This window comes from Pseudomonas sp. Irchel 3E19 (assembly GCF_900187585.1).
Classification (GTDB): Bacteria; Pseudomonadota; Gammaproteobacteria; order Pseudomonadales; family Pseudomonadaceae; genus Aquipseudomonas; species Aquipseudomonas baetica.
On the sequence record NZ_FYDT01000043.1, the window covers coordinates 1 to 52,313 of the forward strand.

Below are 52,313 nucleotides of genomic sequence, written 5' to 3' on the forward strand. Positions count from 1 at the left end.
GCCAATTTGGCCATGACACTGGCAGGTGCTTTTTTCTCGAAACGCGCTAGAACATCGGCCCACATCGTTCGGGTCCTCCTGGCTGAAGTATCAGGGGATTTTACCTAAGACCTTGAAAGGGATGGCCGTAAGGGCGGAACCGTAATCAGCCACACCCGCAAAAACGGATATACACACAGAGAAAACTGACAGCGCTGACAGCCAGCCGTCACCCTCCTGACCCCCAAACAAGTTTATAAAGACCCTAACCCTGCCCAAATTCCGTCCGGCGCCGACTTCGCATGCAAATCCAAAAGAACAAAGCCCTGCTAGCCCTAGTGATCGTCCTGGCCGCCACCGGCACATGGTGGGCAATGAAACCGGCCCCGACCAAACTCGCCACCCCAACCGCCATCCCGGTGCGAGTCATCACCGTCAGCGAAAAAGACGTCCCCCGCTACACCAGCGGCATCGGCTCCGTCCTCTCACTACACAGCGTGGTCGTGCGCCCACAAGTCGACGGCATCCTCACCAAAATCCTCGTCAAAGAAGGCCAACTGGTCAAAACCGGCGACCTGCTGGCCACCATCGACGACCGTTCGATCCGCGCCAGCCTCGACCAGACACGCGCGCAACTGGGCGAAAGCCAGGCCCAACTGCAAGTCGCCCTGCTCAACCTCAAACGCTACAAACTGCTCAGCGTCGACGACGGCGTCTCCAAACAGACCTACGATCAGCAACAAGCCTTGGTCAACCAACTCAAAGCCACCGCCCAAGGTAACCAGGCCTCGATTGACGCCGCGCAGGTACAACTTTCCTACACGCAGATTCGCTCGCCGGTCACCGGCCGCGTCGGTATTCGTACAGTCGACGAAGGCAACTTCCTGCGCATGACCGACGCCCAGGGCCTGTTCACCGTGACCCAGATCGACCCGATCGCCGTGGAATTCTCTTTGCCCCAGCAAATGCTGCCGACCCTGCAAGGCCTGATCAACGATCCACAGCACGCGCAGGTCAAGGCCTACATCGGCGCCGACACCGACGGCGAAACCGGCAACCTGCTCGGCGAAGGTCGCCTGACCCTGATCGACAACCAGATCAACGCCAACACCGGCACCATTCGCGCCAAAGCCGAATTCGACAACGCCAGCCAGAAGCTCTGGCCGGGCCTGCTGGTCACGGTAAAAATTCAGACGGCTTTGGACAAAGATGCGCTGGTGGTTCCGCCCACCGTCGTACAACGCGGTCTCGACCAACACTTCGTCTATCGGGTCAACGGCGATAAGGTCGAAGCGGTGCAAGTGCAGATGGTTTATCAGGGCAGCGGCCAGGACATCATCAAAGGCGTGAAGGCCGGTGACGTGCTGGTCACCGATGGCCAGTCACGGCTCAAACCCGGTTCCACCGTGCAAGTCATGAGCGAGCCTGCGCAAGTAGTGCAAGCGGAGCCGCAACCATGAAAGAACACAAAGGGGTTTCGACGTGGTGCATTGATCACCCGGTGGCGACGATTCTGCTGACCCTCGCTTTGGTACTGATCGGCGTGATTGCCTTCCCGCGCTTGCCGATTGCCCCACTGCCGGAAGCGGAATTTCCTACGATTCAGGTGTCCGCGAAACTGCCCGGCGCCAGCCCCGACACCATGGCCTCGTCCGTGGCCACGCCACTGGAGGTGCAATTCAGCGCCATCCCCGGCATGACCCAGATGACCTCCAGCAGTGCCTTGGGCTCAACCCTGCTGACCCTGCAATTCAGCCTCGACAAAAGCATCGATACCGCCGCCCAGGAAGTCCAGGCGGCGATCAACACCGCCGCCGGCAAGCTGCCCAAGGACATGCCGACGCTGCCGACCTGGAGGAAGGTCAACCCGGCCGACAGCCCGGTGCTGATCCTCAGTGTCAGCTCGACACAGATGCCCGGCACCGAACTCAGTGACCTGGTGGAAACCCTGCTGGCCCGTCAGATCAGTCAAATCGACGGCGTAGGCCAAATCAACATCACCGGTCAGCAACGTCCGGCGATCCGTGTGCAGGCCTCAGCCGACAAACTCGCGGCCATTGGCCTGACCCTCGCCGACATCCGTCTGGCGATCCAACAGACCAGCCTCAATCTGGCAAAAGGCGCGCTTTACGGCGAGTCGAGTATTTCCACGCTGTCGACCAACGACCAGTTGTTCCAGCCTGAGGAGTACCGCCAGCTCATCGTTTCCTACAAGGATGGCGCCCCAGTTCACCTAAGAGATGTCGCCAACGTCATCAACGGTTCGGAAGATGATTATGTGCAAGCGTGGGCGGGTGATCGACCGGGGGTCAACCTGGTGATTTCCCGCCAACCGGGCGCCAACATCGTCGAGACCGTTGACCGCATTCAAGCCGCCCTGCCCGGCCTCGAAGCCATGCTGCCGGCGTCGGTGGAGGTGAAAACCCTGATTGACCGCACCCAGACCATCCGCGCCTCGCTGCATGAAGTCGAGATCACGCTGTTGATCGCGATCCTGTTGGTGGTGGCGGTGATGGCGCTGTTCCTGCGGCAGTTGTCGGCGACGCTGATTGTTTCGGCAGTGCTCGGCGTGTCGCTGGTCGCCAGTTTTGCCCTGATGTACCTCCTCGGCTTCAGCCTGAATAACCTGACGCTGGTAGCCATCGTGGTGGCCGTGGGGTTTGTGGTCGACGATGCGATTGTGGTGGTGGAGAACATTCACCGGCATCTGGAGGCCGGCGACGACATGCGCGAGGCCGCGATCAAAGGTGCCGGCGAGATCGGCTTCACCGTGGTCTCGATCAGTTTTTCGCTGGTGGCGGCGTTTATTCCGTTGCTGTTCATGGGTGGCGTGGTCGGGCGTTTGTTCAAGGAATTCGCCCTGACGGCGACCTCGACCATCATGATTTCCGTGGTGGTGTCGCTGACACTGGCGCCAACATTGGCGGCGTTGTTCATGCGCAAACCGGTGCATCACGCCAGCGATAAACCGGGCTTCAGCGAACGCCTGCTCGGCGGGTACGAAAAAGGCCTGCGCCGCGCCCTCGCCCATCAGAAGCTGATGATCGGGGTGTTCGGCTTGTCCCTCGCGTTGGCCGTCGCCGGTTACATCTTTATCCCCAAGGGTTTCTTTCCGGTGCAGGACACCGGTTTCGTTCTCGGCACCACCGAGGCGGCTGCGGATATCTCCTACGGCGATATGGTGAAAAAACATTTGGCCATGGCCGAAATCGTCGCTGCCGACCCGGCCGTGCAGGCGTTTTCCCACTCGGTGGGTGTCTCGGGCAGCAACCAGACCATCGCCAACGGCCGCTTCTGGATTGCCCTGAAAAAACGCGGCGACCGCGATGTGTCGGCGAGCCAGTTCATCGACCGCATTCGCCCGCAACTGATGAAAGTCCCCGGCATCGTCCTCTATCTGCGCGCCGGCCAGGACATCAACCTCAGCTCCGGCCCGAGCCGTGCGCAATACCAATACGTGCTCAAGAGCAACGACGGCGCGACCCTCGCCACCTGGACCCAGCGCCTGACGGAAAAACTGCGCAGCAACCCGGCGTTTCGCGACATTTCCAACGACTTGCAACTGGGCGGCAGCATCACCCACATCAGCATCGACCGCAGCGCCGCTGCGCGTTTCGGCCTGACGGCGAGCGATGTCGATGAGGCGCTGTACGACGCGTTTGGCCAGCGGCAGATCAATGAATTCCAGACGCAGGTCAACCAGTACAACGTGATTCTGGAGCTCGACACCAAGCAACGCGGCAAAGCCGAAAGCCTCAACTATTTCTACCTGCGTTCGCCGCTGAGTGGCGAGATGGTGCCGCTGTCGGCGCTGGCCAGATTCGATGCACCGACCATCGGCCCGTTGTCGATTGCCCACGACGGCATGTTCCCGGCCGCCAACCTGTCGTTCAACCTCGCCCCCGGCGTGGCGTTGGGCGATGCGGTGATTCTGCTCAATCAGGCCAAGGCCGAGATCGGTATGCCGACCGCGATCAGCGGCAATTTCCAGGGCGCGGCGCAGGCGTTCCAGAGTTCACTGGCCAGTCAACCGTGGCTGATTCTCGCGGCGCTGGTGGCGGTGTACATCATTCTGGGTGTGCTTTATGAGAGCTTCGTGCATCCGTTGACGATCATTTCGACGCTGCCGGCGGCAGGCCTGGGTGCGGTGATCATGCTGTGGATCTGCGGCCAGGACTTTTCGATCATGGCGCTGATCGGCCTGGTGCTGCTGATCGGTATCGTCAAGAAGAACGGCATCCTGATGATCGACTTTGCGCTCGACGCTCAGCGCCAACGAGGCTTGTCGCCGCAGGATGCGATTTTCGAAGCGTGCATCACGCGCTTCCGGCCGATCATCATGACCACCCTCGCCGCCCTGCTCGGCGCGCTGCCGCTGATGCTCGGCTACGGCACCGGCGCCGAATTGCGCCAGCCGCTGGGGATCGCCGTAGTGGGCGGCTTGCTGGTCAGCCAGATGCTGACGCTGTTTACCACGCCGGTCATATACTTGTGGCTTGAGCGGCTGTTTCACCGGCACTCACACCCACCAGCCCCATCGCCCGCACCGGCACTGGCGACTACAGACTGAGGCGGTCATGCGCGTTCTGATTATCGAAGACGAGGAAAAAACCGCGGACTATCTACACCGCGGTCTGACGGAACAGGGTTACACCGTTGACCTGGCCCGCGACGGCGTCGAGGGCCTGCACCTGGCACTGGAAAGCGACTACGCGGTGATCGTCCTCGACATCATGCTGCCGGGCCTCGACGGCTTCGGCGTGCTGCGCGCATTGCGTGCGCGCAAGCAAACTCCGGTGATCATGCTCACCGCCCGCGAGCGCGTCGAAGACCGCATCAAGGGCCTGCGCGACGGTGCCGATGATTACCTCGGCAAACCGTTTTCCTTCCTTGAACTGGTGGCGCGTCTGCAAGCGCTGACCCGGCGCAGTGGCGGCCATGAACCGGTGCAGGTGAGCATCGCTGACCTGTGGATAGATTTGATCAGCCGCAAGGCCACCCGCGCTGGCACCCGACTGGATCTGACGGCGAAAGAGTTTTCCCTGCTCAGCGTTCTGGCTCGGCGTCAGGGTGAAATCCTCTCGAAAACCGCCATCGCCGAAATGGTCTGGGACATCAATTTCGACAGCGACGCCAACGTCGTCGAAGTAGCGATCAAACGCCTGCGCGCCAAGCTCGACGGGCCATTCGACGAGAAGCTGCTGCACACCATCCGGGGCATGGGTTATGTGCTGGAGAGCCGTGATGTCCAGTAACTCAATCGCCCTGCGCCTGAGCGGCATGTTCACACTGGTGGCGCTGCTGGTGTTTCTGCTGATCGGCGGCGCGCTGTATCAGCAGGTCGACAAGGGCTTGGGCCTGTTGCCGGAAGCCGAGCTGGACGCGCGTTACAGCGTGCTGGAATCGGCGCTCAATCGCTTCGGCACGCCCGAGCATTGGGTGAAGATCAACGCCAAACTCAAGCTGCTCGGTGAAGAAGACAAACGCATTCGTTTCTGGGTGGTGAGCGGCAATCCGGGTTATGAATTCGGCCAGCCGGATGCCGCAATCCGCGCCTTCGCCCAAGGGCCGGTGGGCATGCATGACTTGCAGTTGCCCGGCCAGCCTTACCCGCTGAAAGTGCTGCTGACCGAGTTGCCGGCCAAGGATCAGCGCCCGCCCCTGCGCTTTATGATCGGCATCGACACCGAGACCTTCCATGAGACCCAGCACAACCTGCTGATCGCCCTGATCAGCCTGGCGATTGTCGGTGTGTTGATGGCTTCGGCGCTGGGCTATTGGGTGGCGCGGATCGGCCTCAAGCCGCTGATCAAATTGTCCCACGAAGCCCAGCGCCTGGCGCCTCCGCTGCGGGCCGGACGCTTGCGGCTGTCGCCGTTGCCGCCGGAACTTGAGCAGTTTGTCGACTCGTTCAATTCGACGCTGGAGCGGGTTGAGCAGGCTTACTCGCGGCTGGAATCATTCAACGCCGACGTAGCCCATGAACTGCGTTCGCCGCTGACCAATCTGATCGGTCAGACCCAAGTCGCGTTGACGCGCGGACGTTCGGCCGAGCATTACTTCGAAGTGCTGCAATCGAATCTCGAAGAGCTGGAGCGGCTGCGCTCGATCATCAACGACATGCTGTTTCTGGCCAGTGCCGATCAGGGCAACAAGGCGACCAAACTGACGTCGACTTCAATGGCCGATGAGGTGGCGACCACACTGGAGTATCTGGATTTCATCCTCGAAGACGCGCAGGTTCAGGTCCACGTCAGCGGCGATGCGCAAGTGCAGATCGAGGTCGCGCATTTGCGCCGGGCGTTGATCAATCTGCTGAGCAACGCGGTGCAGCACACAGCACCGGGTCAGGTGATTGAAGTGCGCATCGAGGTTGCGGAGCATCAGGTCAGCATTGGCGTCGCCAACCCGGGGTCGCCGATTGCCAGCGAGCATTTGCCACGTTTGTTCGAGCGGTTCTATCGGGTCGATGCGTCGCGCAGTAACAGTGGCAGTAACCATGGGTTGGGATTGGCGATCGTCAAAGCGATTGCGCTGATGCATGGCGGGGATGTGTTTGTGAGGAGTGATCGGGGGATGAATACGTTCGGCATCCACCTCCCTGTCTGACAGCCCTCCACGTTCGCAAGATCGTTCCCACGCTCCGCGTGGGAACGATCAACACAGGTGTTCACCTTTCCCCTGCAGGAGCTGCCGAAGGCTGCGATCTTTGCTTGTGCTGTAACAGTCATTTATGAAAATCACGCTGTTTCCCAACCCCCGGCAACCTTATCTTTGCCCGCACCAAACAGCACTTGCCAAGCAAGAAGGTTTTCAGAATGTCCAACAGTATGGGTATTGCCAGCGCTTTCGTTTTGTCCTCATTGTTCCTGTCGCCCATGGCGATGGCTGAAGAGTCCCAGGCCTTCGTTGCGCAAAACAGCGCTCGGGCGCAGGCGTACGATCAGCATCAGGCAGAAATGATGGCCAAGGCCAAAGACGCGACGCAGGCACCTCAAGCTGCAGCAGCCCAGGCTCAAGCGTCCGAGAAAGACAGCTGAGTCGCGCACCGCACCGTTTCCCTCGACGCGGTTGTTTGGCTCTTCCCGTTCAACCGTCGTCATTCCAGGCCGCTGCCTTTGAGCGGCCTTTTTTCGTTGTGGTCTGAACGCTGTCTGGTGCGTCTTTTACAATAAGAAACATCTCGCGCCTCAAGACATTGAGGTGCCGCTGACCCAAGGAGCTCTACTGCACGTGCGTTACCCAGTCCGCTTCACTCCATTGTTCATTGCAATTGCCGCAACGATTGCCCCCGCCGCTCACGCCGACGAGCCTAAAAAAGAAGGCTTTGTCGAAGGCTCGAGCCTCAACCTCAACGCCCGCAACTACTACATGAATCGCAACCGCCTGCAGCAGACGGACGACAACATCGAGTGGGGCCAAGGCTTTCTAGGGATCTTCCAGTCGGGTTACACCGAAGGCACGGTCGGGTTTGGCATTGATGCCCACGCCATGCTCGGGCTGAAACTCGACGGCGGTGGCGGTACTGACGGCTCCAGCATCCTGCCGATCAGAGATAACAACGGCAAAGCGCCGGGGTCGTTTTCGACGGCGGGCGGCACCTTGAAAATGCGTGCGTTCGATACCGAGCTGAAGGCCGGTGATCTGTTCCTCACCAACCCGGTGATTGCCGGCGGTGAGAGCCGCATGCTGCCGCAGACGTTCCGTGGCGTCAGCCTGACCAATCACAGCTTCGATGGCTGGTTGATCGAAGGTGGCCAGGCCAGTTTCACCAAGCCTTACAACCAGAGTGGCCACACGCGCATCGGCACCTCCTACGGCACCCTGGCCGATGGCGATGACAGCCGCCACCTGAACTGGGCCGGCGTGGCCTGGAGCGGTGTCGAAGGCCTGACCAGCAGTCTGTATGCCTCGGAACTGAAGGACATCTGGAACCAGTACTACTACGACCTGGATTACACCTGGCAGTTGAACGATCTGGTCAGCCTCAACCCGGGCCTGCACTTCTATCACACCCAGGACACCGGCGATGCGCTGCTCGGCGACATCGACAACAACACCTACAGCCTGCATTTCACCGTCGGCATCGGCAGCCACAGCGTCACGGCCGCGTATCAGCGGGTCAACGGCAATACGCCGTTCGACTACATCAGCCAGGGCGACAGCGTTTACCTCGACAACTCCCAGCAATACTCGGACTTCAACGGCCCCAACGAACGTTCGTGGAAACTCAAGTACGCCTACGACTTTGCCGGTGTCGGCGTGCCAGGCCTGACGTCAGCGGTGTCCTACTCGCGCGGTACGGTTGACCTGACCAAGGCCGATCCGAACAGCCAGGGCTACTCCAACTGGTACAGCGCCGAAGGGCGCAACGCCAAGCACTGGGAACGCGACCTCGACCTCAAATACGTTGTGCAAAGCGGTCAGGCCAAAGACCTGGCGGTACGCCTGCAATGGGCGACCAATCGCGGCGGCAACGGTTATGGCGTAATTGATACAGACACAGATGAATACCGGGTAATCATCGACTACCCGATCAACGTCTTCTAAGATCAGCCAGCCAACACTGGACATGTAGGAACTGCCGAAGGCGGCGATCTGTTGATCTTTCTCTTGAAAATCAAAAGATCGCCGCCTTCGGCAGCTCCTACAGTGGTGAAACAGCAAGCTCTCCACCGATAATCCTTTGTTTGTGCAACTACTCTCATAAGATCCCCCAACCGATAACCCCATCATGATCGCGAGTCGAACCCCACCCGCTTCGGGCAAGACCGGACGCCCCGAACTGCTGCTGATTTGCGGCAGTTTGCTGACCGTGATCGCGATTATCTGCATCGTCACCTTTTTACTGATTCGTGAGCACGCCAATGCTCAGGAATCGGCTACCCGCAGCGCCACCACCATCGCTCAGTTGATCGACGCCGACGTGCTACGCACCGTCGAGTTGTACGACCTGACGCTGCAAGGCCTGATCGCCGCCTCGCAGCGCGATGACTTACGCGACGTGAGCCCGCAGATCCGTCATCTGGCGTTATTCGACCGTTCGACCGCTGCCCGTTTCAAGGGCGACATACTGCTGCTCGACAAACACGGCGATGTGGTCGCTGACTCCTCGCGGATCGAAGCAAAACCGGGCAATTTCGCCGACCGCGATTACTTCCTTGCCCATGGGTTCAAGCGCGACACCGGCATGTTCATCAGCCGTCCATTCAAGACCCGTTGCGATTGCGATGAAGCGAACCAATGGCGTATCAGTTTCAGCCGACGCATTTCCTCGGAAAACGGCGAGTTCGCCGGGGTGGCCGTGGCCTCGTTGAAACTGGATTACTTCGACCAGCTATTCAACAGTCTCGACATCGGCAACGACAGTACCCTGAACATCATCGACAACGACGGCGTGTTGCTGGCGCAGAAGCCGTACCTGCAAAGCGACTCGATCGGCAAAAGCTTCGGTAACCGGCCCAATGTGATACGGATTCTGCGCGACCGTAGTGGCAATGGCAGTTTCAGCAGCATTTCCAGCATGGACCACCAACAGCGTCTCTATACCTATTCGCGGGTCGGTAACTTGCCACTGATCGTGATGGTCGCGTTGTCCAGTGATGAGGTGTTTGGCACCTGGCGACGGACGGCGATGCTGATCAGCGGCGCAACTGGCGTGTTGTGTATGGGGTTGTTGTGGCTGACCTGGCTGCTTGCCCGCGAACTGCGCTTGCGCCAACGCGCCGAGCACGAACTGGCGCAACTGGCGGCCACCGACCCACTGACCGGCTTGGCCAACCGCCGAATGCTCGATCAGGCGCTGCGCCACGAGTGGTTCCGCGCCCAGCGCTCGGGCCAGCCGCTGTCGGTGATGATGATCGATGCCGATCACTTCAAGGCGTTCAACGACCGGCATGGGCATCAGGCCGGGGATCAGGCGTTGCGCGAGTTGGCCAAGGTCATCACGGCGAACGTACGCCGGCCGGCGGATCTGGTAGCGCGGTACGGCGGTGAGGAGTTTTCAGTGATTCTGGCCGAGACCGACAGTGCGGGTGCGCAACAGATTGCCGAGCATATCCGTCAGGCAGTGGAGCGACTGCCGTTGCGCGACGGAGCACAGATGCCGATGACCGTGAGTATCGGTATCAGTAGCTGGACAGCGGCCAGTGAGATGACCCTGGAGCAACTGCTGTTTGCGGCGGACAAGGCGTTGTATCAGGCCAAGGAAGGTGGGAGAAACCGGGTGGTGGTGGCAGCCTGAGCGTTCTGTGGCGATTGCACCGGCGCCTTCGCGAGCAGGCTCGCTCCCACGGGGGAATGCACTTCAAATGTGGGAGCGAGCCTGCTCGCGAATAGGCGCCCCGGCAACACAAAAACTGCGGGCATAAAAAAAGGCCATCCAAGGATGGCCTTCAAAAAACTAGAGAGGTTTTTTACTTACACGGCCGCAACAGGGCGCATGTAAGAGATTGGTGCGGTGCTGGCGTCTTCGAACGTCACCACTTCCCAAGCATCTGTCTGCTCAATCAACTTGCGCAGCAGCTGGTTGTTCAGTGCATGACCGGACTTGAAGCCTTTGAACTCACCAATCAGGCTATTGCCCAGCAGGTACAGATCGCCAATGGCATCGAGGATCTTGTGCTTAACGAATTCGTCTTCATAGCGAAGGCCGTCTTCGTTCAGTACGCCATCGGCATCGACCACGATTGCGTTTTCAACGCTGCCGCCGAGTGCGAGGTTGTGCTTGCGCAGGTACTCGATGTCACTCATGAAACCAAAAGTACGCGCGCGGCTGACTTCTTTTACGAACGAAGTGCTGGAAAAATCCACGCTTGCACTTTGGGTGCGGTCCCGGAATACCGGGTGATCGAAATCGATCTCGAAGCTCACCTTGAACCCTTCGAAAGGGACGAAAGTGGCGCGCTTGTCGCCGTCTTCCACTGTCACTTCACGCAGGATGCGGATGAATTTCTTGGCGGCGTCCTGTTCTTCCAGGCCAGCCGATTGAATCAGGAATACGAAGGGTCCAGCGCTGCCATCCATGATCGGGACTTCGGACGCGGAGAGCTCGACGTAGGCGTTATCGATGCCCAGGCCAGCCATGGCCGAGAGCAAGTGCTCTACCGTGTCCACTTTGACGTCGCCGTTGATCAGCGTCGTCGACATAGTGGTTTCACCGACGTTTTCCGCGCGGGCAGGAATCTGCACCACAGGGTCGAGGTCAGCGCGACAAAACACAATGCCAGTGTCGACAGGCGCAGGCTTGAGGGTCAGATAGACCTTCTCACCGGAGTGCAGGCCTACACCTGTGGCACGGATAATATTTTTCAGTGTGCGTTGTTTAATCATGGCTTGGGCCGCTTCAGCGCAAATTGCGAACTGGTATCAACAAAGGCTGGCGATAATAGCAGACCGAGCCTTTGCTGAACACCAATCACCTTCATAGCCCTGATACATTCCATCAATCGGCCTGACGACGCAGGAATGCCGGGATGTCCAGGTAGTCCAGGTCATCTTGCGGATTCATCTTCGCGGCAGCCGCAGCACCGGCCTGAGCCTGGTTGCGCATGACGGTCGGACGGTCCAGATCACGGTAGTTCACCGCTGGCGCTTCCTGACGGGCCGCAGCCGGCTGTTGCACCTGAGAGGCAGCCATCGAGGTGTGAACGGTGTTGTCGATGACCTTCACAGGCTTCTCGATTTTCGCGCCCAGACCGGTGGCAACCACAGTCACGTGCAGTTCGTCGCGCATGTCCGGATCGATAACGGTACCGACCTTGACCATGGCGTGCTCGGAAGCGAAGGCTTCGATGATGCTACCCACGTCGGAGTACTCACCCAGAGACAGGTCAGGACCGGCGGTGATGTTCACCAGGATGCCGCGTGCGCCTTGCAGGTTCACGTCTTCCAGCAGCGGGTTACGAATGGCCGCTTCGGTGGCTTCACGTGCACGGTTCGGACCGCTGGCGCAGCCAGTGCCCATCATTGCCATGCCCATTTCGCTCATCACGGTACGCACGTCGGCGAAGTCGACGTTGATCATGCCCGGACGCTTGATGATGTCGGAGATACCGCGAACGGCACCGGCCAGTACATCGTCAGCCTTGGCGAAAGCCGACAAGAGGCTTGCGTCTTTACCGAGGATGGTCAGCAGCTTCTCGTTAGGAATGGTGATCAACGAGTCGACGCTTTCGGACAGCATGCGGATGCCTTCATCGGCGATCTGCATACGCTTGCGGCCTTCGAACGGGAACGGACGAGTCACGACCGCAACGGTCAGAATGCCCATTTCCTTGGCCACTTCGGCGATGATCGGTGCTGCACCGGTACCGGTACCGCCGCCCATGCCAGTGGTGATGAACACCATGTTGGTGCCCTGCAGGACTTCGGCAATGCGCTCACGGTCTTCGAGAGCGGCCTGACGACCTACTTCAGGGTTGGCGCCAGCGCCGAGACCTTTGGTCACGCCGGTGCCCAGTTGCAGGATGGTGCGCGCGCCGATGTTTTTCAGCGCTTGAGCATCAGTGTTGGCGCAGATGAACTCGACGCCTTCGATGTTGCTCTTGACCATGTGATTGACAGCGTTGCCGCCGCCACCGCCAACACCGATAACTTTGATTACCGGGCTTGCGGGGATGTTGTCTACGAGTTCGAACATTTTCCCTCTCCTTACATTCTCTAGTTTTTTCGCCTACTGCTGTTTGTTGCGGTGTTGCGGTAAAGCTTTAGAAGTTGCCTTGCACCCACTTCTTCAATCGATCCAGCAACGGCGCCTGTGGTTCTTCGTTGCTGTAGCTGTCGCGGCTGCCGATGCCCGAGAACGAAATCCCGTCGGACTGCTTTTGCAGGCCGTACATCAACAAGCCCACGCCAGTGGAATAAATCGGGTTGCGCACTACGTCATCCAGACCTTTCACGCCATGCGGGACACCGAGGCGTACCGGCATGTGGAAGATTTCTTCGGCGAGTTCTGTCGCGCCTTCCATCTTCGACGTACCGCCGGTCAGGACGATGCCGGCCGGGATCAGGTCTTCGTAACCACTGCGACGCAGTTCGGCCTGAATCAGGGTGAACAGTTCGTCGTAACGCGGCTCGACCACTTCGGCCAGGGCCTGACGCGACAGTTCACGCGGTGGACGGTCGCCAACGCTTGGCACCTTGATGGTTTCGCCGGCACCGGCCAGTTTGGCCAGGGCGCAGGCGTAGCGGATCTTGATTTCTTCGGCGTACTGGGTCGGAGTGCGCAACGCCATGGCGATGTCGTTGGTCACCTGATCACCGGCAATCGGGATCACCGCGGTGTGGCGGATCGCGCCTTCGGTGAAGATCGCGATGTCGGTGGTGCCGCCGCCGATGTCGACCAGGCACACGCCCAGTTCTTTCTCGTCGTCGGTCAGCACCGAGTAGGCCGATGCCAGTTGCTCAAGAATGATGTCGTCGATTTCCAGACCGCAGCGACGCACGCATTTTTCAATGTTCTGTGCGGCGTTGACGGCGCAGGTAACCACGTGAACCTTGGCTTCCAGACGCACGCCGGACATGCCCAGTGGCTCGCGAACGCCTTCCTGGTTATCGATCACGTAGTCCTGCGGCAGGGTGTGCAGCACGCGCTGATCAGCCGGGATCGCCACGGCCTGGGCAGCGTCGAGGACACGCTCAAGGTCGGCCGAGCTGACTTCGCGATCACGGATTGCGACGATGCCGTGGGAGTTCAGGCTGCGGATGTGATTGCCCGCCACGCCGACGAACGCCGAGTGAATGCGGCAGCCCGCCATCAGTTGGGCTTCTTCGATCGCGCGCTGGATCGATTGCACGGTGGACTCGATGTTCACCACCACGCCTTTTTTCAGGCCGCGGGACGGATGAGTACCGATACCGACGATTTCCAGCGTGCCGTCGTCCGCGACCTCGCCTACCAGCGCCACCACCTTGGAGGTGCCGATATCCAGACCGACGATCATTTTGCCGCTTTGCACGTTTGCCATGGGTCCTGCCTCTTCTTAATTCTTTGCGACAGCGGGTTGGGCTGTCGTCGGCGCTACTGGTTCCCGCCAGCCAACAGCGAGGCCGTTGGCGTAGCGCAGATCGATGCGCGCAATGTTCGTAATCTGTTCTTTGAGCGTCTTGTCATAGATGGCGATAAAGCGGCGCATCTTTTCCACCAGGTTGCCGCGTCCCAGCAGCAACTCGATGCCGGGGCCGGAACTGCCGGCACCGGTAGTCAGGAACCAGCTCCCGCGTTCACGCAATTCCAGGCGTGCAATCGAGAAGCCCAACGGCCGCAGCATCTGGCTCAGCACCTGGTACTGCTGCATCACTTGCTGCTGGGCCCGTTGTGGGCCGAACAGCTGTGGCAGGTGTTCGTAGTTCGCCAGCTCCCTTGGCGTAAACGCCTGGCCCTGGTTGTTCAGCAACGACTCGTCGCCCCAACGCGCCACCGGCAGTTGCTCTTCGAGGCGGATCACCACTTGATCCGGCCACACCCGACGCACTTCGGCGTGGGCGATCCATGGCATTTGCTCAAGTTCCTTGCGCATGCTTGCCAGATCGATGGTGAAGAAGCTCGCCGCCACAAAAGGGGCGATCCGCTGCTGCACCGCTTGCTGGCTGATGTAGCTCAGATCGCCCTGCACGGCGATCTTGGTGATCGGCCGGTCGGCGTACGGCAGCAAACGCTGCGCGCCTTCATAAGTACCGAAGCCGAGCACCACCAGCAGCACTGGCCAGAACAGGCTTTTCAGTAAACCGAAGTTGGCTTTCGGCAGGCGCGCGGACATCGGCTCTTTCGCCACCATTCGGCTGGCACCCCGCGGCACCGGCTTGCGGCCGGGTGCGGGAGGCTGATGTCGGAGCTGAGCGCCTTGCATGGTCTTAACCTCGCGCCTCTTGGGTTACCGCGCCTTCAACACTGGCGGCCAGAATGGCCAGCACCAGTTGCTGGAAATCCAGACCGGCCGCACGGGCCGCCATCGGCACCAGACTGTGATCGGTCATGCCCGGTGCAGTGTTCACTTCCAGGAACCAGAACTGCCCGTCGGCGTCCTGCATCACGTCCGCCCTGCCCCAACCGGCGATACCCAGCGCCTCACAGGCCTTGGCCGTGAGATCCATGAGTTCCTGTTCTTTGTCCGCGTCCAGGCCGCACGGAATGCGGTACTGGGTATCGTTGGCGATGTACTTGGCGTCGTAGTCGTAGAACGTGTGCGGTGTACCCAGGGCGATTGGAGGCAACACCTGGTCACGCAGGGTGGCGATGGTGAACTCCGGACCTTGAATCCATTGCTCAACCAAGACTTGCGAATCGTAGGTACTGGCTGCTTTCCATGCGTCGATCAACTCGGACGCAGAACTCACTTTGGCCATCCCGATACTTGAACCTTCATGCGCCGGTTTGACGATCAAAGGGAAGCCCAGTTCCGTCGCTGCCGAAATACAATCGGCTTCGCTGCACAACACGGCGTGACGCGGCGTCGGAATCCCGAGGCTGTGCCAGACCTGTTTGGTGCGCAGTTTGTCCATCGCCAGTGCCGAAGCGAGAATGCCGCTGCCGGTGTACGGAATGCCCGCCACTTCGAGCAGGCCCTGCATGCTGCCGTCTTCACCGCCACGGCCGTGAAGAATGATGAAGGCACGGTCGATTTTTTCGCTGAGCAGACGTTGCAGAATGTCGTCGCCAACGTCGATGCCGAACGCGTCCACGCCAGCGCTTTGCAGCGCCTCGAGCACGGCGTTACCGGATTTCAGCGAAACCTCACGCTCGGCACTCAGACCGCCAAAGAGCACGGCGACGCGGCCGAAGTCTTTCGGCGCGATAGTGGAAAACAGCTTGGCGTAGGCAGCAGTCATTTCAACTTCCCCTCGACCGACGCCGCCACGGCGCCAGCGAACAATTCACTTTTCAACAGCTTCGGCGCGAGACCGCCGATATCACCGGCGCCCTGGCACAGCAGAATGTCGCCGGCACGCAGCAGCGGCTTGACCAGCGGCGCCAGATCAACGCCACGCTCGATGTAGATCGGATCGAGCTGACCGCGCTGACGGATGCTGTTGCACAGCTTGCGGCTGTCGGCACCCGGGATTGGCTCTTCGCCGGCCGGGTAGACTTCCATCAGCAGCAGCACGTTGGCGTCGGCCAGTACATTGACGAAGTCGTCGTACAGGTCGCGGGTGCGGCTGTAACGGTGCGGCTGATACACCATCACCAGACGACGCTCCGGCCAGCCACCGCGTACGGCTTTGATCACGGCGGCGACTTCGGTCGGGTGATGACCGTAGTCGTCGACCAACATCACGTGGCCGCCGTCCACCGGCAGTTCGCCGTAGACCTGGAAGCGTCGACCGACACCCTGGAAGCCCGACAGGCCCTGAACGATGGCTTCATCGCTGACGCCTTCGTCAGTGGCGATGCAGATGGTCGCCAGGGAATTGAGCACGTTGTGGTTGCCGGGCATGTTCACCGAGACTTCCAGCGGCTCGCGGTCAGGACGCAGCACCGTGAAGAACGTCTGCATGCCTTGCTGACGCACATTGATCGCGCGCACGTCGGCGTCTTCGCTGAAGCCGTAGGTCACAGTCGGACGTTTGACCAGCGGCAGGATTTCGCGCACCACCGGATCGTCCAGGCACATCACCGCCAAACCGTAGAACGGCAGGTTGTGCAGGAACTCGACGAAGGTTTTCTTCAGTTTGTTGAAGTCACCGTCGTAGGTCGCCATGTGGTCGGCGTCGATGTTGGTGACCACGGCCACCAACGGTTGCAGATGCAGGAAGCTCGCGTCGCTCTCGTCGGCTTCGGCGATCAGGTAACGGCTGGTGCCGAGCTGGGCATTGGTGCCCGCGGCATTCAGGCGGCCACCGATGACGAAGGTCGGATCGAGACCACCAGCGGCGAACACCGAAGCGATCAAGCTGGTGGTGGTGGTTTTGCCGTGGGTACCGGCGACGGCGATGCCGTGGCGATAGCGCATCAGCTCAGCCAGCATTTCGGCACGCGGCACCACCGGGATGCGGCGTTCCAGCGCGGTCGCAACTTCCGGGTTGGAGGTGTTGACGGCACTCGACACCACCAGCACATCGGCGGCAGCAGCGTTTTCGGCGCGGTGGCCGATAAATATTTTCGCGCCGAACGACTCAAGACGCTCGGTCACCGGCGAAGCTTTCAGGTCGGAACCGGACACTTCATAGCCCAGGTTCAACAACACCTCGGCGATGCCGCACATGCCCACGCCGCCGATACCGACGAAGTGGATGCGACGGATGCGGCGCATTTCCGGTTGCGGCATGGCTTTCTGATTCTCAACCATGGACCACCTCCAGACAGGTATCGACCACGCTACGGGTGGCATCGGGTTTCGCCAGACGGCGGGCCGCTTGGGCCATTTCTTCGAGTCGTTGCGGTTGCATCAAGACCTCTGTCAGGCGCGCGGCAAGGTCCGCGGCACCAGTCGTTCTTTGCGGCATCAGGAAGGCTGCGCCTTCACGGGCCAAATAATCGGCGTTGCGGGTCTGGTGATCGTCGATCGCGTGGGGCAAAGGCACCAGCATCGAGGGCAGACCGGCGGCAGCCAGCTCACTGATGGTCAACGCGCCTGCACGGCACACCACCAGGTCAGCCCAGCCATAGGCCTGGGCCATGTCTTTGATGAATGGCTGCACCTGCGCTTCCACGCCGGCGGCGCGGTAGCGCTCTGCAGTCACTTCATCGTGGTTTTTGCCGGCCTGATGAAACACTTCCGGACGCAAATCGGCAGCGACTTGGGCCAAGGCTTCAGGCAGCAATTTGTTCAACGGTTCTGCGCCCAGGCTTCCGCCCAGGATCAGCAAACGCGCTTTGCGCCCTGCCAGAGCAGGTCGCAATGTGTCGAGGAACAGCTCGCTGCGCACCGGGTTTCCGGTGGTACGGCGGGTGTCCGACAGAGTAAAGGTGTCGGGGAACGCTTCACACACTCGGGCGGCGAACGGCACCAGCAACCGATTGGCGGTGCCGGCGACAGCGTTCTGCTCGTGAACGATCACGGGCACACCGGCCAGTTTCGCGGCGAGGCCACCGGGCCCAGTCACATAACCACCGAAGCCGACCACGCACACCGGTTTCAGACGACGAATGATCGCCCGCGCCTGCCATACCGATTTGAGCAGCATGAACGGCGCTTTGAGCAGCGACAGCTTGCCCTTGCCGCGCAGGCCGGTGGCGTTGATTCGGTGCAATTGCAGCCCGGCGGCCGGAACCAGCTCGTTTTCGATTCCGCGTGGCGTGCCGAGCCAGTGCACGGTGTAGCCGCGTGCCTGAAACTCGCGGGCACAAGCCAGTGCAGGGAATACGTGGCCGCCGGTTCCGCCGGCCATGATCAATACGTTAGCGTCCATGATTCGGCTCCTCAGCGAAGTCGCTCTCATGGAATTCCATTTCTTCACTGCCGAGGTGGGTTCGACTCTCCCACTCGATCCTCAGCAACAAGCCAAGACAGGCACAGCAGATCACCAACGAACTGCCGCCATAACTGAGGAACGGCAAGGTCAGACCCTTGGTTGGCAGCAGGCCGACGTTCACACCGATGTTGATCAGGAACTGACCAATCCACAGGAACGACAGGCCGTAAGCCACATACGCGGCAAAAAACTGTTTGGCCTTCTCGGCCCACAAGCCGATGTACATGCCGCGGATACACACGAACACGAACAGCGCCACGGTGCACAGCGAGCCCACGGCGCCGAGCTCTTCGGCCAATACCGAGAACACGAAGTCGGTGTGCGCTTCCGGCAGGTAGAACTGCTTCTGCACGCTGTTGCCCAGGCCCACGCCCAGCCATTCACCGCGACCAAACGCGATCAAGGCTTGCGACAACTGGTAACCGGCACCGAACTGGTCCGCCCACGGGTCAGCGAAGTTGGTCAGACGCGCCATCCGATACGGCTGCATCTGAATCAGCAACACCACGGCCCCGACCGCCAGCACCACCATCAACGAGAAACGGAACAGCCCGACCCCGCCAAGGAACAGCATCGCCGCCGCAGCCCCCATCATTACAACGGTGGCGCCGAAGTCCGGTTCCATCAGCAACAGGCCGGCCATCGGCAGCAGCACGATGAATGGCTTGAAGAAGCCCATCCAGCTTTCGCGCACTTCTTTCTGGCGCCGCACCAGGTAACCGGCGAGGTAGATCACCACGAACACCTTGGCGATCTCGGATGGCTGCACGTTGAAGAAGCTGAAACCGATCCAGCGCATCGAACCGTTAACCTCACGGCCGATCCCCGGGATGATCACCATGATCAGCAGGCCGAATGCACCGAGCAGCATCAACCAGCCGAGACGTTGCCAGGTGGCGATCGGAATCATCATGGTGATGATGCACGCGCCCAATCCCAGCACCACATAGATAAGGTGGCGGATCATGTAATACAGCGGACTGCCCGACTGCGCGGCCGCCACTTCGGTGGAGGCCGAAGCGATCATGATCAGACCCAGGCCGAGCAGCGCCAGGCAACCGGCGAGCATCGGGAAGTCGAGATCGATGCCGCGTCCGGTAATCAGCGGCGACGGGTACGGCTTGATGATATTTCTCAGGTTCATGCCAATTCCTCCACGGCGCGGACGAACTGGTGACCACGGTCTTCGTAATTCTTGAACATGTCGAAACTGGCACAGGCCGGCGACAGCAGCACCACGTCACCCGGTTGGGCGGCAGCGCGGCATTGCGCGACAGCATCAACCAGGGAGGTTGCGCGAATCAGTGGCACGCCATCGCCTACGGCCGCGCCGATCTTGTCGGAGTCGCGGCCCATCAGGATCACGGCGCGGCAGTTGGCTGCCACCGGATCACGCAGGTCGTTGAACTCGGCACCTTTGCCATCACCACCGGCGATCAGAACGACCTTGCCGTCGATGTCCGCACCCAGGCCTTCGATGGCCGCCAGTGCGGCGCCAACGTTGGTGGCTTTGGAGTCGTTGTAATAAGCAACGCCGTCCAGATCACGCACCCACTGGCAGCGATGTTCAAGACCGGCGAAGGTGCGCAGGGCCGCCAGCATCGCGTCGAACGGCAGGCCGACCGCATGGCCGAGCGCCAGCGCCGCCAGTGCGTTGGACTGGTTGTGCGCGCCACGAATTTTCAGCTCGCGTACCGGCATCAGGTTCTGGAATTCGAAGGCCAGATACTTCTCGCCATCTTCCTCACGGATACCGAATGCCTTGAAATCAGGCTTGCTCAAACCGAAGGTCCAGCACGGCTGGCCCTCGCCCATCAGCGGCCGGGTCAGCGCGTCCTGACGGTTGACCACGAACTGCTTCGCACCACGGAAGATCCGGTGCTTGGCCAGGTGGTACGCCGGCAGACCGCTGTAGCGATCCATGTGGTCTTCGCTGATGTTCAGCACGGTCGCCACTTCAGCGTTGAGCTGATCGGTGGTTTCCAGCTGAAAGCTCGACAACTCCATCACGTACAACTCGACGTCGTCGCTGAGCAGATCCAGCGCCGGGGTACCGAGATTGCCGCCCACCGCCACACGTTTGCCGGCCGCAGCCGCCATCTCGCCGACCAGGGTGGTGACGGTGCTTTTCGCGTTGGAACCACTGATGGCCACAATCGGCGCCTGCGCGTTACGCGCGAACAGCTCGATGTCACCGGACAGTTTCACGCCACGGGCCGCAGCGGCTTGCAGGGCCGGGGTCGCCAGCGCCAGGCCGGGGCTCACGTAGAGCTCGTCGGCACGGCAGAGGAATTCGACGTCCAGCTCGCCACAACGCACTTCCACGTGCGGATAGTCACGCTTGAGCGTGGCCAGTTCCGGTGGATTTTCCCGCGTGTCCGCCACGGCAAACGACGTGCCCCGGTTCGCCAGGAAGCGAACCAGGGACATGCCGCTCTTGCCGAGGCCGACAACGATGCGGAAGTGGTCAGAAGCGATCAGAGACACTCGTTCTACCTCAGCTTCAGGGTGGCAAGGCCAACCAACACGAGAATCACGGTGATGATCCAGAAACGGACGATCACGCGCGGCTCGGGCCAGCCCTTGAGTTCAAAGTGGTGGTGTATCGGTGCCATGCGGAATACACGGCGACCGGTCAGCTTAAAGGACGCAACCTGAATGACGACTGACAGGGTTTCCATCACGAACACACCGCCCATGATGAACAGGACGATTTCCTGACGGACGATCACCGCGATGGTGCCCAAGGCTGCGCCGAGTGCCAGTGCACCGACGTCGCCCATGAAGACTTGTGCTGGATACGTGTTGAACCAGAGGAAGCCCAGACCGGCACCGATCAGCGCACCGCAGAACACGATCAGTTCGCCCGCGCCCGGTACATAAGGAATCAGCAGATATTCGGCGAATTTCACGTTACCCGACAGGTAGCAGAAAATGCCCAGGCCACCGCCGACCATCACGGTTGGCATGATCGCCAGACCGTCGAGGCCGTCAGTCAGGTTGACCGCGTTGCTCGAACCGACGATCACGAAGTAAGTCAGCACAATGAAGCCCAAGCCCAGCGGAATGCTGTAGTCCTTGAGCATCGGCAGGATCAGCGTGGTTTCCACCGGAGTAGCAGCAGTCATATAAAGGAAGATCGCCGCGCCGAGGCCGAACACCGACTGCCAGAAATACTTCCAGCGGCTCGGCAAGCCACGGGAGTTCTTCTCAATGACTTTACGGTAATCGTCGACCCAACCGATGGCGCCGAACAGCAGGGTCACCAGCAGCACGGTCCAGACATAACGGTTGCTCAGGTCAGCCCAGAGCAAGGTGCTGACGCCGATCGAAGACAGAATCAGCGCACCACCCATGGTCGGTGTGCCCGACTTGGACAGGTGCGATTGCGGGCCGTCGTTACGCACGGATTGACCGATCTGCCGGTTCTGCAAAGTGCGGATCATCCACGGGCCATAGCACAGCGACAAAACCAGCGCGGTCAGCACACCGAGGATCCCGCGCAGGGTCAGGTACTGGAAGACCGCGAAGCCTTTGTAGAACTGTTGCAGATACTCCGCTAACAGCAGCAGCATTAATGTTTCTCCAGACTGGACCCGCACAGAGCTGCAACGATGTTTTCCATCGCAGCACTGCGCGAACCCTTGATCAAAATGGTGGTGTTTGTGTCCTGCTCGGCGTCGAGGGCCTGGATCAGTTCGGCTTGCGTGCCGAAGTGATGCGCCTGTTCGCCGAAAGCGTTTACGGCGTGAACCATGTTCGGCCCAACGGCATAAAGCGCGGAAACCTTGCCCCGGGCGTACTCGCCCACGTCGCGGTGCCCCTGCTCCGCCCAATCGCCCAACTCGCCGATATCTCCGAGCACCAGGACGGTGCGGCCGGAAAAGCCGGCGAGTATATCAACGGCCGCGCACATTGAGGTGGGGTTTGCGTTGTAAGTGTCATCGATCACGCGCATACCGTTTTTCGCCAGTTGCGCAACGGTGCGCCCCTTGACCGGTTGCACGGCGCCAAGCCCGGTGGCGATGCCGAACAGCGACACGCCGAGGGCGAGAGCGGCGGCGGCAGCGGCCATGGCATTGGCAACGTTGTGGGTGCCGAGCAGGTTCAGTTGAACGTATTCGACACCTTCAGGTGTGTGCAGATTGAAGGCCGGGCAACCACGGGCATCGGTGCTCAGATCGCTGGCGTAGAAATCCGCCTGAGGATTGCTCAGGGCGAACGTCAGCACTTTGCGAGCGGCAGCGCGGGTCTTCCAGATACCGAAGGCCTTGTCATCAAGATTGAGCACAGCAACGCCATCCGCTGCCAGCCCATCGATGATTTCGCCCTTGGCTTCGACGATTTTTTCCGGGCCACCGAACTCACCGACGTGAGCGGTACCGGCATTGTTCAAGATCGCCACATGCGGTTTGGTCAGCCCGACGGTGTAGGCGATTTCGCCCAGACGCGAGGCACCCAGTTCGATCACGGCCGCCGTATGTTCCGGGGCCAGTTCGAGCAGAGTCAGTGGCGCGCCGAGGTCGTTGTTCAGATTGCCCCGAGTCGCCAGCACCGGACCGCGCGTGCGCAGGATGCTCGCGAGCATTTCCTTGACGGTGGTCTTGCCGCTGGAACCGGTGATCGCTGCCACTGGCTGAGTAAAGGCTGCGCGGTTCAAGGCACCCAGCTGGCCCAAGGCCTGACGGGTGTCCTTGACCAGCAATTGCGGCAAGGTGCTGTCGGCGACTTCACGCTCGACCAGCGCCGCCACGGCGCCTTTGCCGGCGACGTCATTCAGGTAATCGTGACCGTCGAAACGCGGGCCGGTCAACGCAATAAACAGTTGGCCCGGCTGGATCGCGCGGCTGTCGATGCTGACGCCGTCGAAGCTGGCATCGGCAGTGATCAAACGTGCGTCGAGTGCGTTGGTCAACTCGCTGAGTTTGAGGGCCTTAAGCATGGGCCACCTCCCAAGCGGTCAGCGCGTGATCGGCTTCGACCAGATCGGAGAAGGCATGGCGCTCACCGTTGATTTCCTGATAGTCCTCGTGACCCTTGCCGGCCAGGACGATCACGTCATCAGCCGAAGCACCGGCGATCAACTGCGCGATGGCCAGACCACGGCCAGCGACGAAAGTGACTTTATCCACAGCGGTGAAACCGGCGCGGATGTCATCGAAAATAACGGCCGGGTCTTCAGTACGCGGATTGTCATCGGTGACCAGCACTTGATCAGCCAGACGCTCGACCACTTCGGCCATCAACGGACGTTTGCCACGATCGCGATCACCGCCGCAGCCGAACAGGCACAGCAACTTGCCTTTGACGTGTGGGCGCAATGCCGTGAGAACTTTTTCCAGTGCATCCGGTGTGTGGGCGTAATCGACCACCACCAACGGCTGAGTGCCACCGCCAAGACGCTGCATGCGTCCGGCCGGGCCTTCGAGTTTCGGCAGGACCTTGAGAATTTCGTCGAGCGCGTAGTCCAGACCGAGCAAGGCGCCGACGGCGGCCAGTACGTTGCTCAGGTTAAAGCGCCCGAGCAAGGTGCTGCGCAGATGATGTTCGCCCTGCGGCGTCACCAGCGTGGCGCGCACGCCGTGGTCGTCGAACTGCGCCTCGCGGCAGAACAGGTAAGCACTGCTGTCGAGCAGGCTGTAGGTGATCAAGCGCGACTCACGTTTATCGGCGGCCAGTTGCCGGCCGAAATCGTCGTCGAGGTTGACCACGCGGCACTTCAAATCATTCCAGGCGAACAGCTTGGCCTTGGCCTCGGCGTAAGCCTCCATGGTGCCGTGATAATCCAGATGATCGCGGGACAGGTTGGTCATCACCGCCACGTCGAACGCCAGCGCGGTCACCCGGCCCTGATCCAGACCATGGGACGAGACTTCCATGGCCACGGCTTTCGCGCCGGCCTTTTTCAGGTCGCCCAGAGTCGCCTGTACGGCAATTGGATTGGGCGTGGTGTGCAGACCGCTTTGCAGTGCGCCATAGAAGCCGGAACCCAGGGTGCCGACAATGCCGCAATGCTGGCCGAGCAGATCCAATGCCTGCGCGACCAGTTGGGTCACGCTGGTTTTACCGTTGGTGCCGGTGACGCCGATCAAATTCAGATGATGGCTTGGTTCGCCGTAAAAACGCCCGGCGATATCTGACAACTGCGCCGCGAGCCCCTTGACCGGAATCAACGGCACATCAGTGATAGGCAGCACGGTGGCGCCTTCCACTTCATACGCCACCGCGGCAGCGCCGCGCGCCAATGCATCGGCAATGTGCGCACGGCCATCGAATTTGCCGCCCGGCACCGCGAGGAACAAATCACCTGCGCGTACGTTGCGGCTGTCCAGCGCCAATTCACGGATCAACAGATCGTGGCCGGCGTGGGGGAATATTTTGTTCAGACTTAATGACATCAGCCGCGCCCTCCATTGGCTTTCAGCGGAATGACCGGGGTGGCGTTGGCCTGTTGTGTGGTCGGCAGGTTGTCCGGGGTCACGTTCATCAGGCGCAAGGTTCCAGACATCACACGGCTGAATACCGGCGCCGATACCAGACCACCGAAGTAACCGGCCTTGGACGGTTCATCGATCACTACAACAATCGCGTAACGCGGATCGCTCATCGGGCCGAAACCGGCGAACAGCGAGCGGTACGAGTTTTCGGCGTAACCCTTGGTACCCACCGAAGTCTTGCGCGCAGTACCCGACTTGCCGGCCACGTGATACGCCGGCACCTGCGCGCGGAACACGCCGCGCGGAGCCTCGATCACTTGGGTCAACATGCCTTGCATGGTTTTCGCAACGGCTTCCGGCAGCACCTGAGTGGTCTGCGGTGCCTTGTCGGTTTTGATCAAGGTCAACGGCGCGAGACGACCGTTGTTGGCCAGGGCCGAAAACGCGTGAACCAGTTGAATCGCGGTCACGGAAATACCGTAGCCGTAGGACAGCGTCGCGGTTTCAGCCTTGCGCCAATCGCGGTAGTTCGGCAAGTTGCCGACACGTTCACCCGGGAAGCCGAGGCCGGTGTCCTGGCCCAGACCGACCTTCTGCGCGAGGCGGAAAATGGTTTCGCCGCCGATATCGAACGCGACCTTACTCATGCCGACGTTACTGGAATTGATCAGGATGCCGGTCAGGTCCAGCACCGGGCCTTCGGACCTCGAAACGTCCTTGATGGTGTATTTGCCGATCTGCAGCGTGCCTGGATAAACCTCGACGGTGTCGCTTGGTTTCCATCGACCGGTTTCGATCGCGGCGGCCATAGAGATGGCTTTCATGGTCGAACCCGGTTCGAACACGTCGATCATCGCGCGGTTACGCATCATCGCCGGTTGCAGGTTGCGACGGTTGTTCGGGTTGTAGGTCGGCTGGTTGACCATGGCGAGGATCTCGCCGGTCTTCACGTCCATGATCACCAGACTGCCGGCCTTCGCGCCGTTCTCGATGATCGCGTTACGCAGTTCGCGGTTGGCCAGATATTGCAGGCGCAGGTCAATGGACAACGCCAAGGGCTTACCGGCCTTGGCGTTTTTGGTGACCTGGACATCCTTGATCAGCCGACCGCGCCGATCCTTGATGACCTGCCGCTTGCCGGGTACGCCAGCGAGCCACTCGTCGTAAGCAAGTTCGACGCCTTCGCGACCGTGGTCGTCTATGTCGGTAAAGCCGACCATGTGCGCCGTGACTTCACCGGCCGGATAGAAGCGGCGGAATTCTTCGATGCCATAAACGCCCGGCACTTTAAGGTCGAGCACGGACTGGCCCTGCTCGGGAGTCAGCCCGCGCACCAGATAAATGAATTCTTTGTTGGCTTGCGCTTCGAGGCGCTCACTCAGGGCTTTCGGGTCCTGCCCCAGCGCGGCGGCCAGTGCTGGCCACTTCTCTTTGGCGGTCTGCATTTCCTTGGCGTTGGCCCACAGCGTGGTCACCGGCGTACTGACGGCCAAAGGCTCGCCGTTACGGTCGGTGATCAGACCGCGGTGCGCCGGAATCGGGATATGACGCAGACTGCGCGCGTCGCCCTGACCTTTAAGGAAGTCACGGTCAACCACTTGCAGGTCAATGATGCGCCAGCAGATCGCCGCAACCATCACGCCAAGCAGCGCGACCATCAGGCGGAAGCGCCATGGGAACAGTGCGCCTTCGAGTTTCATCATGGCGCCACCATCTTCACGTCAGCCGCGCCCGGGATTTTCATCTTCAGTTGTTCGGTGGCCAGCACTTCGATCCGGCTGTGCGCGGTCCAGGTGCTTTGCTCGAGAATCAGGCGACCCCACTCGGCCTGCGCCTTGTCGCGCACGCTGAGTTCGTTATAAAGATTGTTGAGCAACTGGCGGTTCCAGTGCGCGCTATAAGACACGCCAATGGCCGACACGAGCACGGCGACAAACAGCAGCAGCATGAAAAAGCTGCCGCCGGGCAGTGGCTTGGCGAAAAGCTTGCTCACCGCAGCTTCTCCGCGACGCGCATGACGGCGCTACGGGAACGTGGGTTGGCCTTGAGTTCGGCGTCGGAGGCCGTCTGCGCTTTGCCATGGACTTTGATTTTCGGTTCGAACGCCACGTGGCGAACCGGCAGGTTGCGCGGCAGGTTGTCGGCTTCGCCTTTCACCAGCTTGCGCATGAACAGTTTGACGATGCGGTCTTCCAGCGAGTGGAAGCTGATCACCACCAAACGGCCGCCAACTTCCAGAGCTTCCAGCGCGGCTTCGAGGCCGGCTTCCAGATCACCCAGTTCGTTGTTGACGTGAATGCGTAAACCCTGGAACGCACGGGTGGCCGGGTTCTTGCCCTTTTCCCACGCCGGGTTGGCGACTTTCAACACTTCAGCCAGATCAGCGGTGCGCTCGAAAGGGGTGATATCGCGACGCTCGGCGACGGCGCGAGCCATGCGCCCAGAGAAACGTTCCTCACCGTATTCCTTGAACACCCGGGCGATTTCTTCCACCGGCGCGGTGTTGACGAACTCGGCAGCGCTGATGCCACGGGACGGGTCCATGCGCATGTCCAGCGGGCCGTCGTTGAGGAAACTGAAACCGCGCTCAGCGTCGTCGAGCTGCGGCGAAGACACGCCGAGGTCGAGCAGGATGCCGCTGACCTTGCCGGCCAGACCGCGTTCGGCGACTTCCGAACCGAGTTCGGCAAAGCTGCGCTGCACAACGACAAAGCGGCCGTCTTCGGCCGCTAGCGTTTGCCCGGTGGCAATCGCTTGTGGATCTTTGTCGAAACCGATGAGTCGACCGTCGGTTCCAAGCTGGCTGAGGATCAACCGACTGTGCCCACCGCGCCCGAACGTGCCATCCAGATAGCAGCCATCAGGGCGTACGACGAGAGCCTCGACGGCTTCGTCAAGCAGTACGGTGATGTGGTTAAAGCCGCTATCAATAGTCACAGGATCAAATCACGCAGTTCATCAGGCATCGCGCCCGGTTGTTGAATGGCAGCAAGGTCAGCGGCAGATACCGCGTTCCATGCATCCTCGTCCCACAATTGGAACTTGTTCAGTTGGCCCACCAGCATCGCTTTCTTATCAAGCTTGGCGTATTCGCGCAGACGCGGTGGAACCAGAAAACGACCACTGCCATCGAGTTCGAGGTCGACGGCATTACCAATCAATAAACGCTGCAGGCGACGGTTCTCTTCGCGAAGCGAAGGAAGCGCGCGCAACTTGGTTTCAATAATTTCCCACTCGTCGAGCGGATAAACACAAAGACAAGGATCAACGGCATCAATGGTGACGATCAATTGGCCGGAACTACGCGAATCGAGCTCGTCACGGTACCGGCTCGGCATAGCGAGACGGCCCTTTGCATCGAGACTGATAGCGTTAGCTCCGCGAAACACGTCAGCGTTTCTCCAATTTTTATCGTTTTGAGCTCAAAAAACCCACTTCATGCCACTTTCCGCCACTTGCGCACACTATAGGAATGCGCCCACCACACCGTCAAGGCGCGGATTAAAGGAAAACCCTTACAGAACGGAGATTTAGGAGCATAAAAGGAGGCGTAACGAGAATCTGGCGGTGCCAACTGACCAATAACTTGATGCAGCACTGAAAGCTGCGCTCGAAAGTTAAAGTAATTTGTTAAGAGTAAGATTTTTTCGGTATTACAAAAGCGCTTCTGCTGTTGATTGAAGCAAGGTGGGAAATGGCTATTACTGCATTTGCCGCTGCCGAACTTTCAGCCCAGGCCTGCTGATCATACACAGCCCTGATGCCACAGATTCAAGCAGGGAAAGAAAAAGGTGGAGAGTCGATCTGTAAGCCGGGTTCTGTCTTGAACAGTCATTCGTCTACGATGGCCATCACTGGACATCTTTAGCAACCTACCCGGTCCCAGCGCGGGCCACGCCTTGGGACCCTATTTGGTCTTGCTCCAAGTGGGGTTTACCTAGCCACGAACTGTTGCCAGACGTGCGGTGCGCTCTTACCGCACCTTTTCACCCTTACCGGCGCCGAAGCGCTTAGGCGGTTATTTTCTGTGGCACTTTCCGTAGGCTCACGCCTCCCAGGCATTACCTGGCACTTCGCCCTATGGAGCCCGGACTTTCCTCCCCCCCCTAATTTTCATAGAGGGCAGCGACTGTCCGATCGACTCTCCGCCGCGAAGGTTAACGGCAGAGCGACCGAAGAACAAGCGCTAAAAGCCTCAAGACCGCTATGGGCGACGGCTTACACGTCTTTCTGCTTATCCAGCGCGACCTGATACAGCACGTTTTTGCGCTCACCGGTAATCTGCGCTGCGAGCGCTGCGGCACGCTTGAGCGGCATCTCTTCAAGCAACAGATTGAGGATGCGCATCGCCTCGCTGCTGACGGCGTCTTCGGACTCAGGCGCCGTCCAGCCTGCGACCAATACCACGCACTCACCGCGCTGTTGATTGCTGTCGGACTCGACGAACGCACGCAGTTCGGCCAAGGGCAGGCCCTTGAGCGTTTCGAAGGTTTTGGTTATCTCCCGAGCCAGCAAAGCCTGGCGCTCACCACCGAATACCGCCTCCATATCCTGCAGGCACTCGAGAATTCGATGCGGCGCCTCATAGAAGATCAGCGTGCGCGGTTCTTCTTTGACCGCTTCCAGACGCGCCTTGCGCCCGACCGACTTGGCCGGCAGGAAACCTTCAAAGATAAAGCGATCGGACGGCAAGCCTGCCGCCGACAACGCGGCGATCAAGGCACAAGCGCCAGGCACCGGCACCACGTTGATTCCGGCGGCACGGGCCTGACGGACCAGGTGATAGCCCGGATCGGAAATCAGCGGCGTACCGGCATCGGAAATCAGTGCGACGTTGTCACCCGCCAGCAAACGGGTAATAAAACGGCTACCTTCATCTCTTTCGTTATGCTCATGGCAAGCAGCCAACGGCGTGGAAATACCGAAGTGCTGCATCAGTCGCTGGGAGTGACGCGTGTCTTCGGCAGCGATCAGCGCCACCTCCCGAAGGATTTTCAGTGCCCGGGCACTGATGTCGTCCAGGTTGCCGATGGGCGTCGCCACCACATAAAGCGAGCCAGCAGCGGAATTCAAAGGACCTGGAGCAGTCAAAGCGCACACCTCATGATCGGTAAAAGCCAGCATTGTAACGCGTCACGAGGCTTGCGATGCGCTCTGCCCGCCCATGGTTTTGCGCGCAGTTGTGCGGCTCCGCAACATTTACTCCAGCTAAATTGACCGATTCACGCCAGTAACATCGCGCCCCGGCCAGTGCTTGGGTACAATTCCACGCTAATTTGATCGAGTATCAGGAACACTTACATGATCGCTTGCCTGCGGCTGTTCACTGCCCTCTGCCTCGCTGCCTTGTTGGCGGCTTGCGCCAGCTCCCCTTCCTCCAGCCTTGGCGAACTTCCACGGACTCCGGATGCCAGCATCGAGCAACTGCTCGAACAGGCTAGCCAGGCTAAAACCCCGGAAAAAGCCGCCCTGTTGCGCTTGAGCGCAGCAGATCTGGCTTATCGCCAGGGCAATGCCGGGCAGTCCGCGCAAATCCTGCAACAGGTGCCCATCGAGCAACTCAAGCCGGGGCAGCAGATTTTCGCCAACACCCTGGCCGCCGAACTGGCCATGACCCGCAATCAGCCGAAAGCCGCGCTGACCGCCCTGAGCCACCCAAGCCTGCAAAAACTGGGTGAGATGCCGCAAGAGCAACAGGTTCGCACCGGCACCGTGCACGCCCGTGCCCTGGAAGCCGATGGCCAGACGCTGGCGGCAGCCCGCGAGCGCATCTTCATTGCGCCGATGCTGCAAGGCGAAGCCGCGAGCAAGAACCATGAAGCGATCTGGACCTTGATCGCCTCCCTGCCAACTGACCAATTGCAACCAAACACCAGCGACGACCTCGGCGGCTGGATGGCTTTGGCACAAGCCGTGAAAACCGCTGGCACGCTGGAACAACAGCAAGCCGCGATCGATACCTGGCGCGCGCAGAACCCAAAACACCCGGCCGCCATCAACCTGCCGCTACCGCTGACCAAACTCAAGGAACTGGCCAGCCAGCCGCTGAGCAAAATCGCCTTGCTGCTGCCACAAGACGGCCAGCTGGCTGCGGTCGGTAAAGCGCTGCGTGAAGGCTTCATGGCTGCGCACTATCAGGCCCAACAGGCTGGGCAAAAGCCGCCAGCCATCGTGTTCTATGACAGCTCGAAACTGACTTCGATGGACGAGCTCTACCGCAAGGCCCAGGCTGACGGTGTGCAACTGGTTGTCGGCCCACTGGAAAAACCCCTGGTCAAGCAATTGAGCACCCGCCTGCAACTGCCGATCACCACGCTGGCGCTGAACTACAGCGAAGGCGATCAAGGCCCGGCGCAGTTGTTCCAGTTTGGCCTGGCAGCTGAAGACGAAGCCCGTGAAGTCTCCCGTCGCGCCCGCGCCGATGGCCTGCACCGCGCAGCCATCATGGTGCCGAAAGGCGAATGGGGCGACCGCGTGCTGCGCGCCTTCAGCCAGGACTGGCAAGCCAATGGCGGCAGCATCGTTGCCACCGAACGTGTTGATCAGCCCGTGCAACTGGCGCAACAAATCGCCGACATGTTCCAGCTGCGCCAGAGTGAAGCCCGCGCCAAGAGCCTGCAAAACGCTGCCGGCACCAATGTCGCCGCACAGCCTTCGCGTCGCCAGGACATCGAGTTCATCTTTCTCGCTGCCACTCCACAACAAGCACAGCAGATCAAGCCGACTCTGAACTTCCAGTACGCCGGTGACGTGCCCGTTTATGCGACCTCGCACGTTTACAGCGCTAGCGGCGACGTGAACCAGTACAACGACATGAACGGCATCCGCTTCTGCGAAACCCCGTGGTTGCTGGAAGCCAATGATCCGTTGCGCCAGCAAGTCACGGCACAGTGGCCACAAGCTGCCGGCAGCCTTGGCCGCCTGTACGCCATGGGCGTCGACGCTTACCGTCTGGCACCGCGTCTGGGCCAACTCAAAGCCCTGCCGGACAGCCGCATCGAAGGTCAGTCGGGTAGCCTCGGCATGACCCAGACCCAGCGTGTTGTACGCCAGTTGCCTTGGGCGCAGTTTGTCAGCGGTCAGATTCAACGTCTGCCGGATACCCCGCGCTGATGCCCGACAGGTCACGCTCGCAAAGCGGTAAAGATGCCGAGCGCCAAGCGCTCGAGCATCTGCAGAAACAAGGTCTGCGCCTGCTGGCGCAGAACTGGTTATGCAAACGCGGCGAGCTTGATCTGGTCATGCTTGATGGCGATACAGTAGTATTCGTTGAAGTTCGCTACAGAAAAAACACTCAATGGGGTGGCGCGCTCGCTAGCATCAATGAGCGCAAGCAGCAGAAACTGATTTTCGCTGCGCAGTATTTTCTTCAGCGCGAGTCGCGTTGGGCCAATTCCCCCTGCCGCTTCGACGTGGTGGCCATCGACAGCCACCCGAGTCAGCTGAACTGGTTGCAGAATGCTTTCGACAGTTGATCTGCTGCCAATCCGGACTTTTTCATCCGACAAATTTTGCTCTTTGCTTTGCGGGCTGCACATTCACGTGCCGAACAGCCGCGCTACTTAAGGTCACACAGATGGACATGCAATCCCGAATTCGCCAGCTTTTCCAGGCCAGTATCGACACCAAGCAACAGGCGATGGACGTACTTGCACCGCACATCGAGCAAGCCAGCCAGATCATGGTCAATGCCCTGCTCAACGAAGGCAAAATGCTTTCGTGCGGCAACGGCGGCTCGGCCGGCGACGCCCAGCACTTTTCCTCCGAGCTGCTCAATCGTTTTGAGCGCGAGCGCCCAAGCCTGCCCGCTCTCGCCCTGACCACCGACACCTCGACGATCACCTCGATCGCCAATGACTACAGCTACAACGAAGTGTTCTCCAAGCAGATACGCGCGCTCGGCCAGCCGGGCGATGTATTGCTGGCGATTTCGACCAGCGGTAACTCGGCGAACATTATTCAAGCGATCCAGGCCGCACATGATCGCGAAATGATTGTCGTAGCTTTGACTGGACGCGATGGCGGCGGCATGGCGTCGCTGCTGTTGCCCGAGGACGTCGAAATTCGCGTACCGGCCAACGTCACTGCACGTATTCAGGAAGTCCACTTGCTGGTGATCCATTGCCTCTGCGATCTGATCGACAGCCAACTGTTCGGGAGTGAAGAATGACCTCTAATCGCCTAGGCCTTCTGGCCTTGACCCTGTGCCTCGGTATCAGCGGCTGCACCTCGGTAGTAAATGCCAGCCGCGAAGCGCCGATTGAAGACGACCGCGGCACCCGCACCTTCGGCAGCAAGATCGACGACTCGCTGATCGAAACCAAAGTGGGCGTGAACGTGGCCAAAGCCGATCCGGCGCTGGACAACGATTCGCACATCGTCGTCACCAGCTTCAACGGTGTCGTCCTGCTGGCTGGCCAGACGCCCCGTGAAGACCTCAAGGCCAAGGCCGAACAGGCCGCTGCCAACGTGCAGCGCGTGAAGAAGGTACACAACGAACTGCAAGTGCTGCAGCCCTCCTCCCTGCTGGCCCGCCAGAACGATGCGTGGCTGACCACCAAGATCAAGACCCAGATGCTCACCGACGCCAGCATTCCCGGCTCGCGCATCAAGGTCGTGACCGAGAACGGTATTGTCTATCTGCTGGGCCTGCTGACCAAGCAGGAAGCCACTCAGGCAACCAACCTGGTTCAGGGCGTTTCTGGTGTGCAGAAGATTGTGAAGCTGTTCGAATACATCGACTGACGACACCCATGCAGGATAAGGCAATAAAAAAGGCGATCCATCAGGATCGCCTTTTTTTTATTTCACCACTTTCAGACTTGGCCGGCCGCTTGGGCGCGGTGGCTCGCTGTCCGGTGGCGGCAGATCATCATCCGGTTCGATATCGTCTTCGTCATCCATCGGCGACTCGATATCGAACACCATGCCCTGACCGTTCTCCCGGGCATAAATACCCAGGATCGCGCTGATCGGCACGTACAGACTGTGCGGAACACCACCGAAGCGACCTTCGAAGGTCACCACGTCGTTGTCCATATGCAAGTGGCGCACGGCACTAGGCGAGATGTTCAGGACAATCTGCCCGTCGCTGGCAAAACCCTGTGGCACTTGCACCGCCGGGTATTCGGAATTGACCAGCATGTGCGGGGTGCAATCGTTATCCACAATCCACTCGTAGAGCGCGCGGACCAGATAAGGTCGACTGGAGTTCATAGCGGCTCCTTAAGCCTTAGCGCATATCGCGTTCGACACCAGACAGACTCGCCTGGAAAGCCTCACGCGCAAACTGGCGCTCCATATAATCAAGCAGCGGCTTGGCCGGCCGCGGCAGTTCAATACCCAGAATCGGCAAACGCCAGAGTATTGGCAATAGGCAGCAATCCACCAGACTTTGTTCCTCACTGAGGAAAAACGGCTTGTCGGCAAACAGCGGCGACACGCCCGTCAGGCTTTCACGCAATTCCTTGCGCGCCACGACTCGCGCGGCCTCTTTGGACTTCGGATCAAGAATCAGATCCACCAGACCACACCAGTCGCGCTGAATACGGTGAATCAGCAGACGACTGTTGGCACGCGCCACCGGATAAACCGGCATCAACGGCGGGTGCGGGTAACGCTCATCCAGATATTCCATCACCACGGTCGACTCCCACAACGCCAAGTCGCGATCGACCAGCGTGGGCAGGCTTCCGTAAGGGTTCACCTCAATCAGTTTAGGCGGCTGGCGACCAGCTTCCACGTAAATGATTTCGGCGCTGACACCCTTCTCTGCAAGCACGATGCGCACTCGGTGGGAATAGTGGTCGGCGGGGTCGGAGTAACAGGCCAACCGATTGGTCACGCCCATGGCGATCCTCCTCGCTTGTTGAAATTATCGGAACCGGAAAAACGCGCGCGCCCAGAGGGCGCCTCCCGCAACACCTGGCTGGCCAGACGTTGCGCTATTGGAGACGCCCTTGGGCGCGCGCGATTAACAGCAATGCTTGAAGCGTATCAGTGCACGTCTTTCCAGTATTCACGCTTGAGCAGGTAGGCGAACACAAAGAAGAACGCCAGGTACAGCAAGACGTAAGTACCGATGCGCTGATGTTGCAGCTTAACCGGGTTAGCCGAGTAAGCCAGGAAGGTTACCAGATTCTTGACCTTCTCATCGAACTGCTCTTCGTTAAGAGCACCGGTTTTCGGCACGATGGTCAACTGATCGCACGCTTCATGTGTCAACGGCGTACCGGTCAGCGGATCATATTGCTTCTTGCCGTCTTCGACGATCTGCACCTGCTTGCAACCCACCACCTGTCGACCTTGCAGGCCGACCAGCACGTTAGGCATACCGACGTTCGGGAAAACCTTGTTGTTCACGCCCCACGGACGCGCCGGATCTTCGTAGAACGACTTCAGGTAACCGTACAGCCAGTCAGTGCCACGCACGCGTGCCACCAGCGTCAGATCCGGTGGCGCAGCGCCAAACCAGGTCTTGGCGTCGGCCGGTTGCATGCCGATGTTCATGTGATCACCGATCTTGGCCCCCGTGAACACAAGCTTCTCCAGCATCAGCTCATGCGGCACACCGAGATCATCGGCAACCCGCTCGTAACGCTGGAACTTGGCACTGTGGCAACCCATGCAGTAGTTGGCAAAAGTGCGCGCACCATCTTGCAGGGCAGCCTTGTCGGAAACGTCGATGTCGACCTTTTCCAGCTCTGGACCACCATGTTCAGCGGCGAAGGACAGCACAGGCAGCGCAGCAAAAATCAGAGCAAAAAATAACTTTTTCATCAGCCAGTCACCCTTTCCGGAACCGGTTTGGTCTTCTCGAGCCTGGTGTAGAACGGCATCAGAATGAAGTAGGCGAAGTACAGGAAGGTGCAGACCTGCGACAACAAGGTTCGCTCCGGCGTCGGGGCTAACACACCCAGAATGCCGAGGATGACGAACGAAACGCAGAACACCAGCAGCCAGATTTTGCTCATCCAGCCTTTGTAGCGCATCGACTTGACCGGGCTGCGGTCGAGCCATGGCAGGACAAACAGCACCGCAATCGCCGCGCCCATGGCGATAACGCCCATGAGTTTGTCCGGGATCGCCCGCAGAATCGCGTAGAACGGTGTGAAATACCAAACCGGCGCAATGTGCTCAGGTGTCTTGAACGGGTTGGCCGGTTCAAAGTTTGGTTTTTCGAGGAAGTAGCCGCCCATTTCCGGGAAGAAGAACACAATAAAACAGAAGATGAACAGGAACACCACGACACCGACAATGTCTTTCACGGTGTAGTAAGGGTGGAAGGCAATGCCATCCAGCGGGATGCCGTTTTCGTCTTTGTGCTTCTTGATATCGACGCCGTCAGGGTTGTTCGAGCCGACTTCGTGCAGCGCCAGAATGTGCAACACCACCAGACCGAGAATCACGATCGGCAGGGCCACGACGTGCAAGGCAAAGAAGCGGTTCAGGGTGATCCCCGAGATCAGGTAGTCACCACGAATCCACTGCGTCAGGTCGTTGCCGATGACTGGAATCGCGCCAAACAGCGAGATGATCACCTGGGCGCCCCAGTAGGACATCTGGCCCCACGGCAGCAGATACCCCATGAATGCTTCAGCCATCAGCGCCAGATAAATCAGCATACCGAATACCCAGACCAGCTCACGCGGCTTCTGGTACGAACCGTAGAGCAAGCCACGGAACATGTGCAGATAGACCACGATGAAGAACGCCGAAGCGCCGGTTGAGTGCAACAGACGCAGGATCGAGCCGTACTCGACGTCGCGCATGATGTATTCGACGGAAGCGAACGCTTCTTCTGCCGACGGCGTGTAGCTCATCGTCAGCCAGACACCGGTGACGATCTGGTTAACCAGGACCAGCAGCGCCAGCGAGCCGAAGAAATAGAAGAAGTTGAAGTTTTTTGGAGCGTAATACTTGCTGAGATGGTCTTCCCACATTTTGGTCGCAGGGAAGCGCGCATCCACCCAATCCATGAACTTGCTCATCACGCTTTCTCCGTATCGACGCCAATGACAATCAGGTCATCGGTCTCATAGGAATGCGGGGGAACTGGCAGGTTCAAAGGCGCAGGTTGCGACTTGTAGACGCGGCCAGCCAGATCGTAGTGGGAACCGTGGCAAGGGCAGAAATAACCCCCTACCCAGTCTTTACCCAGATCCGCAGGTGCCACCTCGGGACGGAAGGTCGGTGAGCAACCCAAGTGCGTGCAGATCCCGATCAGCAGGAGAATTTCCGGCTTGATCGATCGCACTTCAGGGTCGACATAGGTGGGTTGCGTGGAGTTTTTGGAGGTTGGATCGGAGAGCTGGCCCTCGATCTTCTTGAGATTCCCCAGGATTTCCGCAGTACGGCGGACAATGAACACCGGCTGGCCGCGCCACTCAGCAATCATCTGCTGTCCTGGCTCGATCTTGCTGACATTCACTTTCACCGGTGCACCGGCGGCTTTCGCCTTGGCACTGGGAAACCATGACCCCACGAACGGGACCGCAGCCCCCACCGCTCCTGCAGCACCCACCACGGATGTGGCTGCTACCAAGAAGCGACGCCGGCCTGCATTCACGCCGTCATTGCTCATTCAGTCCTCTCCCATCAGCTTTTGTGGCCTGTTAAATCAGGCATCTACTAAATAAATCAATGTTACTTATAAAAATTTTGCCGAGATGGTAATGAAAAGCCCCAATTCTGACAAGGGAATTACCCGGAGCTCTTACCCTCAAGCCTTGCAGTATAGGGGGTCTACGAATGTGGCAAGTTGTCACAGCGCAATTCTTTTGATAAATCGCAGGCATAAAAAAACGCCCGGTTCCGTGAGGAATCGGGCGTTCTTTTTGAACGTGGAAGCGAAATTAACGCTTCGAGTACTGCGGACGCTTACGCGCTTTACGCAGACCAACTTTCTTACGTTCAACTTCACGGGCGTCGCGAGTAACGAAGCCAGCTTTGCGCAGAGCGCCACGCAGGGTTTCGTCGTAGTCCATCAGAGCGCGAGTGATGCCGTGGCGGATTGCGCCAGCTTGACCACTTACACCACCACCGATCACGGTGACGTAGATGTCGAACTTCTCGACAGTCTCGGTCAGCTCCAGCGGCTGACGAACTACCATGCGGGCAGTTTCGCGGCCAAAGAAGTTATCCAGCGAACGGTTGTTGATGGAGATGTTACCAGTACCCGGACGCAGGAAAACGCGTGCGGTTGCGGTCTTGCGACGGCCAGTGCCGTAATTTTGAGTCGCCGACATAATGTACTATTCCGTTAAAACTTCAGTTCTTGGGGCTGCTGAGCAGTATGTGGGTGTGCAGCGCCCGCATAGACTTTCAGCTTACGGTACATGTCGCGACCCAGTGGGTTTTTAGGCAGCATGCCTTTAACCGCGGTCTCGATCACGCGCTCAGGGGCTTTAGCGATCAGCTTTTCAAAGTTGATCGACTTGATGCCGCCCGGGAAACCGGAGTGGGAGTAGTACATTTTGTCAGTGGTTTTAGCGCCGGTAACACGGATCTGCTCAGCGTTGATTACGACGATGTAGTCGCCGGTGTCAACGTGAGGAGTGTACTCAGGCTTGTGCTTGCCACGCAGACGGCTCGCGATTTCGGTGGCCAGACGACCCAGGGTCTGACCAGCAGCGTCGACGACAAACCAGTCGCGCTTTACTGTTTCCGGTTTAGCAGTAAAAGTTTTCATTCTTTATAGCCTCAGGGGCCGCCCTGTAAATTAGACGGCGGATCTTACTGAATAGTGCGTACTTTGACAAGTCAAAGGCAGCCGGATACAGACGCTTTCGGGGGCTCGGGTCGGCGCGTCCGTTCAACGGCAAGATTCTTCGGCGGCGGCGCATCACTTCCACTGCAGAAAGAGGTCGGCAATTATGCAGATTGCGAAAAATAATTCAACCTGCTTTTATGATTGTTTTGCCCAAGGAGCACCTGATGGACTATCGCCAGCTAGGCCGTACCGACCTGAACGTGAGTGCAATCTGCCTCGGCACCATGACCTGGGGCGAGCAAAACACTGAAGCTGAAGCCTTCGCGCAGATAGAACGGGCCAAAGAGGCCGGGATCAATTTCATCGACACTGCCGAGATGTATCCGGTGCCACCGAAAGCTGACACCTACGCCACCACAGAGCGCTACATCGGCAATTATTTCAAAAGCCGTGGCGATCGCGCCGACTGGATCCTTGCCAGCAAAATCGCCGGCCCCGGCAACACCATCGACTACATCCGCGACAAAAACCTGCGCCACAATCGCCAGCACATCACCGAAGCGGTAGATGCCAGCCTCAAGCGCCTGCAAACCGACTACATCGACCTCTACCAGTTGCACTGGCCGGAGCGCAGCACCAACTTTTTCGGACAGCTGGGCTACAAACACAAGATCGAAGCCAACCTCACGCCGCTCGAAGACACCCTCGAAGCGCTCGATGAGCAGGTGAAGGCCGGCAAGATCCGCCATATCGGCCTGTCCAACGAAACACCGTGGGGCACCATGCGCTTCCTCGCCCTGGCCGAAGCCCGTGGCTGGCCGCGTGCGGTGTCGATCCAGAACCCCTACAACCTGCTCAACCGCAGCTTTGAAGTCGGTCTGGCGGAAATCGCCATCCGTGAACAGTGCGGCCTGCTCGCCTATTCGCCACTGGCGTTCGGTTTCCTCTCGGGCAAGTACGAAGGTGGCGCGCGCCCACCGAAGGGCCGCCTGAGTCTCTACAGCCGCTTCAGCCGCTACTTCAATCCACAATCGGAAGCAGCGTGCAGCCGTTACGTGGCGCTGGCGCGTGAACATGGCCTGGACCCAGCGCAAATGGCGCTGGCGTTCGTGACTCAGCAACCGTTCGTCACCAGCAACATCATTGGTGCGACGACGCTTGCGCAACTGGACAGCAATATTGCCAGTTTTGATCTGAGGCTATCCGATGAAGTGCTGGCGGGGATCGAGGCGATTCACAAGGATCATCCGAACCCGGCGCCTTGATCAGCCGCTAAAAGCTTCGCGAGCAGGCTCGCACACAGGTACGGTGATCCCCTGTGGGAGCGAGCTCGTGAAGAGGCCAATCGGAGCGTCCCCGGCGGCGTTCCCACGCAGAGCGTGGGAACGACCATCAAAGTGACCGCGCAATAATCTCCTTCATGATTTCATTGGTGCCGGCATAAATCCGCTGCACTCGCGCGTCCGCCCAGGCACGCGCCACCGGGTATTCCCACATGAAGCCGTAACCGCCATGCAACTGCACGCATTCGTCGAGCACCTTGCATTGCAGGTCGGTGCCCCAGTATTTGGCCATCGCTGCGGTCGGTACGTCGAGTTTGCCTTGCAGGTGCAGTTCCAGGCACTTATCGACAAAAACCCGACCGATCTGAATCTCCGTGGCCATTTCCGCCAGCTTGAAGCGAGTGTTCTGGAAATCGGCAATCGCCTTGCCGAACGCCTTGCGATCACGGGTGTAATCGAGTGTCCATTGCAGCGCCGCTTCCGCCGAGGCCAGACCACCAATCGCCACGGTCAGACGCTCCTGGGGCAGCTCCTGCATCAGATAGGCAAACCCCGCCCCGGCCTGACCCAACAGGTTTTCTTTCGGCACGCGTACATCCTGGAAGAACAGTTCCGAGGTGTCCTGCGCCTTCATACCGACCTTCTCCAGGCGTTTGCCCTTGTCGAAACCCGGCGTATTCGCCTCGACCAGAAACAGGCTGGTGCCCTTCGCTCCGGCTTTCGGATCGGTCTTGGCAACAACGATCACCAGATCGGCGAGGAAGCCGTTGGTGATGAAGGTTTTCGAACCGTTGATCACGTATTCGTCACCGTCCAGTACTGCTGTGGTCTTGACGCCTTGCAAGTCGGAGCCCGCGCCCGGCTCAGTCATGGCAATCGCCGTGACCATCTCGCCCGACACCAGTTTCGGCAGGTATTTGTGTTTCAGCGCCTCGCTGCCGTAATGCAGGATGTACGGTGCGACGATGTCCGAATGCAGTGAAAAACCAATACCGGTCAGGCCCAACCGGCCAACCTCCTCGATCACCACCGCGCTGTAAAGAAAGTCCGCCCCCAGACCACCGTACTCTTCCGGCAGGTGCGAGCAGAGCATTCCCGCCTCCCCTGCCTTGTTCCACAGCTGGCGGTCGATATAGCCTTGTTTTTCCCACTGCGCATGAAACGGCACCGCCTCTTTTTCGAGGAAGGTTCGTACGCTGTCGCGGAACAATTCGTGCTCGGAGCTGAACAAGGTTCTGGGGATCATGCGGCACCTTTCTTCTTGTGGGTGGGATATGACCTTCAGAGACTAAGCCTCACCTGAGATACAGGACACTGGACACATCCGACAAAAAATAAGACGATCCAGCCGTCTGGTGACCACTTTCCCTTATAAAAACAAAACAAAAAGTTGAATTATGTCCAAGCAAGTCTCCACGCCCTTGCGGCGCGTCAGCATCCTGGCCATTGACCGGGTTTTCGCCTCCACCCTCATGCAAGCCAAGGATTTCTTCCATCTGGCCAGCCTGCGGTACGGTAAACAACTGGGCCACGGCCTGACCCCGGCGTTCGAAACGCGCCTGGTCAGCCCCGACGGCAAACCGGTGAACAGCTTCAGTGATGTCCTCATGCCGGTTGACGGCGAGCTCGAGAACGCCGACGTCATCATCCTCCCGGCATTTTGGGACGACTTCGACACCTTGTGCAGTCGATACCCACAAGTGCTGCCGTGGTTGCGCGAGCAACACGCCCGCGGCGCCGTTTTGTGCGGCGAAGCCACCGGCGTGTTCTGGCTGGCCGAAGCGGGCCTGCTCAACGGCAAGGAAGCGACCACCTACTGGCGCTTCTTCAACGCGTTTGCCGAGCGTTTCCCGAGGGTGTTCCTCAATCAGGACAAGCATCTGACCGACGCCGACAACCTCTACTGCGCCGGCGGCACCACGTCGGCCTGCGACCTCTACATTTACCTGATCGAACGTTTCTGCGGCGCCAATGTGGCGCAAGCCGTAGCACGCGACATTCTTTATGAAGTGCAGCGCAGCTACTCGCCGGGACGCATCGGTTTTGGCGGGCAGAAGCTGCATCAGGACGTGATCATCCTGCAGATCCAGCACTGGCTCGAAGAACATTTCGCCGACAAGTTCCGCTTCGAAGATGTCGCCCGCGAGCACGGCATGAGCATTCGCAACTTCATGCGCCGTTTCCAGACCGCGACCGGCGACAAGCCGTTGCACTACCTGCAACGACTGCGCATCGAGACGGCCAAGGGCTTGCTCTCGGGCAGTCGCAAGAGCATCAAGACCATCAGTTATGAGGTCGGCTACGACGACGCGAGCTTCTTTGCGCGCTTGTTCCGCCAGCACACCGAACTGTCGCCGAACCAGTATCGGCAGCAGTTTCAGCAGGCTGCTTAACCGCAGCAAACACCTTCATGTGGGTGTCATCGCACCCACATGAAAACCCTGCCAACGTACTTTTCCCACGCAACAAACCGAATTTACAGCCCCTGCGCACCCTGATTGCCGACTGTTCGGTGCAGACCTGGCTGTTCAATATCTTTCCTGTCAAAACCATCAGGGAAGATCAGTCGTGACTATTGGATCAAGCTATAACTACCCGTCGCAAGCGAACGGTGACACCACACGCGCCAAGCGCTCGAAGCACTCACCGTGGGCTGGCCGTTTCCCCAACCCTCCTGACTTGTGTTTCGACTATCGAGCACTGGTCGAACAGGCAAACGGCGTCGCACAAGCGACTGCACCGCAACACAAAATCTGCATCATCGGCGCCGGCATCACAGGCCTCACTGCGGCGAGGGAATTGCACCGCTGCGGTTTTACCGACATCACATTGATCGAACAATCCACCCGCGTGGGCGGCAGACACCTGACCGTGCCAGGCAGCCCGCGCTCGTCGGCCAGCCATACGCCGTTTGAAATGGGCGCGATGCGCATGCCCTTTTTCAATCGAGCGGGCGAATCGCCAACAGAGGGGCGCTCGCTGATGGCTTATTACACCAAAGCGTTTGACCTGGCCTTTTCGGACTTCGCCAATCCAGGCAGCCAATGGGTCACTTCTACCGGCATCTTCCTGCGTGAAGGCAGCATGAGCGATGAACGGACGCCGCAAATGCTCATCTGGAAAAATGCAGACGGTGACACAGCCCCACCCGGAGCAGACCTGCAGGCGGTTCATGCCAAATGGAAGGCATTCGCCGATCGCATGACACGCCACGTTGCGCGCGCTTACGCAAGCAATGAATGGGAAGCGATGTGGGCCGCCATTGTCGAAAAATACGAAAGCGTGTCCTTTCGAGATCTGGTCAGCATGGCGGTGCTCGATACCTGGGACACAAATGCGCCTGGTGACTTTGGCGGTATGGGAATGAATGCGAAGGAATCGGCGCTGTTCTATGCCATCGGTATCGGCGATGGCAGTTGGGGGGCTTTTTATGACGTGTGTTCACTCTACCCGTTACGCACCGCCATTTTTGGTTTCAGCAGCCAGTTGCAACTGATCCAGGGTCGCGTCAACGCGGCGGGTGATCCGTTAGCCGACTCCCCCCTTCTGCACAGTAATGCGATATTTGACTCCACCGGACAAAGCTTCGAAAAACCCCGCTACATCGGGCTCGCAGCGCTCGCTGAATGCCTGCTGTTCATGAAGCCCGATGAAGCCGCCGACTCCTTCTACGAGCATTGCCTGAAACGACCTGACGGTTTGCTCATGGATACCTCTGTTACCCGCATCGAGAAACTCGGCAACTTGAAGTCGCGAGTGTATTTCAACGTCAGGCACAGCATGCCCCAATATACCCAGGAGCAATTCGATGACTTTGACTCGGTCATCATCACACTGCCTTCCTGGCTACTTGAAACCCGGGTAAAACTCGAAAACTTCACGCCGCAAATGCTGCCCTTCGAGATCATCAACGCTTACAAGACGGCGCATTGGGAAACCAGCTGCAAGGTCTTCGCCCCCCTGAAAAAATCATTCTTGTCAGGCAAGAGCAAAATCCCTCAGGCCATCGTCACCGACAGTTTCATCCACGATGTTTATACCTATCGCTACAACGACAACTACAGCTACGACTGCATTCTCCTGAGTTATACCTGGGAAGATGACGCCACCAAGCTCGGTCTGTTCACCGACAAGGAGTTGGTGACCCGATGCGCCAAGGAGCTGGATCGAATCCTGATGAAATCAGCCAATATCCAGGAACGTATTTCTCCGTATATAGGGCTCGATAAAGCCGTGGTACATCGTTGGATCACCGACAAAAATGCACTGGGATGCGCAAAGCTTTATCGACCCGGTGGCTACTACGATGCTGTCAGCCTGATGAAATACAACCGCGATTTCGCCCACGCCTCGGGACTGTATCTGTGTGGCGAATCGTTTTCGGTGGATGCCGGCTGGACAGAACCGTGCTTCAGAGGCGCTATCGACGCAGTCATTCACATCTGTGACAAAACCGCGGCGACCTTCAATGGCGGTTTTTCGATGAGCGATTACCCGCACTACAAAATCGCAACCTGAGCGCCCCTTTCGGCCCTCCAGCCCCTCTACTACGCGCCTGGTTGCAGGCCTGCCATGCGTATTCCCGTTCCCGAGTCCAGCAAGCGCGGGAAATGGACTACTGCCTAAACGGAAGTGGCTGACTTACTCGCACTGGCTTTTCATTTCTTATGACCACGCAACTCCACAACGTGAATAACAATAAGAAAGGGTCATTTGAAATGAGCGAGTCAGTCAGCCCAGTTCGTCTAGCAGTTATCCAGTTCGACCCTCAGGTCGGTATCGAAAACCAGCGCGAGAACCTTCGCCAGAGCTTGATTCTGGCTCAAGAAGCCGCCAATGGCGGCGCCAATCTGATCGTCCTGCCCGAGCTGTCCAGCACCGGGTATTTCTTCAGCAATCGGCAGGATGCCTTCGATCACTCGGAGTTGATTCCCGATGGCCCCAGTGTTCAGGCGTGGATGAACTTCGCCCGCGAGCACAACGTTTATCTGGCAGCGGGTTTGACCGAGCGAGATGGCATGCGGTTGTTCAATACCGCCGTGCTGGTAGGGCCCGACGGCTTCATTGGCAAATATCGCAAGGCACATCTGTGGAATCTGGAAAAGCTGTGGTTCACGCCAGGCGACCTGGGTTTCCCGGTATTCGAAACGCCCATTGGCCGAATAGGCTTGTTGATCTGCTGGGATATCTGGTTCCCCGAGGTACCGAGGATCCTCACTCAGCAAGGCGCGGACATTATCTGCAGCTTGAACAATTGGGTCTGGACCCCTCCTCCTCTTTTTGACGAGGCCGGCAAATGCATGGCGTCGTATCTGACCATGACAGCCGCACACGTCAACAATGTGTTCATCGCCGCAGCCAGTCGCATCGGCGAGGAACGCGGTGCGCGCTATCTCGGCTGCTCATTGATTGCCGGCACCAATGGCTGGCCGATTGGCGCAGTGGCATCGGCAGATAAACAGGAAATCCTGTTTGCTGATATCGACCTGACCAGTTCACGCAGTGCGCCCATCTGGAACAGTTTGAACGACCTGCATCGTGATCGTCGCGGCGACCTCTACGACTCGATGCTGGGTTACCGCCACCACCCTTGCCTTCCACGCTGACAAGGGGCCTGACCATGGGAAACACTACAGAAGCAAAACTGGCCATCCGCCCGCTCTCCAGAACGCCGATGGACACCTCGATCGTCCTGCTGATGCTTGGCACGATCCTGTCGATCATCTGGCTGTCATTCACTTACCGCACGTCCTGGGCGGCTTCTTGGCCGGACTACAACCACATGGTGTCGAGCCTGCCTGACGCAAGCGCCTGGGTGCGCTGGGTGTTGGGAGACATCAGCGAGGTCGCATTCTACAAACATGAATTCGCCTCAATCGGGCTGCTGGCCGGTGCTTATCTGGCTTACTGGGCGAATCGAACGGGCAAGGCGTGGCAAGGCTTCGCCATTTGTTACGGCAGCGGACTCTGGCCGTGGCTCGTCACCAGCTCTTTGCTTGGCTTGCTGTTGAGCAATCTGCTGTGGGGCTGGACGGTCACTTCCACCAGTTGGCAACCGACCTTTGCCGCCTTCGTCTCTCTGCCGGCGGCCATGGTGTTGATGTTCGGCGGCGGCTGGAAGGTCACGATCAATGGCGCAATCATGGGTGCCCTGCTGGTTACCCCGATGAGCCTGTTGTTCGTCAACTATGTGGTCAACCCGCTCCAATTGCCTGTTGTCATCGGTAACGTCTCGGGCATGGCGGTGGCCAGCGTCCTCGCGTTCCTGCTCTGCCGGTATCTGCCAAGCCTGGTGAAATCCGCTCACACCGACGAAGCAAAAAAATCCACGCCCGCGCCGTTACCCGAAAAGAAACCTGACTACGGCGTCGTATGGAGCTTGCGTCGTGTACTTGCAGACTTTTCCGAGGCACCGTTCTATGGCAACGAATGGGCCAGCCTCGGCCTGATACTGGGCGCTTTGCTGGCATTCACCTTGAACCCGCTGAGTCCGGTTTACGGCTCCGCAGTTTTACCGCAACTGATCGCTGCACAAGCACTGACGTCGGCGCTGGGCGTGGTGATCTGGCGGCGGCAATGGATACAACGCGGCTGGTATCCCACTTACGTGCCACTGGTGTCGGTCGTTCCGGCGGCGGTCCTGACGTATGGTGGCAGCTGGTCGGTGATCGCACTCAGTGCGCTACTTGGCGCGTTGATGGCTCCACCGCTGGCCTGTGCGCTGGCCAAGCGGTTGCCGCCGGACATGCATGGTTTTATCGGCAATGTATTGTCGATGGCCGTGAGCACGGCCGTCATCATTCCGTTGATCGGATGGCTGATCGCTGACTGAAGCCTGCCGTGTTCAGCTGTATCTGGCCTTGAGTTCCAGATACAGCACTCTCTCATCACAACCGTGCGAGGTATCAAATGGCGTTGCCAAAACTAGCAATCGCGGCGGTAGGTGGCACCGTAAGCATGCAAGCAAAGTCTGTCGGCGAGGGCGTCATCCCTACGGTTGACGCACACACCCTTCTGGCTTCGGTGCCGCAATTGCAGACGCAAGCACGCATGACCGTTGAAACCCTTGGGCTGTTGCCCAGCGCATCGCTGGATTTCGACTTCCTGTTGAGTGTTCTTGCCTGGGCGAGCGACCAGGTCAGGCAAGGGGCGATTGGGGTGGTGATTACCCAGGGCACCGACACTCTGGAGGAAACAGCCACATTCCTCGATCATCTATGGGATCACGACGAACCGCTGGTCCTGACCGGCGCCATGCGTTCGGCTGCACATCCCGGCGCCGACGGCCCAGCCAATCTGCTGAATGCCTGCCAGGTGGCATTAGCGGCAAGCAGCCGTCAGCGTGGCGTTCAAGTGGTCATCCATGGGCAGATTCATTCGGCCAATGCCGTACGCAAAGCTGATTCTCTGGCGTTGCAGGCGTTCTCCTCCCCCATCGTCGGGCCCGCCGGATTACTGGTAGAAGACACGGTTCACTATCTACGCCCACCCCACAAGCGCACGGTTCTACCGCTGCCTGGGCACACGGGCCAGAAAATTGCCTTGCTGGAGGCCTCGTTGTCGGCCGATAGCCTGTTTCTGGAAAATGTCATCACGCTCGGCTATGACGGTTTGGTCATTGCTGCCTTTGGTGCAGGACATGTTTCCGAGCAATGGGCCGACGTCATCGAAAGCGTTGCCGGAAAAATACCGGTGATCATTGCGACTCGCACAGGCTCCGGGTCCACGGCTAAATCTACCTATGGATTCAAGGGCAGTGAGATGGATTTGATCCTGCGCGGCGCGGTGATGGCCGGTTTTGTCTGTCCGCGTAAAGCGAGGATCCTGTTGTGGCTGCTGGTCGGTTGCCAGCAACAAAACAACGTATCGAACTTTCTCGCTTGATTAATCCGAACGCAAAAAAAGGCCTGCAATTGCAGGCCCTTTTTTATTCGCCGAATCTGTTCAAGGCTTGTGCGCCCGCGACAGAAACTCGTGCGATTGCATCTCCAGCAGACGGCTCAGCGTGCGCTGGAACTCGAAATTCAGGCGCCCGCCGGTGTACAGGTCTTTCAGCTCGACTTCGGCAGAAATGATCAGCTTCACGTTACGGTCGTAGAACTCGTCGACCATGTTGATGAAGCGTCGGGCGATGTCATCGGTAGTGACGCTCATCTGCTCGACACCGCTGAGCAGCACGGCGTGGAAGATTTTGCCCAGTTCGATGTAATCGTTCTGGCTACGCGGGCCGTCGCACAGTTCGCGGAAGTCGAACCAGGCCACGTCATCGCAAGTGCGTAATGCACGAATTTCACGGTTCTCGATCATCAACACGTCGTTCTCGACGGCTGCTGTGCATTCCGGCGTCAGCGCCTTGAAGCTCTTGCGCAAGCTCTCGTGAGCGGCTTCGTCGAGCGGATAGTGGAACAGTTCCGCTTGTTCGAGGTGACGCAGACGATAGTCGACGCCGCTGTCGACGTTGACGATCTCGGTGTTCTGCTTGATCAGCGCGATGGCTGGCAGGAAGCGCGCGCGTTGCAGGCCGTCCTTGTACAGGCCGTCCGGAACGATGTTCGATGTTGCGACCAGGGTTACGCCGTTCTTGAACAGCTCTTCCATCAGCGTGCCGAGAATCATCGCGTCGGTGATGTCAGAAACGAAGAACTCATCGAAGCAGATAACCCGCGATTCAGTCGCAAAACGTTTGGCGATGATGGTCAGCGGGTTTTTCTCGCCGCCGAGGGTTTTCATCTCTTCGTGCACACGCTTCATGAAACGGTGGAAGTGCGTGCGGGTCTTTTCCTTGAACGGCAGCGCTTCGAAAAAAGTGTCGACCAGGTACGTCTTGCCGCGACCCACGCCGCCCCAGAAATACAGACCCTTGACCGGCGTCTGATCCTTTTTGCCAAACAGTTTGCTCAGCAGGCCCGGCTTGTTCTGATCGGCGGCGATCAGATCCTCGTACAGGCGCTGCAAATGACGCACAGCAGTTTCCTGCGCGGCGTCATGGAAGAAGTCCGGGCGTTTCAGATCAGCTTGGTATCGTTCTAGGGGCGTCATAATTCGTTAGCAAGGCAACAAAAACGGGCCGTCACTGTAGCGACGGCCCGTGGGAATGGCAATCAGCCCTTGGTCGGGCCGAGCCGCGGATTATTCCTGAACCGGTGTCAGAGCAACGCGCAGAGCCTCTACGGCCGCCTCGCGTGCCGCGCTGTCAGCGAACGCCGGGCTGTCGCCGACGCACTCGCCTTCCAGCCACACGCTGAAGCTCAGGTCTTCGCTGCGCACGTCCAGTGGTTGGCCGGATTGCAGTTGCTTGGTCACCTGCCCTGCGGTTTTGCCATCGGCGAAGTTGCGCGACAGCAGCAGTTGCTCGCCATCGGCCGCCAGCAGACGGAAACGGAAGCTGCCGTCGTCCTCACGGAAACTGACGAAGCGCGCAGCTTTCGCGGCTTTCTTCTTGGTGGTCGCAGCCACTTGAACCTGATTGACGAACGAACGCAGGCCAACCGCTTCACGCAGTTCGTTGAGGAACGGCGTGGCCACGGCGCGGGCCTTTTTGGCGCCGATCTGCAGGATGTCTTCCAGATCCGCCGGACGCTCGATCAACTGGTGATACTTGTCGCGCGCCTCGCCCAAATCATTGTCGAGCAGCTGGAACAGACGGTTCTTCGCCTCGCCCCAACCCAGACCGCCGAGCAGTTCGCTGCGGAATTCGTCAGCCTGCGCTGGCGTGGCGAATGCCTGGAACAGGGTGAACAGGTGCGAGTTGTCCGGATCCTTGGCTTCGCCCGGCGCTTTGGAGTCGGTGACGATCCGCGAGATCGCGTCCTTCATATCCTTGGCGCTGGAGAACAACGGGATGGTGTTGTCGTAGCTCTTCGACATCTTGCGACCGTCGAGGCCTGGCAACGTCGCCACGCTTTCCTCGATCAGCGCTTCGGGCATGGTGAAGAACTCTTTGCCCTGACCGAACAGGTGGTTGAAGCGCTGGCCGATGTCGCGGGCCATTTCCACGTGCTGGATCTGATCGCGACCGACCGGCACTTTGTGCGCGTTGAACATCAGGATGTCCGCGGCCATCAGCACCGGGTAGCTGTAGAGGCCCATGGTGATGCCGGCATCCGGGTCTTCGCCGGTCTCGACGTTCTTGTCCACCGAGGCCTTGTAGGCGTGGGCGCGGTTGAGCAGGCCCTTGGCCGCGACGCAGGTCAGCAACCAGGTCAGCTCGGGGATTTCCGGAATATCGGACTGACGGTAGAAGGTCACACGATCGACATCCAGGCCACCGGCCAGCCAGGTCGCAGCGATTTCCAGACGCGAGCGCTGGATGCGCAGCGGGTCATCGCATTTGATCAGGGCGTGGTAGTCGGCCAGAAAGTAGAACGAATCGGCATTGCTGTCGCGGCTGGCGAGGATCGCCGGGCGAATGGCGCCGGCGTAGTTGCCCAGGTGCGGCGTGCCGGTGGTGGTGATGCCGGTAAGGATACGGGTACGGTTCGTCATGGGTAATCGCTTGTCAGACTGCAATCAATTCGAGAGACGCGGCAGGATCAGATCCTTGAGATCGGTCAACTTGCCATGAAAAAAGTGTCCGCATTCTGCCACTTTCAGCAGCTCATGGGGGCGCTGGAGTTTTTCAGACCATTGGTAAACCCGTTGCGGATCGATCACTTCGTCGGTTTCCGGCTGGATCACGGTCAACTCGCCATGCTCTGGCAGTTGATCCTGATCGCTCAGGCGCATTACCGCTGGAGCGACCATGAACAGATGGTTGAGCTGCACGCCTTGGGCTTCGAGACGACCACCGAGACTTGCTGCAACAAATCCGCCGAAGGAAAAACCGAACAGAGTCAGTGACAGATCCGGGTGTTTTTCTCGCAGCCATGCAGCAGCGGCCTGAGCGTCATCGACTTCGCCAGTGCCCATGTCGTGCGTGCCTTCGCTGGCGCCAACGCCGCGATAGTTGAAGCGCAAGGTGATAAGGCCGGCGTCGCGCGCGGTACGCTGCAGGGTCGAGACGACCTTGTTAAGCATGGTGCCGCCCTGCACCGGGTTCGGATGGCAGATCAGCGCGATGCCGCGCGGCTGCTCGTTATCCAGATACAAAGCTTCCAGTTGACCGACTGGGCCATCAATCACTACAGGGGTTTCACGCATCAGCAAGGAAGGAACTCCGTGACCTCGAATCGGGTCGACTCGTCTAGCAAATTGTCTGTGCCAATCTATTGCGAGTGAATCGCGGTATACAGCGCAGGTTCGAGCCGTTAACGTAAAGCAAAGCCGTTTATAGAGGAAGGACTCGTGGAACACTCGCTCTTAGTTTGGTTGTTACCGACTCTTGCCCTGGTTGTGGGTGTCGCCATTGGATTCCTGATCGCGCGTGTTGCGCCGAACGCGGCGCCGAGCCGTACGCAGCGTCAACTGGATGATATCCAGGAGCGTTTCGACAGTTATCAAAACGAGGTGGTCACCCACTTCAACAGCACCGCGATGCTGGTAAAGAAGCTGACCCAGAGCTATCAGGAAGTGCAGGATCATCTCGCCGAGGGCGCCAATCGTCTGGCCCTGGACGAGCAGACCCGCCAGCGTTTGATCGCTGCCCTGCACGCTGACGCTGCGCAGGCACCGCGCGAACGCCTGACGCCACCGCGCGATCAGGAGCCACCGCGCGACTACGCACCGAAGACCCCGAACTCGCCGGGCATGCTCGATGAGCATTATGGTCTGAAGAAGTAATCGGGTTTCGCGCCCAACAAAAAGCCCCCGGACAATGCTGTTGTCCGGGGGCTTTTTTGTATCTGCTGATTTTGCGGTGACAACACGGGCCTCTTCGCGGGCAAGCCCGCTCCCACAGGGGTCAGGTGTGGAACACAGGTTTTGTGGCCACCGCCAATACCTGTGGGAGCGGGCTTGCCCGCGAAGAGGCCGGCACTGCCCGGACAAAAAAATGCCCGATCACAGGATCAGGCATTTCTTCATTCAGGCAATCAGTTACGGATACTGCTGAACCGTGCCCGGTTGCTGTTGCTGTTGCTGTTGCTGTTGCTGACCACCTTACTGCTCCCACAGGGGTCTGGTGTGGAACACAGGTTTTGTGGCCACCGCCAATACCTGTGGGAGCGGGCTTGCCCGCGAAGAGGCCGGCACTGCCCGGACAAAAAAATGGTTCTTCACGGATTACCGGGAAAGACGCTCTTGATTTTCATGAAAAAGAATTCGCTATCCCGGTAACCGTACGCCATCCGTTTGATAACCTTTATTCGATTGTTTATGCCTTCCAACTGCCCCGTGTGCATCGGCCAGCGAACCCGGCTGACGATTCCCCGCCAGTAACCCTTTAGCCGTTTGGCGAACAGGATCAGAGCCGGTATCGCGCTTTCATCAGCGTGGCGCAGCCATTGCTTCCAGGCTGATCTCCAGCCCCAGGCGGTACTTGGCGTCCAGAGCGTTTTGAGTTCAGCTTTCATCAAGTAGACCGTCATCAACGCTTGGTTGGCCGCCAGCAAATCC

47 protein-coding genes and 1 other RNA gene are annotated in these 52,313 nt (G+C 59.2%); 18 read left to right on the forward strand and 30 right to left on the reverse strand.

The genetic code is table 11. From position 1 onward, the window contains the following. Positions 1–281 precede the first annotated feature (281 nt). The 7 genes from CKW18_RS22385 (at position 282) to CKW18_RS22415 (ending at position 10,222) form a co-directional block, all read left to right on the forward strand. Complete coding sequence (locus tag CKW18_RS22385) at positions 282–1,439, forward strand: efflux RND transporter periplasmic adaptor subunit (protein ID WP_095190799.1); 1,158 nt, start codon at positions 282–284, stop codon at positions 1,437–1,439. Continuing rightward, positions 1,436–4,549, forward strand: a complete 3,114-nt coding sequence (locus tag CKW18_RS22390; protein ID WP_095190800.1) for a multidrug efflux RND transporter permease subunit — start codon at positions 1,436–1,438, stop codon at positions 4,547–4,549. The genes CKW18_RS22385 and CKW18_RS22390 overlap by 4 nt, the downstream gene beginning before the upstream one ends. 7 nt (positions 4,550–4,556) lie before the next feature. Continuing rightward, complete coding sequence (locus CKW18_RS22395) at positions 4,557–5,234, forward strand: heavy metal response regulator transcription factor (protein WP_095190801.1); 678 nt, start codon at positions 4,557–4,559, stop codon at positions 5,232–5,234. Continuing rightward, a complete protein-coding gene (locus CKW18_RS22400; RefSeq protein WP_095190802.1) occupies positions 5,224–6,588 on the forward strand; it encodes a heavy metal sensor histidine kinase in 1,365 nt (454 codons plus the stop codon). Before CKW18_RS22395 ends, CKW18_RS22400 begins: the two co-directional genes overlap by 11 nt. Positions 6,589–6,797: 209 nt before the next feature. Then, positions 6,798–7,019: a hypothetical protein gene (locus tag CKW18_RS22405; RefSeq protein ID WP_095190803.1), complete on the forward strand. Its 222-nt coding sequence runs from the start codon at positions 6,798–6,800 to the stop codon at positions 7,017–7,019. Positions 7,020–7,212: 193 nt separating this feature from the next. Next, on the forward strand, positions 7,213–8,529 hold the full coding sequence (locus CKW18_RS22410; RefSeq protein ID WP_095190804.1) for an OprD family porin: 1,317 nt from the start codon (positions 7,213–7,215) through the stop codon (positions 8,527–8,529). 184 nt (positions 8,530–8,713) lie between these two features. Beyond that, the gene (locus CKW18_RS22415; RefSeq protein WP_095190805.1) at positions 8,714–10,222 is read left to right on the forward strand and encodes a sensor domain-containing diguanylate cyclase; all 1,509 of its coding nucleotides are present in this window, start codon (positions 8,714–8,716) and stop codon (positions 10,220–10,222) included. 176 nt (positions 10,223–10,398) lie between these two features. Here CKW18_RS22415 and lpxC read toward each other — a convergent pair whose 3' ends face one another. From lpxC to rsmI, 18 genes are all read right to left on the reverse strand, one after another. Next, positions 10,399–11,310 (reverse strand): UDP-3-O-acyl-N-acetylglucosamine deacetylase, encoded by a 912-nt coding sequence (gene lpxC / locus CKW18_RS22420; RefSeq protein WP_007916984.1) that lies wholly within the window; start codon positions 11,308–11,310, stop codon positions 10,399–10,401. Positions 11,311–11,422: 112 nt separating this feature from the next. After that, the gene (ftsZ, locus tag CKW18_RS22425; protein ID WP_095190806.1) at positions 11,423–12,619 is read right to left on the reverse strand and encodes a cell division protein FtsZ; all 1,197 of its coding nucleotides are present in this window, start codon (positions 12,617–12,619) and stop codon (positions 11,423–11,425) included. A 67-nt stretch (positions 12,620–12,686) separates the two neighbouring features. Next, the gene (gene ftsA, locus CKW18_RS22430) at positions 12,687–13,946 is read right to left on the reverse strand and encodes a cell division protein FtsA (RefSeq protein WP_007989901.1); all 1,260 of its coding nucleotides are present in this window, start codon (positions 13,944–13,946) and stop codon (positions 12,687–12,689) included. A 15-nt stretch (positions 13,947–13,961) separates the two neighbouring features. Then, positions 13,962–14,828 carry a cell division protein FtsQ/DivIB gene (locus CKW18_RS22435; protein WP_095190807.1) on the reverse strand — a complete coding sequence of 289 codons (867 nt, stop codon included), beginning with the start codon at positions 14,826–14,828 and terminating at the stop codon, positions 13,962–13,964. Positions 14,829–14,832: 4 nt separating this feature from the next. Further along, positions 14,833–15,807: a D-alanine--D-alanine ligase gene (locus CKW18_RS22440; protein ID WP_095190808.1), complete on the reverse strand. Its 975-nt coding sequence runs from the start codon at positions 15,805–15,807 to the stop codon at positions 14,833–14,835. Then, positions 15,804–17,264, reverse strand: coding sequence for a UDP-N-acetylmuramate--L-alanine ligase (gene murC / locus CKW18_RS22445; RefSeq protein ID WP_095190809.1), 1,461 nt, complete (start codon positions 17,262–17,264; stop codon positions 15,804–15,806). The genes CKW18_RS22440 and murC overlap by 4 nt, the downstream gene beginning before the upstream one ends. After that, positions 17,257–18,327 (reverse strand): undecaprenyldiphospho-muramoylpentapeptide beta-N-acetylglucosaminyltransferase, encoded by a 1,071-nt coding sequence (gene murG, locus CKW18_RS22450; protein ID WP_095190810.1) that lies wholly within the window; start codon positions 18,325–18,327, stop codon positions 17,257–17,259. The genes murC and murG overlap by 8 nt, the downstream gene beginning before the upstream one ends. Further along, positions 18,317–19,534: a putative lipid II flippase FtsW gene (gene ftsW, locus CKW18_RS22455; RefSeq protein WP_047303079.1), complete on the reverse strand. Its 1,218-nt coding sequence runs from the start codon at positions 19,532–19,534 to the stop codon at positions 18,317–18,319. Before ftsW ends, murG begins: the two co-directional genes overlap by 11 nt. After that, positions 19,531–20,877, reverse strand: coding sequence for a UDP-N-acetylmuramoyl-L-alanine--D-glutamate ligase (murD, locus tag CKW18_RS22460; RefSeq protein WP_095190811.1), 1,347 nt, complete (start codon positions 20,875–20,877; stop codon positions 19,531–19,533). The genes ftsW and murD overlap by 4 nt, the downstream gene beginning before the upstream one ends. A 5-nt stretch (positions 20,878–20,882) precedes the next feature. Beyond that, positions 20,883–21,965, reverse strand: a complete 1,083-nt coding sequence (mraY, locus tag CKW18_RS22465) for a phospho-N-acetylmuramoyl-pentapeptide-transferase (protein WP_095190812.1) — start codon at positions 21,963–21,965, stop codon at positions 20,883–20,885. Further along, positions 21,965–23,332 carry a UDP-N-acetylmuramoyl-tripeptide--D-alanyl-D-alanine ligase gene (gene murF / locus CKW18_RS22470; RefSeq protein WP_095190813.1) on the reverse strand — a complete coding sequence of 456 codons (1,368 nt, stop codon included), beginning with the start codon at positions 23,330–23,332 and terminating at the stop codon, positions 21,965–21,967. Before murF ends, mraY begins: the two co-directional genes overlap by 1 nt. Further along, complete coding sequence (locus tag CKW18_RS22475; protein ID WP_095190814.1) at positions 23,325–24,788, reverse strand: UDP-N-acetylmuramoyl-L-alanyl-D-glutamate--2,6-diaminopimelate ligase; 1,464 nt, start codon at positions 24,786–24,788, stop codon at positions 23,325–23,327. The genes murF and CKW18_RS22475 overlap by 8 nt, the downstream gene beginning before the upstream one ends. Then, on the reverse strand, positions 24,788–26,527 hold the full coding sequence (locus CKW18_RS22480) for a penicillin-binding protein 2 (RefSeq protein WP_170947305.1): 1,740 nt from the start codon (positions 26,525–26,527) through the stop codon (positions 24,788–24,790). The genes CKW18_RS22475 and CKW18_RS22480 overlap by 1 nt, the downstream gene beginning before the upstream one ends. Continuing rightward, positions 26,527–26,820, reverse strand: a complete 294-nt coding sequence (ftsL, locus tag CKW18_RS22485) for a cell division protein FtsL (protein ID WP_095190816.1) — start codon at positions 26,818–26,820, stop codon at positions 26,527–26,529. The genes CKW18_RS22480 and ftsL overlap by 1 nt, the downstream gene beginning before the upstream one ends. Continuing rightward, positions 26,817–27,764 (reverse strand): 16S rRNA (cytosine(1402)-N(4))-methyltransferase RsmH, encoded by a 948-nt coding sequence (gene rsmH, locus CKW18_RS22490; protein ID WP_371857644.1) that lies wholly within the window; start codon positions 27,762–27,764, stop codon positions 26,817–26,819. The genes ftsL and rsmH overlap by 4 nt, the downstream gene beginning before the upstream one ends. Continuing rightward, positions 27,761–28,216: a division/cell wall cluster transcriptional repressor MraZ gene (gene mraZ, locus CKW18_RS22495; RefSeq protein WP_042560992.1), complete on the reverse strand. Its 456-nt coding sequence runs from the start codon at positions 28,214–28,216 to the stop codon at positions 27,761–27,763. The genes rsmH and mraZ overlap by 4 nt, the downstream gene beginning before the upstream one ends. A gap of 402 nt (positions 28,217–28,618) precedes the next feature. Next, positions 28,619–28,972: RNase P RNA component class A (gene rnpB / locus CKW18_RS22500), an RNA gene on the reverse strand. A gap of 73 nt (positions 28,973–29,045) precedes the next feature. After that, the gene (gene rsmI, locus CKW18_RS22505) at positions 29,046–29,951 is read right to left on the reverse strand and encodes a 16S rRNA (cytidine(1402)-2'-O)-methyltransferase (protein WP_095190817.1); all 906 of its coding nucleotides are present in this window, start codon (positions 29,949–29,951) and stop codon (positions 29,046–29,048) included. Between the two features lie 177 nt (positions 29,952–30,128). On the opposite strand from rsmI, the gene CKW18_RS22510 reads away from it, so the two are divergent. The 4 genes from CKW18_RS22510 (at position 30,129) to CKW18_RS22525 (ending at position 33,572) form a co-directional block, all read left to right on the forward strand. Next, on the forward strand, positions 30,129–31,940 hold the full coding sequence (locus CKW18_RS22510; protein ID WP_095190818.1) for a penicillin-binding protein activator: 1,812 nt from the start codon (positions 30,129–30,131) through the stop codon (positions 31,938–31,940). Then, on the forward strand, positions 31,940–32,302 hold the full coding sequence (locus CKW18_RS22515; RefSeq protein ID WP_095190819.1) for a YraN family protein: 363 nt from the start codon (positions 31,940–31,942) through the stop codon (positions 32,300–32,302). Before CKW18_RS22510 ends, CKW18_RS22515 begins: the two co-directional genes overlap by 1 nt. Positions 32,303–32,403: 101 nt before the next feature. After that, complete coding sequence (locus tag CKW18_RS22520; RefSeq protein WP_095190820.1) at positions 32,404–32,997, forward strand: phosphoheptose isomerase; 594 nt, start codon at positions 32,404–32,406, stop codon at positions 32,995–32,997. Continuing rightward, a complete protein-coding gene (locus CKW18_RS22525; protein ID WP_095190821.1) occupies positions 32,994–33,572 on the forward strand; it encodes a BON domain-containing protein in 579 nt (192 codons plus the stop codon). The genes CKW18_RS22520 and CKW18_RS22525 overlap by 4 nt, the downstream gene beginning before the upstream one ends. A gap of 57 nt (positions 33,573–33,629) precedes the next feature. On the opposite strand, the gene CKW18_RS22530 is transcribed toward CKW18_RS22525, so the two are convergent. From CKW18_RS22530 to rplM, 7 genes are all read right to left on the reverse strand, one after another. Further along, positions 33,630–34,043 carry a ClpXP protease specificity-enhancing factor gene (locus CKW18_RS22530; protein ID WP_016985146.1) on the reverse strand — a complete coding sequence of 138 codons (414 nt, stop codon included), beginning with the start codon at positions 34,041–34,043 and terminating at the stop codon, positions 33,630–33,632. A gap of 16 nt (positions 34,044–34,059) precedes the next feature. After that, the gene (locus CKW18_RS22535; protein ID WP_007961620.1) at positions 34,060–34,677 is read right to left on the reverse strand and encodes a glutathione S-transferase N-terminal domain-containing protein; all 618 of its coding nucleotides are present in this window, start codon (positions 34,675–34,677) and stop codon (positions 34,060–34,062) included. A gap of 146 nt (positions 34,678–34,823) precedes the next feature. Then, the gene (locus CKW18_RS22540; protein WP_095190822.1) at positions 34,824–35,606 is read right to left on the reverse strand and encodes a cytochrome c1; all 783 of its coding nucleotides are present in this window, start codon (positions 35,604–35,606) and stop codon (positions 34,824–34,826) included. Continuing rightward, positions 35,606–36,817, reverse strand: coding sequence for a cytochrome bc complex cytochrome b subunit (locus tag CKW18_RS22545; protein ID WP_095190823.1), 1,212 nt, complete (start codon positions 36,815–36,817; stop codon positions 35,606–35,608). The genes CKW18_RS22540 and CKW18_RS22545 overlap by 1 nt, the downstream gene beginning before the upstream one ends. Then, positions 36,817–37,410: a ubiquinol-cytochrome c reductase iron-sulfur subunit gene (gene petA / locus CKW18_RS22550; protein ID WP_003228055.1), complete on the reverse strand. Its 594-nt coding sequence runs from the start codon at positions 37,408–37,410 to the stop codon at positions 36,817–36,819. The genes CKW18_RS22545 and petA overlap by 1 nt, the downstream gene beginning before the upstream one ends. Before the next feature lie 271 nt (positions 37,411–37,681). Next, on the reverse strand, positions 37,682–38,074 hold the full coding sequence (gene rpsI / locus CKW18_RS22555; protein ID WP_003205364.1) for a 30S ribosomal protein S9: 393 nt from the start codon (positions 38,072–38,074) through the stop codon (positions 37,682–37,684). A gap of 14 nt (positions 38,075–38,088) precedes the next feature. Next, entirely contained in the window at positions 38,089–38,517 is a 429-nt protein-coding gene (gene rplM / locus CKW18_RS22560; protein WP_007917032.1) for a 50S ribosomal protein L13, read from the reverse strand. A gap of 245 nt (positions 38,518–38,762) precedes the next feature. Here rplM and CKW18_RS22565 point away from each other — a divergent pair, with 245 nt between their 5' ends. Continuing rightward, positions 38,763–39,803, forward strand: a complete 1,041-nt coding sequence (locus CKW18_RS22565) for an NADP(H)-dependent aldo-keto reductase (RefSeq protein ID WP_095190824.1) — start codon at positions 38,763–38,765, stop codon at positions 39,801–39,803. A gap of 127 nt (positions 39,804–39,930) precedes the next feature. Here CKW18_RS22565 and CKW18_RS22570 read toward each other — a convergent pair whose 3' ends face one another. Then, positions 39,931–41,067, reverse strand: coding sequence for an acyl-CoA dehydrogenase family protein (locus tag CKW18_RS22570; RefSeq protein ID WP_095190825.1), 1,137 nt, complete (start codon positions 41,065–41,067; stop codon positions 39,931–39,933). 250 nt (positions 41,068–41,317) lie between these two features. Between CKW18_RS22570 and CKW18_RS22575 the strand changes: the two genes are divergently transcribed. The 5 genes from CKW18_RS22575 to CKW18_RS22595 all read left to right on the forward strand — a co-directional run bounded on the left by CKW18_RS22575 (position 41,318) and on the right by CKW18_RS22595 (position 47,705). Continuing rightward, positions 41,318–42,214 (forward strand): GlxA family transcriptional regulator, encoded by an 897-nt coding sequence (locus CKW18_RS22575; protein WP_170947306.1) that lies wholly within the window; start codon positions 41,318–41,320, stop codon positions 42,212–42,214. A gap of 175 nt (positions 42,215–42,389) precedes the next feature. Beyond that, a complete protein-coding gene (locus CKW18_RS22580) occupies positions 42,390–44,339 on the forward strand; it encodes an FAD-dependent oxidoreductase (RefSeq protein WP_095190827.1) in 1,950 nt (649 codons plus the stop codon). 200 nt (positions 44,340–44,539) lie between these two features. After that, complete coding sequence (locus tag CKW18_RS22585) at positions 44,540–45,427, forward strand: nitrilase family protein (RefSeq protein WP_095190828.1); 888 nt, start codon at positions 44,540–44,542, stop codon at positions 45,425–45,427. A 14-nt stretch (positions 45,428–45,441) separates the two neighbouring features. Then, entirely contained in the window at positions 45,442–46,653 is a 1,212-nt protein-coding gene (locus CKW18_RS22590; protein WP_095190829.1) for a hypothetical protein, read from the forward strand. Positions 46,654–46,730: 77 nt separating this feature from the next. After that, positions 46,731–47,705, forward strand: a complete 975-nt coding sequence (locus CKW18_RS22595) for an asparaginase (RefSeq protein ID WP_095190830.1) — start codon at positions 46,731–46,733, stop codon at positions 47,703–47,705. A 60-nt stretch (positions 47,706–47,765) separates the two neighbouring features. On the opposite strand, the gene zapE is transcribed toward CKW18_RS22595, so the two are convergent. The 3 genes from zapE to CKW18_RS22610 all read right to left on the reverse strand — a co-directional run bounded on the left by zapE (position 47,766) and on the right by CKW18_RS22610 (position 50,960). After that, positions 47,766–48,860 (reverse strand): cell division protein ZapE, encoded by a 1,095-nt coding sequence (gene zapE, locus CKW18_RS22600; RefSeq protein ID WP_034156483.1) that lies wholly within the window; start codon positions 48,858–48,860, stop codon positions 47,766–47,768. Between the two features lie 90 nt (positions 48,861–48,950). Continuing rightward, a complete protein-coding gene (locus tag CKW18_RS22605; protein ID WP_095190831.1) occupies positions 48,951–50,306 on the reverse strand; it encodes a tryptophan--tRNA ligase in 1,356 nt (451 codons plus the stop codon). A 24-nt stretch (positions 50,307–50,330) separates the two neighbouring features. Next, positions 50,331–50,960: an alpha/beta hydrolase gene (locus CKW18_RS22610; protein WP_095190833.1), complete on the reverse strand. Its 630-nt coding sequence runs from the start codon at positions 50,958–50,960 to the stop codon at positions 50,331–50,333. 144 nt (positions 50,961–51,104) lie between these two features. Here CKW18_RS22610 and CKW18_RS22615 point away from each other — a divergent pair, with 144 nt between their 5' ends. Beyond that, positions 51,105–51,539: a YhcB family protein gene (locus CKW18_RS22615; protein WP_064392879.1), complete on the forward strand. Its 435-nt coding sequence runs from the start codon at positions 51,105–51,107 to the stop codon at positions 51,537–51,539. Positions 51,540–51,973: 434 nt separating this feature from the next. Here the strand turns inward: CKW18_RS22615 and CKW18_RS22620 are convergent. Further along, positions 51,974–52,313, reverse strand: a 340-nt coding sequence (locus CKW18_RS22620; protein WP_141233123.1) for a transposase, incomplete at its 5' end; no start/stop codon positions are given.

Bases quoted from the DNA above. Each gene is read 5' to 3' on its own strand.
- petA (WP_003228055.1), bottom strand. From the start codon at position 37,410: ATGAGCAATGACGGCGTGAATGCAGGCCGGCGTCGCTTCTTGGTAGCA.
- lpxC (WP_007916984.1), bottom strand. From the start codon at position 11,310: ATGATTAAACAACGCACACTGAAAAATATTATCCGTGCCACAGGTGTA.
- CKW18_RS22415 (WP_095190805.1), top strand. From the start codon at position 8,714: ATGATCGCGAGTCGAACCCCACCCGCTTCGGGCAAGACCGGACGCCCC.
- CKW18_RS22520 (WP_095190820.1), top strand. From the start codon at position 32,404: ATGGACATGCAATCCCGAATTCGCCAGCTTTTCCAGGCCAGTATCGAC.
- CKW18_RS22385 (WP_095190799.1), top strand. From the start codon at position 282: ATGCAAATCCAAAAGAACAAAGCCCTGCTAGCCCTAGTGATCGTCCTG.
- CKW18_RS22400 (WP_095190802.1), top strand. From the start codon at position 5,224: ATGTCCAGTAACTCAATCGCCCTGCGCCTGAGCGGCATGTTCACACTG.
- CKW18_RS22525 (WP_095190821.1), top strand. From the start codon at position 32,994: ATGACCTCTAATCGCCTAGGCCTTCTGGCCTTGACCCTGTGCCTCGGT.
- ftsZ (WP_095190806.1), bottom strand. From the start codon at position 12,619: ATGTTCGAACTCGTAGACAACATCCCCGCAAGCCCGGTAATCAAAGTT.
- CKW18_RS22610 (WP_095190833.1), bottom strand. From the start codon at position 50,960: ATGCGTGAAACCCCTGTAGTGATTGATGGCCCAGTCGGTCAACTGGAA.
- murC (WP_095190809.1), bottom strand. From the start codon at position 17,264: ATGGTTGAGAATCAGAAAGCCATGCCGCAACCGGAAATGCGCCGCATC.
- CKW18_RS22440 (WP_095190808.1), bottom strand. From the start codon at position 15,807: ATGACTGCTGCCTACGCCAAGCTGTTTTCCACTATCGCGCCGAAAGAC.
- ftsA (WP_007989901.1), bottom strand. From the start codon at position 13,946: ATGGCAAACGTGCAAAGCGGCAAAATGATCGTCGGTCTGGATATCGGC.
- CKW18_RS22395 (WP_095190801.1), top strand. From the start codon at position 4,557: ATGCGCGTTCTGATTATCGAAGACGAGGAAAAAACCGCGGACTATCTA.
- CKW18_RS22515 (WP_095190819.1), top strand. From the start codon at position 31,940: ATGCCCGACAGGTCACGCTCGCAAAGCGGTAAAGATGCCGAGCGCCAA.
- CKW18_RS22480 (WP_170947305.1), bottom strand. From the start codon at position 26,527: ATGAAACTCGAAGGCGCACTGTTCCCATGGCGCTTCCGCCTGATGGTC.
- CKW18_RS22570 (WP_095190825.1), bottom strand. From the start codon at position 41,067: ATGATCCCCAGAACCTTGTTCAGCTCCGAGCACGAATTGTTCCGCGAC.
- rpsI (WP_003205364.1), bottom strand. From the start codon at position 38,074: ATGTCGGCGACTCAAAATTACGGCACTGGCCGTCGCAAGACCGCAACC.
- CKW18_RS22435 (WP_095190807.1), bottom strand. From the start codon at position 14,828: ATGCAAGGCGCTCAGCTCCGACATCAGCCTCCCGCACCCGGCCGCAAG.
- mraY (WP_095190812.1), bottom strand. From the start codon at position 21,965: ATGCTGCTGCTGTTAGCGGAGTATCTGCAACAGTTCTACAAAGGCTTC.
- CKW18_RS22530 (WP_016985146.1), bottom strand. From the start codon at position 34,043: ATGAACTCCAGTCGACCTTATCTGGTCCGCGCGCTCTACGAGTGGATT.
- zapE (WP_034156483.1), bottom strand. From the start codon at position 48,860: ATGACGCCCCTAGAACGATACCAAGCTGATCTGAAACGCCCGGACTTC.
- CKW18_RS22475 (WP_095190814.1), bottom strand. From the start codon at position 24,788: ATGTCATTAAGTCTGAACAAAATATTCCCCCACGCCGGCCACGATCTG.
- CKW18_RS22565 (WP_095190824.1), top strand. From the start codon at position 38,763: ATGGACTATCGCCAGCTAGGCCGTACCGACCTGAACGTGAGTGCAATC.
- CKW18_RS22510 (WP_095190818.1), top strand. From the start codon at position 30,129: ATGATCGCTTGCCTGCGGCTGTTCACTGCCCTCTGCCTCGCTGCCTTG.
- CKW18_RS22590 (WP_095190829.1), top strand. From the start codon at position 45,442: ATGGGAAACACTACAGAAGCAAAACTGGCCATCCGCCCGCTCTCCAGA.
- CKW18_RS22390 (WP_095190800.1), top strand. From the start codon at position 1,436: ATGAAAGAACACAAAGGGGTTTCGACGTGGTGCATTGATCACCCGGTG.
- CKW18_RS22545 (WP_095190823.1), bottom strand. From the start codon at position 36,817: ATGAGCAAGTTCATGGATTGGGTGGATGCGCGCTTCCCTGCGACCAAA.
- murG (WP_095190810.1), bottom strand. From the start codon at position 18,327: ATGGACGCTAACGTATTGATCATGGCCGGCGGAACCGGCGGCCACGTA.
- CKW18_RS22605 (WP_095190831.1), bottom strand. From the start codon at position 50,306: ATGACGAACCGTACCCGTATCCTTACCGGCATCACCACCACCGGCACG.
- CKW18_RS22535 (WP_007961620.1), bottom strand. From the start codon at position 34,677: ATGGGCGTGACCAATCGGTTGGCCTGTTACTCCGACCCCGCCGACCAC.
- murF (WP_095190813.1), bottom strand. From the start codon at position 23,332: ATGCTTAAGGCCCTCAAACTCAGCGAGTTGACCAACGCACTCGACGCA.
- CKW18_RS22585 (WP_095190828.1), top strand. From the start codon at position 44,540: ATGAGCGAGTCAGTCAGCCCAGTTCGTCTAGCAGTTATCCAGTTCGAC.
- CKW18_RS22405 (WP_095190803.1), top strand. From the start codon at position 6,798: ATGTCCAACAGTATGGGTATTGCCAGCGCTTTCGTTTTGTCCTCATTG.
- rplM (WP_007917032.1), bottom strand. From the start codon at position 38,517: ATGAAAACTTTTACTGCTAAACCGGAAACAGTAAAGCGCGACTGGTTT.
- CKW18_RS22595 (WP_095190830.1), top strand. From the start codon at position 46,731: ATGGCGTTGCCAAAACTAGCAATCGCGGCGGTAGGTGGCACCGTAAGC.
- CKW18_RS22540 (WP_095190822.1), bottom strand. From the start codon at position 35,606: ATGAAAAAGTTATTTTTTGCTCTGATTTTTGCTGCGCTGCCTGTGCTG.
- ftsW (WP_047303079.1), bottom strand. From the start codon at position 19,534: ATGAACCTGAGAAATATCATCAAGCCGTACCCGTCGCCGCTGATTACC.
- rsmI (WP_095190817.1), bottom strand. From the start codon at position 29,951: ATGCTGGCTTTTACCGATCATGAGGTGTGCGCTTTGACTGCTCCAGGT.